Raw genomic sequence first — 56,306 nt, forward strand, 5'->3', positions numbered from 1 at the left:
CCGACGTCCACCGGCGTGAGATCGGGGCGGACGACGCGGACATCGCTGAAGAAGTGCGGCACGCCGGCCGAGCCGGCCTTGGCCGTGGCGTGCTCGGCGTCGAGGAAGAGGACGCCGGGGGCCGCCTCGGTCATCCCGTAGCCCTGCAGGAAGGTCAGGCCGCGGCTCTGGTAGGTGGCGATCAGCCGGGTGGGGACGGGGGATCCGCCGCAGGTGAGGATGCGCAGCGAGGACAGGTCGGCACCGGCCCACCGGCGGTGGTGGGCGATCCGGTCGAACATGGCCGGCACCCCGAACATGAAGGTGACCCGGTGCCGTTCGATCAGCTCAAGGGTGTCCCCCGGGTCGAAGCCCTCCACGACGAGGCAGGTGCCGCCCTTGAGCAGCACGGGAAGGGCCAGCATGTTGAGCCCGGCGATGTGGAACAGGGGCGCGGACGCGAGGGCGACCTCGCCCGCGGTCAGGTCGTGGTCGATCAGGACGTTGACGGCGTTCCAGGTGAGGTTGCCGTGGGTGAGCACGGCGCCCTTGGGGCGGCCGGTCGTCCCCGAGGTGTACATGATGATCGCGGTGTCGTCGAGGGCGACCGGCTCGTCGACGGGCTCGGTGACCATGGCGGCGAGCAGTTCCTCGTACGCGCTGCCGCCGACGGCGACGCGCGCGGGCGTCCCCTGCGCGTCGTCCCCTCCGGCGCCCGTGGCGTCGGTCGCCAGGGCCGTGTGCGAGGGGGCGTGCAGCAGCAGCCGGGCACCCGAGTCGGCGAGCTGGTACGCGATCTCGGGCGCGGCCAGCCGGGTGTTGAGCGGGACGAAGACCGCGCCCAGCAGGCCGGCGGCGAAGAGCGCCTCCAGGAAGGAGGGGTGGTTGGGGCCGAGGTAGGCGACCCGGTCGCCGCGCCGGACACCGTGCGCGCGCAGGGCGTGAGCGAGGCGGGTGGTGCGTTCGTGGAGCCCGGCGTAGCTGACGGCGGCATCGGCGTGGCCGGCCGCATCATCGTGGTGACGCGGACCGGTGCGGTTGCGCAGGGTGGTGTGGTGGAGCAGGGCGGTGCGGTGGGGGGTCTTGCGGGCCCGGCGTGCGGGCCATGACCCCAGTCCCTCGTTGCGCATCGTTGCGCCCCTTTGCGGCTCGACGGGGTTACGAGCGGGTGAGCCCGAGCAGCCGGGCTGCGTTCTCCTTCAGAATCGCTGGCCTGACCTCGTCCTTGATGGGCAGCTCGGCGAAGTCGGCGAGCCACCTGTCGGGGGTGAGGACGGGGTAGTCGGAGCCGAACAGCACCTTGTCCTTCAGCAGGCTGTTGGCGTACTTGACCAGCAGCGGCGGGAAGTACTTCGGCGACCAGCCGGAGAGGTCGATGTGGACCCCGGGCTTGTGGGTGGCCACGGCCAGGGCCTCGTCCTGCCAGGGGAATGACGGATGCGCCAGGATGATCTTCAGATGCGGGAAGTCGGCCGCCACGTCGTCCACGCGCATCGGGTCGGAGTACTTCAGGCGGATCCCGCCACCGCCGGGGACGCCCGCGCCGATGCCGGTCTGCCCGGTGTGGAACAGGGCGATGACGCCGGTCTCCTCGATCACCTCGTACAGCCCGTAGGCGAGGCGGTCGTCGGGGTAGAACCCCTGGATGCTGGGGTGGAACTTGAAGCCGCGCACCCCGTACTCCTCGACCAGGCGGCGGGCCTGCTGCACGCCCGCCCGGCCGCGGAAGGGATCGATGCTCGCGAAGGGGATGAGCACGTCCGGGTTGGCGGCGGCGGCCTCGGCGACCTCCTCGTTGGGGACGGGCGCGGTGCCGGTGGCGGACTCGGCGTCGACGGTGAAGACGACCGCGGCCATGTTCCGCTCGCGGTAGTAAGCGGCGGTCTCCTCCAGGGTGGGTCTGCGCTTGCCCCGGACCTTGAAATAGGCGCTGGATGCCTCGTGCAGGCCCTCGTCGAGGGAGGCGTGCCCCTTCGAGGACACCTCGGCGTGCGTGTGGACGTCAATCGCGGCGAGACCGTCGACGTCGAGGGCTGTCATCTCGGAGACCTCGGCCATCTCGGTCATCACGCCTCCGGGAAGACCGGGGCGGGGATGCCCACCGACTGCGGCTCGCGGCCGACCGAGGTGTGCCAGGCGGCGGCGATGGCCTCCGGCGTCCAGCCCCCGTCGGCGTACGCGACGGCTGTCTCCTGCGGGTGCGACCACAGGGCGAGCCGGTCGCCCCCGATGCCGATGCACTGCCCGGTGAGGTCGCGGGCGGCGTCGGAGGCGAGGAACGGCAGGAGCGCCGCGCAGTCCTCCGGGGTGCCGAAGCCCTCGCCCTTGCGCAGGAATCCGGGCAGCGGCTCGCCGCGGTGCATCGCCTCGACGTAGGGGGCGAAGGCCGGGATGTTCTCGGTCATCGCGGTGGCGGCGACCGGGACGATCGCGTTCACGGTGATGCGCGAGCGGGCCAGCTCCATGGACCAGGTGCGGGCCATGGCGGCGATGCCGGCCTTGACGGCGGCGTAGTTGGTCTGCCCGAAGTTGCCACGCTGGCCCGCCGGGGAGCCGACGAGCACCAGGCTGCCGCCCTCGCCCTGCTCGCGCATGCGCACCACGGCGGCGCGGGCACAGGTGAAGGTGCCCCGCAGGTGGGTGCTGACGACGGCGTCGAAGTCGTCGTCGGTCATCTTCCACAGCACCCTGTCGCGCAGGATGCCGGCGTTGGTGACCATGACGTCGAGCCGCCCGAACTCCGCCACGGCGCGGCCGACCAGGCGCTCGGCGGCCTCCGCGGTGCCGACGGCGACGGCCTCGGCGACGGCGCTGCCCCCGGACGCCCGCAGGGACTTCGCGGCCTCCTCGGCGACGCCGGTGTCGATGTCGTTGACGACGACGGACGCCCCGGCCCGGGCCAGCGCGGCGGCGTAGGCCAGCCCGAGGCCGCGGCCGCTGCCGGTCACGACCGCGACCTTGCCGGTCAGGTCCAGGCCGGCGGGTTCCGGGCCGACGGGTTTTGGGCCGACGGGTTCCGGGCGGGCTGGTTCTGGGGCGGTGGCGGAGGGCTCAGGCACAAGAGCGGATCCCTTCTCGTAACAGACAGCGAAGCTAAGTCCGATATTTGTTCTCGTCAATAGTTGTCGAAACCCAGCATGTGTTCCATGCTGGGACGGTCCCGCCCGACGTCCCGCGCGCACACGGACCGAACCCGGAGCACGACATCGCTGACGAAGACGCGCCCTGGATGCGCGGCCTGCACACCGACACCGGCTACCTCCTCTACCGGCTCGGGCTGCGCTCCGGCCGCCTGTTCAACGCCACCCTCGAGGAGTCCGGGCTGCGGCTGCGGCACTACGCGCTGCTGCGCTACCTGGCCTCGGCGGAGGGCGCCCTGCAGCGGGAGCTGAGCGAGCGCCTCGGCTACGACCCGAGCGCGATCGTGAACCTCGTGGACGATCTGGAGCGGCTGGGCCTCGTCGTCCGCAGGCCGTCGCCGGACGACCGCCGCAGCCGCATCGTCGTCCTCACCGACCGCGGCCGGGACACGCTGCGCGACACCGACAAGGGCGGGCGCCGGGTCACCGACGAGCTGCTCGCCCCGCTGCACCCCGACGAGCGGGCCGCCCTGCACGCACTGCTGCTGCGTATCGCGGAACCCGGACCGGACTGACGGACCCCGCCGATGCCGGCCCCCGCAGGACAGCCGCCGCCGGGACGCAGCCCCGGCACCGCGCGCACGCCCTCCCGGTCCTCCCGGTCGGCGGCGGACCGGCTGCTCGCCGTCCTGGGCGCGTTCGACCACGCCCACCCGGCGCTGTCCCTCACGGAGATCGCACAGCGCGCCGACCTCTCGCTGGCTACCGCCCACCGGCTGGCGGGGGCCCTGGCCGCGTGGGGCGCGCTGGAACGCGACGAGAGGGGCGGCTACCACATCGGGCTGCGGCTGTGGGAACTCGCGGCGCTGGCCCCGCGCGGCCCGGCGCTGCGCGAAGCCGCGCTGCCCTACCTGGAGGACCTCTACGAGTCGACCCACGAGAACGTGCATCTCGCCGTCCGCGACGGCCTGGACGTCGTGTACCTGGAGCGGATCTCCGGGCGCGCCGCCGTCGGCGTACGCAGCCGGGTCGGGGCGCGCTGGCCGCTGCACGCGACGGGCGTGGGCCTCGTCCTCCTCGCGCACAGCCCCGCGGCCGTCCAGGAGCAGGTCTGCGCACGCCCGCTGGCGGCCTTCACGCCGTACACCCTGTCCGACTCCGACAGCCTGCGCCGCGCCCTGGCCGAGGTGCGGCGCACCGGCTGCGCCGTGAGCGACCGTCAGATCACCGACGACGCGCTGTCCGTGGCCGCCCCCGTGCGCGGCCCGCGCGGCGCCGTGGTGGCGTCGGTGTCCCTCGTCGTACACGCCGCCGGTGCGCAGCCCCCGGCACTGATCCCCGCCGTGCGGCTGGCCGGGCGCGGCATCTCCCGGGCGCTGGGATGGCGGCCGGGCGCCGCTCCCGGCTGACCACCGGCGCGGCTCAGCGATGGCCGCCGCCCTTCTCCCGGCCGATGTCCCGGCCGACCACCAGCTCGGCCGGCCGGTACGGCACGTACGCCGCGCCGTCCGGGTCCGGCCCAGGCGCGGCCCGGTAGCGGACGCGCACCTGCGGGGCGTGCGTGGAGCCGGCGAGCAGGCAGGCGCAGTCGACGCCCTCATGCCGGGAGGTGTGCCGCTCGGGGTCGGACGAGGAGCCCGCCAGGGCGTGACCCCCGGCGCGGAGGTGGTCACGCACGGCCGGGTTCGGCGCATTCTGGGCGACGGTGGGGCCGAAGCCGTGGGTGAACAGCAGCCGCGTGCCGATCCAGTCCGCGGGCACGTCCGCGATCCAGGTGACGCCGTCGGGGAGCGTGCCGGTGGCATGCCGCGGGGGCGCCGTGTCCGGCCGTGCGGCGACGTCCGTCTGCGCGGCGGCCTCACGGCGAGGACAGCCAGGGCAGCCACCACGGCGAGGGCGGCCGGCGTGCGGAAGAGGCGCACGGGCACGGCGAGTTGCTCCGTTCTCCAGGAGGAGCGGGCACGGACGGCGCGGCACCGCAATGCCCGACCCCGGGAATGTAAGGCGAATTTCTGACTGCCGTCAATGATTCGCCCAACATTGGACACAGGCTTCCACCGGGCGGAAGAGCCGTTGCCCGCCCCCGGCCCCCGTCCCGACTCTGGTCCCACCCCACGACGCGGCGGAGCGGGAGCAGTTCCGCCCGGCAGCGAGAGGAGAACCATGCCCCCGTTCGCGAGGAACCAGTGGTACGTCACGGCCTACGGCCACGAGGTCGGCCGGGAGCTGATCGCCCGGACGGTCCTCGGCGAGCCGATCGCCCTCTACCGGACCGAGGACGAAGCGGCCGAGGTCGTCGCCCTGGCAGACCGTTGTGTGCACCGCCGCTTCCCGCTGTCGCAGGGCCGCCTGGACGGCGACACGGTGGTGTGCGGCTACCACGGCTTCACGTACGACAGCACCGGCGCCTGCGTCTTCGTCCCGGGGCAGAAGCGCGTTCCGCGCACCGCCCGCGTCCGCTCCTACCCCGTCGTCGAGCAGGACTCCTTCGTCTGGGTCTGGATCGGTGACCCCGCGGTCGCCGACCCGCGGACCATCCCGCGGGCCGCGCACCTGGCGGACCCGGGGTGGATCTCGGTCAGCGGCATGGAGACCATCCGCTGCGACTACGGACTGCTCGTCGACAACCTGCTGGACCTCTCCCACGAGACGTACCTGCACGGCGGCTACATCGGCACCCCCGAGGTCGCCGAGACCCCGATCGCCACGGAGGTCGACGAGGGCGCCGGCATCGTCCGCGTCAGCCGGCACATGGACGACGCCGCGTGCCCGCCGTTCTACGCGCGCTCCACCGGCCTCGAGGGCCGCATCACCCGCTGGCAGGACATCGAGTACCACGCCCCCTGCCTGTACCTGCTGCACAGCCGTATCGCGCCCGTCGGCGTCCTGCCGGAGGCGGACGGCAGCGATCCGCACGCCTTCCACACCGAGATCACCTACGCCATCACGCCCTCGGCGCCCGGCGCGGTCTACGACTTCTGGGCCGTCTCCCGGGACTTCGCACGCGACGACCCGGAGGTCACGGCATTCTTGCGGGACTCCAACCACACCGTGGTGATGCAGGACGTCGACGCGCTCCATGTCCTCCAGGAGGCCCTGGACCGCGAACAGGACGGCTACCAGGAGCTGAGCATCAACATCGACACCGGCGGCCTCGCGGCCCGGCGCATCCTGGCCCGGCTCGCCGAGGAGGGCGAGAAGCCGGTGGAGCGCGTCTCGTGAGCAGCGGCCCCACGGCCGAGGTGTACCGCGTGGACTGGCGGCCGGGCACGGACCTGCTGCACGGCGTCTGCCACTGCGGAGCCGAGCACACCACGCAGGACCCCGTGGCGATGTGGGAGTGGATGCTCGCCCACCCGGTCGGACACCCGCCCGGACATCCGGCCGGACACCCGGAATGACGGCGGACACCCACGACCTCGTCGTCGACGGCAGGCACGTGGCCGCCGACGGGGTGCTCGCCCTCACGCTCCGCCGCCCGGGCGGGGAACTGCCCGCTTGGGAGCCGGGGGCGCACGTGGACCTCCTCCTGGACGGCGGGCTCGTCCGGCAGTACTCGCTGTGCTCGGACCCCGCGGACCGCAGGACCTGGCGGATCGCGGTGCTGCGCGAGGCGGCCGGGCGGGGCGGCTCCGCGCAGGTGCACGACCGGCTGCACGAGGGCACGAAGGTCCGGGCCCGCGGCCCACGCAACACCTTCGCGCTCCGCCCGGCCGCGCGCTACCGGTTCATCGCCGGCGGCATCGGCATCACCCCGATCCTGCCGATGGTCGCCGCCGCCGACGCGGCGGGCGCGGACTGGTCGCTGCTCTACGGCGGCCGCACCCGCGCCTCGATGGCCTTCACCGGCGAACTGGCCCGCTACGGCGACCGGGTCGGCATCGCCCCGCAGGACGAGTCGGGCCTCCTCGACCTCGCGCCGTACCTGGCCGGGGCCGGACCGGACACGCTCGTCTACTGCTGCGGCCCCGCCCCGCTGCTGGACGCGGTGGCACAGCAGTGCGGCGGCCGGCCGCCGGGGACGCTGCACATGGAGCGCTTCCAGCCGCGCACGGCGCCGCGCGAGGGCACCGACCACGCCTTCGAGGTGGTGCTCGCACACTCCGGCAGGACGCTCACCGTGCCGGCGGACGCGTCCGTCCTCGACACCGTACGGGCGGCGGGCGTCGAAGTGCTCTACTCCTGCACCGAGGGCACCTGCGGCACGTGTGAGACGGACGTCCTTGAGGGCACGCCGGACCACCGCGACTCGCTGCTGAGCGAGGAGGAGCGGGAGGCGGGAGAGTCGATGATGATCTGCGTGTCCCGCTGCCGGGGGCCCCGGCTGGTACTGGGCCTCTGACGGCCCACTCGCTGGAGCCGATCACCACCGCGCCGCTGTTCGAGCACCACGGTGTGTGGTCGTGGCTGCCGGAGGTGGGCGGCCCGGCCCGCAATCCACACCGCCGAGCCGGCCTCTGGACACTGACCGCGGTCGGCGCGATCCTGGCCGACCCCCGCTCCACCGGCCGCCGGGTCCGGAACGGCCAGCGCACCGACCGGGAGCTGATCGACCCGGCCAGCACCGCCTCGGCCACCGCGACATCGCCCGCTGGAACCCACCGCGGGACTGGATCATCTCCGGCGAGAAGGCCCACCCGGCCCTGGTCAGCGAGGCCGGCTTCGTCGCCGCCCAGGGCAAGCGGGCCACCACCACCGCGCCGGGACGCACCTGCCTGCTCGCCGCACTGCTGCACTGCGGGGTGTGCGGGCGGCGGATGGACTCCTGCTGGTCCCGCGACCGCACCCTCACCGCCGGCACCCCGACGGGAGAAAGGATCCGCATCGCCTGAGCCCAGCGCCCAACTCCACCGCCGGAGGCGGGTAAAGAACAGCGCACCCGTTCCTCACGCCAGGTGAGATCCGGGTGCCGATCACGCCTGCCCGCAAACCTACGATCGTGGGGCAATGATGTGTCCGAGGGCCGAGTTGACCACTACACCCACGCCCTCACACGGAGAACATCGCTGGCCTTGGGGTGATGCACCTCCGTACCGATGCCGTCCAGTTGCCGGATGAAGGCAACGACGACCCTCGACGCGGTGCTGCTGCCCCACGTCATCCGCTACAACGGCACCGTGCCGGCCAAGCTCACCGGCCGGCCGGAGTACGAGCACTACCGCGCACCCGAGCGGTTCCAGGACATCGCCCGCACCATCGGCCTCCCCGCCGACTCCGCCGGGCAAGCCGTCGAGGCCCTCGGAGCGGCTCCGCGACGCCGTCGGCATCGAGCCCTCCTTCCAGAAGGCCGGCGTGGACGAGCGGAGCTTCCTCGAAGCCCTCCCCCGGCAGGCCCTGAACGCCTACGAGGACCAGTGCGCGCCCGCCAACCCGCGGATGCCGATGCTGGACGACATGCAGGAACTGATGCGAGCGGCCTACTACGGCGGCGCCGCCACCCCCGAACCGTCCTCCGCTCGGTAGCCCCGGCTGCCGCGTCATGCGGCACCGGACCGTCCCGGCCGCGACGGCCCGGTGCCGCATGACGGGACGGAGCCCGGCTGCCCTGGTTGCGGAGAACGACGCACACCGGGGCTCAGGTAGCCGGTACGACCACCACGGGGCAGCGGGGGCGTTGCAGAACGGCCTCGGTCGTGGGACTCAGCCGCGTGCCGCCGCGGCCGACGACAATACGTTCGGCACGTGCGGACGCCGCGACCAGCGCCTCATCCGGGGGCAGCAGCCGCAGGTCGTCGTGCACGTGCACCGCCGGGTACCTCTCTCGCCAGCCGCGCAGCGTGTCGCTGAGCCGCTGGACCTCCTGGTCCTCCCACTCCCCGCGATCCTCCTCCGGCACCGCGTACGACAGCCGCTCGGCGGCCGGCGGCAAGCCCCAGGCGTGCACGGCGCGCAGCACGGCTCCGCGGCGCTGGGCCGTGGCGAAGGCCAGGTCCACCGCGGGCTGGTCCGCGTGGTGGGCGTCGATACCGAGGACCACCTCGCCGCTGTCCGGCTCCCGCTCCCCCGCCGGCACCAGCGCCACCGTGCAGGAGGCGCGCGCCACCAGGGCGGACACCACACCGCCGGAGCTCTCCGGGCCGGGCGCCCCCAGCACCAGCAGTCCGGCCTCCGCCTCCGCCCCGGCCGGGGCAGGCTCCACTCCCGGGTCGCCGTGCCGCAGCCGTGTCGTGACCTGCAGCGCCGGATGCCGACCGGCCAGGTGCCGGGCAGCCCGCTCCAGGAGCAGACCGATGCCGGGGGCGGGGGTGTCCGCGGGTGGCTCCGGCTTCGCCGCGGCGACGTGCACCAGCCGCAGTTCCGCCCCCAGCGTGACGGCTTCTCCGGCCGCCCAGTCCACAGCCGCGGCGCTGCTCTCGGAGCCGTCGATCACGGCGACGACGCATCCTGACATCTCCCGGCCTCCCTCTCCCACCACTCGCGTCCTTGCACGGATGGGGCGCGGAGCCGCCGCCACGGCCGCCCCGCGCCCAGTGTGCCGTCTCACCGGGTGTCGCCCGTATCCCGGTGCGCGTCGTCGAGGCGGGCGCGCGCGGCCTCCAGGCGGGCGACGGGCACGCGGAACGGCGAGCAGGAGACGTAGTCCAGCCCGGCCCGGTCGAAGAAGCTGATCGATGCGGGGTCGCCGCCGTGCTCGCCGCAGACCCCCGGTGACGAGGCCCGGCCGGGCCGCACGGCCCTCGGCGGTGGCGATCTCCACCATGCGGCCCACGCCGTCGCGGTCCAGACTCCCGAACGGGGAGGTGTCGAAGACGCCCTGAGCCAGATAGGCGGGGAAGAACTCCGCCTCGACGTCGTCGCGGGACATCCCCCACACGGTCTGGGTGAGGTCGTTGGTCCCGTAGGAGAAGACCTCCGCCTCCCCCGCGATCCGGCCGGCGGTCAGAGCGGCCCGGGGCAGCTCGATCATGGTACCGACGGGGAGGTCGACGTCGGTGCCCGCGGCGGCCGAGACCTCGGCGAGCACCTGCTTGATCTCCGCTTTGACCTGGCGCAGTTCGGTCACGGAGGCGACGAGCGGCACCATGATCTCGGCGCGCGAGTCACCGCCGGCGCGGCGCCGGTCCACGACGGCCTCGGCCAGGGCCCGTACCTGCATGGCGATCAGGCCGGGCGCGACGAGCGCCAGGCGCACGCCGCGCAGGCCGAGCATCGGGTTGACCTCGTGCATCCGCTCCACGGCCTGCATCAGCTCCGCGTCGTGTGGGTCCGGGCGTTCGCCTCGGGCCCCGGCGGCGCTGAGGCGGGCGGTCAGCGCGGTGCGGTCCGGGAGGAACTCGTGCAGCGGCGGGTCCAGCAGCCGGATGGTCACGGGCATGCCGTCCGTCGCCGCGAGGATGCCGGTGAAGTCGGCGCGCTGCAGCGGCAGCAGCCCCTTGAGCGCCTGGCGGCGCTCGACGTCGGAGCGGGCCAGGATCATCGCCTCGACCAGATGGCGCCGCTCGCCGAGGAACATGTGCTTGGTGCGGCACAGGCCGATGCCCTGGGCGCCGAACCGTCGCGCCCTGGCGGCGTCCTCCGGTGTGTCGGCGTTGGCCCGCACCTCCATGCGGCGCGTCCCGTCTGCGTGCCGCAGGAAGCGGTCGACGGCCTTGACGAGATCGTCGTCGGCGATGTCACCGGTGTCGGCGCCGGCTTCGAGGTAGGCGGCCACCGGGGACTCGCGGAGGGTGAGCACGCCGAGCGGGTCATCTCCGCAAGGCCGGCGCCCTTGCCGCCGAGCAGCCCGGCCATCTCGCGGCCGCCTTCGTCGAATTCGTAGATGCTCTTGGCCATGTGGATCCTCTTCCTCCGGTGGGGCGGCCCGACGGTCGGTCGCTCCTGCGTCGGCTCGTGACCTCGTGGAAGAAGGCCAGCCCCGCTCATGAGTCGAGCAGCTCTGCAAGGTCGTGCACCACCACGTCCGCGCCGTGCCGCCGCAGCTCGGTGGCGCCGGCCTCCGTGCCGGTCCGGTCCACGCCGACCACCAGGGCGAAGCCGCCGCGCCGGCCCGCCTCGACGCCGGCGAAGGCGAACCCGACGACGGCGGCGGCGGACGGCTCGACGGCCAGCCGCCGGGCGGCTTCGAGGAACAGGTCCGGCGCAGGTGCGTCCTTCAGGTCCAGGTGAGCGGTGTCCCGGCCGTCGACCAGGCAGGCGAAGTAGGCCCGTACGCCGGCCCGGAGCAGCAGGTCCCGGGTGTGCCGGGAGGCCGAGACGGCCGCGCAGGGCACGTCGGCCCGGCGCAGCCGGTCCAGCAGGTGCACGGCGCCCGGGTACGCCTCGACGCGGTGCTCGTCCAGGCGGGCGGTAAAGGCCGCCTCCTTGGCCGCGACGACGGCCCACACGCTGTCGGTGCCCGGGGCATCCCGGGGAGTGCCGAGGGGCAGGGTCATCCCGCGGGTGGTGAGGAAGTCCGTGGCGCCGTCGATGCGGTGCTTGCCGTCGACGTGGCGCCGGTAGTCCCCGACCGGGTCGAACGTGCCGCGCAGCGCCGGGTCAGCGGGCGGACGGGCATGCAGAACGGCGTCGAAGGCGGCCTTCCAGGCGGCGGCGTGCACCGGGGCCGAGTCGGTGATGATCTCGTCGGTGTCGAACACCACGGCGTGCAGGCCGTGCAGTTGCGGCACCAGCCCGTCGTGAGGCGTGCCGATCGGACCGGCTGCCGCGGCTGCGGTCGTCATTGCTGTCTCCTCTCGATGCGCGACGTACGGCGGTCCGGGCGCCGCGGCGGGTACCCGGACCGCCGGTTCGCGGGTCATCCGGTCACTGGAGCGAGCGGTGGTCGCGGACGAAGGGGAGCGTCGCCCACATGCGCCCCAGGCCCCAGGTGTTGCCGGCGTAGGTGACGGCGAGGGCGATCGCGACGACCGCGTAGATGACGTGGTAGTCGATCAGCGGGTTCGTCGACATGCTCGGCGAGCCGTCCGACAGGTGCTTGGCCGGCGGCCACTCGGCGACCCACATCAGGGCCATCATCACGGTGGTCGCCAGTGCGGCGAACCGCAGCGCCACACCGAGGACGAGCGCGATGCCGATGCCGAGCAGGCCGAGCATGAACAGCCAGTCGGCCCAGGCGTCGCCGGCCCAGGAGTGGAAGGTGTCCTCCATCGGGCCGACGGCCACGCTGCCGAGGAAGCCCTCGGTGGGCGAGCCGCCGTCGATCCAGGCGCCGTTGCCCGGCGTCGCGTAGCTGAAGCCGAAGGTCTTGTCGAGGAAGGCCCACAGGAAGACGAATCCGGTCATCAGCCGGACGCCGGCGAGGACGTAGCCGACCGCCGGGGTGGTGGTCGCCGCGGCGGCCGCTCCGGTCCCGTCCGTCGAGCGCGCCGCACGCCGCTGCGGCAGGTGGAGGTCGAAGTGCCGTCGGGGCTGCTGGTGCACTGCCATGGTTCCGCTCCCTTGGTGTAACGCTCGGTGTCTGTTCGGTCTGTGCGCTTTCAATCTCCCGTGGGGGACGCCGGTTGCGGATGGCCTGAAGAGGGCCTTCGCGCAGGCCCGAAGGTCGTCAAGGCGAAGGGCTGTCCGGCCCTGAGGCCGAGGGCCGGTCCGCGCCCGGCGGTCGGCGTGGTGCTATCGGGCCGGGACGAGGACCACGGGGCAGCGGGCCTCGTGCAGCAGCGAACGCGCCGCGCGATCCGGGCCGCGGCAGCTCCTGCGGGTGGCGACGACGAGCAGGGCTTCGCCGGTCTCTGCCGCCCCCGCCGCGGAAGTGGCGAGGGCGGCGCGGGTTTCGCGGTGCTGCGGTGCCCGCTGGTGCGGTTCGGGGGCGGCCGGGTGCCGCCGCGCGGCGGCCGGCCCGGGGGCGGCCGGCGCGTACGTGGGCGCGTGCCGGATGCGGAGTTCGACGCCGCGGAGCCGGGCCTCCGCGAAGGCGAGGCCGGCGGCGTCCGCCTCGTCGTCGGCGCCGACGACGAACAGGACGAAGCCGGGCCCGGCCTGCCGGCGGCCGGCCCGCTTGCCGCCCACGATCATCACCGGGCACTCGGCACGCGCGGCGGTGCGCCGGCTCACCGAGCCGGTCACGAACCCGGCGATACCGTCAAGGTCCCGACTGCCCACCACGGTCAGCGCCGCCGTCCGGCCGCGGTCGAGCAGGGCGCGCACCGGGTCGCCGGCCACCGGCACGGCGGCGGTCTCCAGTGCGGGATGCCGGGTGTGTACGCGGTCGACGGCGGCTGCGAGGACGGGTGCGGCGCCGTCCACGTCCGGCAGGGCATGGACGATCTCCAGCTCACCGCCGCGGAGCGCCGCCTCTTCCGCCGCCAGGTCGAGGGCCCGCACCGCGGGCACCGAGCCGTCGAATCCCACCAGTACGCGTTCCATGGTCATCTCTCCGCCTTCTGTCGCCGGGACGTGAACGCTGCCGAGCATGGGCGGCGTCGCGCAGGAGGAAGAGGGGGCACTTCGGCTCCGATCGGCACCGAGCGGCCCCGCCCGGGAAGGGCCCTGTGGAGGCACATGAGGATGGGACGGCCGGGCAGCGGCCCTCGCCCGGGCCGGTGGACCGGCCCGGGTGGGGACTCCCGGCCCGCGGTCGGGCCCCGGGAAGCCCAGGAGAGCGGCGGGAGTGGCGTCGGATCCTGACATCGGACTCGTACCGAGAGGGGATCCGTGATGACAGAGGTCGTGCACGAGACTGCGGCGCACGCGCTGCTGGCCGACGGCACAACGCTGCAGATCCGGCCGGCGGGGCCGGAGGACAACGAGCGGCTACTGGACCTGTACCGGCAGATGTCGCCGGAGAACCTGCGGCTGCGGTTCCCCGTCGCACTGGTCGAGGACCTGCTGCGAACGCTCCCCGAAGGGGCCTTCGCCGCCAACCGCGGCGCCGGCCCCGTGGACCTGACCGGCCTGGAGCAACTGCCGCTGCGGCTGTCGGCGATGGTCCACGACCTGCCGCAGATCACCGAGGCCGACCTCAACCCACTGCTGGCCCGGCCGGACGGCATCACCGCCGTGGACGTACGCGTCCGCGTGCTGCCGCACCGGGGACACGACCCGTACCTGCGCCGGCTGCGCTGAGCGCGCCCGCGCCTCTTCTGAGGAGACTGCGATGAAGCACCGGAAGATCGGCAACGTGATGACCGACGACGTCGTCACCGCCGGCCCCGCGACCCCGTTCAAGGAAGTCGCCCGACGGCTGCACGAGCACCGCATCAGCGGCCTGCCCGTGGTCGACGACGACGAGCAGGTCCTCGGTGTCATCTCCGAGACCGACCTGATGCTCCGCCAGGCCGCGCAGCGCCCCGTGTACGGGCCGCAGCGCCGCCGCCGGCTGCCCCGGCTGACCCGCCGGGCCCGGACGGAGCGCCGCAAGGCACGGGCGACCGGCGCCCAGGCCCTGATGTCCCGGCCCGCGGTCACCGTGCGTGCGGACGACACCGTCACGCACGCCGCGCGCATCATGGCCGCGCACCGCGTGGAGCGGCTGCCGGTGGTCGACGAAGAGAACCGGCTGATCGGCATCGTCACCCGCCGCGACCTGCTGCAGGTCTTCGTCCGCAGTGACGCCGAAATCCGCCGCGAGGTGCTCGACGAGGTCCTGGTCCGCGGCCTGTGGGTGGTCGCCGGGCAGGTCCGCGTCGTCGTCGAGGAGGGGATCGTGGTCCTGGAGGGCGAGCTGGAGCGGCAGAGCGAGGCCGCGATCGCCGGGACGCTCACCGAGAAGGTCGACGGCGTGGTCAGCGTGGTCAACCGGCTGACCGCCCGCGTGGACGACTCCCGGATCCGCCCCGTCGAGCAGGTCCCGCACGGCGTGGCCGAGGACTGGCTGCGCCGTCTCTGAAGGAGGCGCGACTGTCGTGAGCACTCCCCCTCGTGCTCGTCGCGTACGGCACGAAGAACGGCTCCGCGGCCGAGGCGGCGGCCGAACCGCGCGGCACGTACGCGGCGTCCTGAGCCTGCGCCGGCAGAACGGGGTGGCCCGAAGCTGCTCGGGCCACCCCGGCGTCGGGGCCGGCCCGACCGGGCCGGACCGGCCCCTCCATCTCCGCTCAGCCGAGTTCCACCTCGATCTCGGGCGGATGCAGGAGCGAGTTGTGCACGGTGCAGTGCCGCACCACCGACAGCAGCACCTCGCGCTGTCGCTCCGTGAGGTCCGCGGGGACGGCGAGGCGCACCGTCACCCGCGCTACCCGGGCCGGCCGGTCTGCCGCCATCGCGAACGTGGACTGCACCCGCAGCCCGTCGCGGGTCTTGCCGTGCCGGTGCAGGTAGCGCCCCGCGTAGTACGCCATGCACGCCGCCGGCGAGGTGACGAAGAGTTCCGCCGTCGTCGGGGCGGGACCCCCGCCGCCGGCGCTGCTCTGCCGGTCGGTCAGGCGGCGGTGACCTCCTGCGGAGATCCGGTGGAGCTCACCCGGCACGTAGGCGATGTCGACGGTTCCCTCCTGCTTCGAACCCGGGTTGGCGAATGCCGCTGTGTGCGGCACGCGCCGCGCCGTCTCATCCTTCATCCCCGGCTCCTCTCCCCCTGTGGTCCCGCTTCCGGCCAAGCGCGCTCCTCGCCTCTCTGCTGGGGCCGTTCGGGCACGTCAGCGGGCCGCTCAGACGGCCCCCGGGCGCCGCTCGGCCTCTGCCGCCCGCGGCGCCCGGGGCGGATGGTGGAGGTGGAGGCCCCGCGCAGAGGAGGAGCGATGGCGGACATCGGCAGCCGGCCTTCGGCCACGGGCCGGGAACGGCTTGCGGGGGCCGGGCACGGCGAGGCGCCCGCCCACCGACCGGACGGAGAGAAATCATGATCAACACGAGCACCAGCCTGCTCGGTGCGCTGCGGCCCGAGATCAGGGACCGGCTGCTGGAGCACGCCCGGGAGGTGTCCTTTGCCGCCGGGGAGCGAATCTTCAACGAAGGGCAGCGCGCCGACCGGTTCTGGGTGCTGCACACCGGCTCTGTCACCCTCGACCTGCACGTCCCCGGGCGGCAGGCCGCCGTCGTCGAGACCCTCGGCTCCGGAGACCTGCTGGGCTGGTCCTGGCTGTTCCGGCCGTACCAGTGGCACCTGGGAGCGCAGGCCCTCAGTCCGGTGCGCGCCCTGGAGTTCGACGCCACCGTGGTGCGGCAGCTCTGCGAGGGGGACTCCGTGACCGGCCGGGCGATCACGCACCGCGTCGCCGAGATCGTCGGGCACCGGCTGCAGGCCGCCCGGACCCGGCTGCTCGATCTGTACGGGCCCTACGGCAGTGGACCGATGTCATGACCGCGGCCCCTGTGCCGTACCGGGTGGTGCGGCGCACCGAGGAGAACGCCGACACGGCCACACTGGTGATCGAGCCGACCGGCGAGAAGCTCCCGCTGTTCCGGCCGGGCCAGTTCGCCATGGTATGCGTCCCCGGTGTCGGCGAGACCCCCGTGCCGGTGAGCGGAATCCTGGAGCACCGGAGCCGGCTCACGCACACGGTACGGGCCGAGGGCCCCGTCCCCGCGACTCTGCACGCCGCGCGGCCGGGCCGCATCCTGGGCGTACGCGGCCCCTTCGGCACCGGCTGGACGCCGGAGGCGGCCGACGGCGGGGACGTTCTGGTCGTCGCCGAAGGAAGCGGTCTTGCGCCGCTGCGTCCGCTCGTGCGCTCGCTCCTGGCCAGGACCGACCGGTACGACCGGATCAGCCTCCTCGTCGGTGCCCGTAGCCCGGCCGATCTGTTGTACCGGCACGAACTTCGGTGCCTGAACGAGGCCTCCGCGACACACGTGGCCGTCACCGTCGACCTGCCGCCCGACGGCTGGCGCGGCGGCGTGGGCACGGTGACAAGGCAGTTGGACCGCGCCCCGTTCGACCCGCCGACCACCACGGCCTTCGTCTGCGGCCCCGAGGCGATGATCCGGGCCACCGCTCGCGAACTGCTGCGCCGCGGCGTTCCCGCCCAGCGGATCCGGGTGTCGCTGGAGCGGAACATGCACTGCGCCGCCGGTCACTGCGACCACTGCCGGCTCGGTCCCGTACTGCTGTGCCGTGAGGGCCCGGTCGTCGGCTACGACCGGGTGGCCGACCTGCTCGCCGTGAACGAGCTGTGCGATGTCCGGGCGCAGACCGGCCCGTTCCTGCCCGCTCCACCCACTTCCTCGACCTGACGGTCGAGCGCGTCTGAAGGAGGCTGCCATGGCCGCCCCCACCGGTTCGGAAGGCACGTACAAGGTGAACGACGTGATGACCCGCACGGTCATCGCCGTCGGACGCGACGCGCCGTTCAAGGAGATCGTCACCACCCTCAGGCAGTGGAAGGTCAGCGCCCTGCCCGTGCTGGCGGGTGACGGCCGGGTGACCGGCGTGGTCTCCGAGGCCGACCTGCTGCCCAAGGAGGAGTTCCGGGACAGCGACCCCACCCGCTTCGAGCAGCTGCGGCGCCTGGACGACCTCGCCAGGGCGGGGGCGCGCACGGCCCGCGAGCTGATGAGCGTCCCCGCCGTCACCGTGCGTGCCGACGCATCCCTCGCGGAGGCCGCCCGCATCATGGCGGTACGGCACGTCAAGCAGCTGCCCGTGGTGGACGCCGAGGCAAAGCTGGCGGGCGTCGTCAGCCGCGCCGACCTGCTCAAGGTTTTCCTGCGATCGGACGAGGAGCTGGCCGCCGCGGTGCGCGACGAGGTGCTGACACACCTCTTCCCAGGCTATCCCCCGCCGGTCGAGGCCCTGGTGCACGAGGGCGTCGTCAGCCTCACCGGGCAGCTGAGCGACCGCACCCGCGTCCCGGTGCTGGCCCGGCTGGTGCGTGCGGTGGAGGGTGTCGTGGATGTACAGATGGAGCTGGCGGCCCCGCGACCGCCGGTGCCCTAACGGGCGCCGGCGGGCCCGGCGACACCGGCGGTCCGCAGCGGCACCCGCCACAACAGGCGCGTGCCGCCGCCGTCAGGTGTGCCGAGCTCCAGCGTGCCGCCGAGTGCCTCGGCCCGCTCGGCGATGTTGGCCAGGCCGCCGCGGTGGCCGCCGGGGCACAGGCCGACGCCGTCGTCGGCGACGGTCAGGGTGAGGTCGTCGGCGCCGACGGCGAGAACGACGTCGGCCGAGTGGGCGCGTGCGTGGCGGGCGACGTTGGCAAGCCCCTCGCCCAGGACCGTCAGGACGTGGTCGGCGATGTCGGGTGGCACGTTCACGTCGAGCAGCCCCTCGGTGCGCAGCGCCGGGCTGAACCCCAGGGTGGCCGCGGCGGATTCGACGGTGGCGGCGAGTCGACGCCGCAGGCCGGCGGTGCCGTGGTCGCCCGCCTCGTGGGCACGTAGACCGAAGATCGTGGTACGGATGATCTTGATGGTCTCGTCGAGCTCTCGCACGGCGCGCAGCAGCTTCTTCTCGCCCTCCGCGGTGCGCTCCAGGCCGACCGTGCTCTGCAGTGTCATGCCGGTGGCGAAGAGCCGCTGGATGGCCAGGTCATGCAGGTCCCGCGCGATGCGCTCGCGGTCGGACGACAGCGCCAGCCGCTCCGCGTCGCGGCGGCGGTCGGCCAGTTCCATGGCCAGGGCCGCCTGGCCGGCGAAGCCCCGCAGCGGCGCGGTCTCCTCCGGGGTGAACGCCGGGGCGCCCGCGGCGCGGGCGAGCAGCAGCACTCCCCGCCGGCCGTCCTCGGCGCCCAAGGGAACGGCGACCGCGGGGCCGAGGCCGGCGTCGCGCAGTGTGCTGCCGTGCAGACGGGGCTCGCCTTCCACGTTGTCGCTGAGCACCGGCTCGCCGCTGGTGTAGGCGAGCCCGTAGAGGGAGCCGTCGACGGGCAGCAGCCGCTCCTCGTGAGTCTCCGCGCCGGGGCCGTGGGCCAGCGCCACCCGCAGCCGGGCGGACCCGGGCACGGGCAGGGCCACCGACCCCAGCTGAGCGCCGAGTTGTTCCCGGGCCCGCTCGACGATCAGCCCGAGTACGGTCTCTTCCGGCTCGCCGGACAGCAGCGCGGCGGTGACCTCGGCGGAGGCGGCCAGCCACCGCTGCCGCCGGCGTGACTCCTCGTACAGCCGGGCGTTCTCGACGGCCACGCCGGCGGCCGCGGCGAGCGTGGCCAGCACGGCCTCGTCCTCTGCGTCGAACCCGTCGGCGTCGCGCTTGTCGGTGAGGTAGAGGTTTCCGAAGATCTCGTCGCGGACCCGGATCGGGACGCCGAGGAAGGAGTGCATCGAGGGGTGGTGGGGCGGGAAGCCATGCGAGGCGGGGTGCTCGGATATCTCCCGGAGCCGCAGCGGCTCCGGGTGGCGGATGAGGACGCCGAGTATCCCGCGTCCGCACGGCGGTGCCCCGATCGCCGCTGCCTGCTCCACGTCGACACCGACCGGCAGGAACTGCGCGAGCCGCCGGTCTCCGTGCCCCTCGCCGACGACGCCAAGGGCCCCGTACTCGGCGTCGACCAGCACGACGGCCGCCTCCACGATGCGCCGCAGCACATGGCCGAGCTCCAGGTCGCGACCGACGTTCAGCACGGCGTCGAGCAGGCCGTGCAGCCGGTCGCGGGTGCCGCGGACCTCGTCGACGTGGAGCCGGAGTTGGTCGAGCAGTTCGTCGAGTTGCAGCCGCGGCGCCCGGACGGTGGCGCTCCGCCGTTCCGGCTCCGGCACTCCTCCCGCCGTCACAGCCGGGCGGCGACGTATGCGGTGAGGTCGAGCAGCCGGTTGCTGTAGCCCCACTCGTTGTCGTACCAGCCGAAGACCTTGACGAGTTCGCCGCTGGACCGGGTCAGCGGGGCGTCGAAGACGCAGGAGGCCGGGTCGCCGATGACGTCGCGGGACACGATCGGCGCGATCGAATGGCGCAGGACGCCGCGCAGCGGTCCTTCGGCCGCTTCGGCGAAGGCGTCGTTGATCTCCTCGGCGCCGGCGGGGCGGTCCAGGATCACGGTCAGGTCCGTAAGGGAGCCGTCCTCGACGGGGACGCGCACGGCGATTCCGTCGAGGGTGCCGTCGAGCACGGGTATCACCAGCCCGGTGGCGCGGGCGGCACCGGTGGAGGCGGGGATGATGCTGACGGCGGCGGAGCGGGCACGGCGCAGGTCCTTGTGCGGGCCGTCCAGCAGGGCCTGGTCGTTGGTGTAGCCGTGGATGGTGGTCATCAGGCCCTTCACGACGCCGAAGTGCTCGTGCAGCACGTGCGCCATGGGCGCCACGCAGTTGGTGGTGCACGAGGCGGCGGAGACGACGTGGTGCCGGTCGGGGTCGTAATCGGCTTCGTTGACGCCCATGACGACGGTGGCATCCGCGTTCTTGCCGGGGGCGGAGACGAGCACTTTGCGGGCGCCGGACTTCAGGTGCATCCCGGCGTCGTCCCGGGCACGGAAGCGGCCGGTGGATTCGATGACGACGTCGACGCCGTGGGCTGACCAGTCGAGGGCGGCCGGGTCGCGCTCGGCGGTGACGGCGATGCGCCGGCCGTCGACGGTGATCGAGGCGGGGTCGGCGGTGATGTCCGCGGTGAGCCGCCCGTGGGTGGAGTCGTATTGCAGCAGGTGCGCCAGGGTCACGGTGGAGGTGATGTCGTTGACCGCGACGACCTCCACCGCGCTGGTGTCGCGGCCGTCCCGGCCGAGGGCGCTGCGCAGGTAGTTGCGGCCGATGCGGCCGAAGCCGTTGATGCCGACGCGTACGGTCATGAGGGGTGTCTCCTTCACGGGCGGGGTAGGTCAGGGGATCCAGGTCCAGTCGGCGACCTCCGGCAGGTCGGTGCCGTGGGCGCGGATCCAGTCGTGGTGGCGGGCGCGGGCGTCCTCCATGGCCTGGCGCACCGGCGCGGCGCGTACGGCGAGGCCGGGGACGCGGTCGATGACGTCCATGACCAGGCGGTAGCGATCGAGGTCGTTGGCGACGACCATGTCGAACGGCGTCGTGGTGGTGCCGATCTCCTTGTAGCCGCGGACGTGCAGGTGCGGGTGGACGGCGCGTCGGTAGGCGAGCCGGTGGATCAGCCACGGGTAGCCGTGGTACGCGAAGATGACCGGTGTGTCGCGGGTGAAGAGGGCGTCGAACTCGGCGTCGGTCATGCCGTGCGGGTGCTCCTCGTGCGGAAGCAGCCGGGCCAGGTCGACGACGTTGACGACGCGCACGGACAGGTGCGGCAGGTGCCGGCGGATGAGCTGCGCCGCGGCCAGAACCTCCAGGGTGGGTACGTCCCCGGCACAGGCCAGCACTACGTCGGGGACTTGCTCCCGGCGCTCCGTGCCGGCCCACTCCCAGACGCCGGCGCCCCGGGCGCAGTGCGCACGGGCCTGGTCCATCGGCAGCCAGTCGAAGGAGGGCTGTTTGCCGGCGACGATCACGTTGACGTAGTCGCGGCTGCGCAGCGCGTGGTCGGCCACCGAGAGCAGGGTGTTGGCGTCCGGCGGGAGGTAAACCCGTACGGCCTCGGGCGCCTTGTTCATCACATGGTCGACGAAGCCGGGGTCCTGGTGGCTGAAGCCATTGTGGTCCTGCCGCCAGACGTGTGAGGTCAGCAGGTAGTTGAGGGAAGCGATGGAGCGGCGCCAGGGCAGCGCGCGGGTGGTCCGCAGCCACTTGATGTGCTGGTTGACCATCGAGTCGACGATGTGGACGAACGCCTCGTAGCAGGAGAACAGGCCGTGCCTGCCGGTGAGCAGGTAGCCCTCAAGCCAGCCCTGGCAGGTGTGCTCGGAGAGGATCTCCATGACACGGCCGTGCCGGTCGAGGTGTTCGTCGGTGCCGCATACCTCCGCCTGCCACGCCTTGCCGGTGGCGGCGTAGGCCGCGTCGAGCCTGTTGGAAGCCGTCTCGTCCGGGCCGACGAGCCGGAAGTCGCGGCGGTTCGCGGTCGCCTCCATGACGTCGGCGAGGAACCCGCCGAGCACGCGGGTGGGTTCGTGCAGGCTCGTGCCCGGCTCGGCGACCTTGACCGCGTGCCGCTCCAGCGGCGGCAGCGGCAGCTCGCGCAGCAGCAGCCCGCCGTTCGCGTGCGGAGTCGCACCGAGCCGCCGGTCACCCTCGGGCACGCATGCCAGCACCTGCGCGGTGGGGCGGCCGGTGCGGCCGAACAACTCCTGCGGGCGGTAGGAGCGCAGCCACGCCTCCAGCTGCCGCAGCTGCTCGGGGTTGTCGCGGACGGCGGGCAGCGGCACCTGGTGGGCGCGCCAGGTGCCCTCGACCGGCAGGCCGCCGGCCTCGGCGGGCCCGGTCCAGCCCTTGGGTGTACGGAGCACGATCATCGGCCAGCGGGGGCGCTCGGTCACACCCTCCTCGCGGGCGGTCCGCTGGATCAGCTCGATGCGGTCGACGGCGCTGTCCATCGCCTGCGCCATGGCGCGGTGGACGGCCACGGGGTCGTCGCCCGCGACGTGGATCGGGGCGTGGCCGTATCCGCGCAGCAGGTCGTCGAGTTCGTCCTGCGGCAGGCGCGCGAGCACGGCCGGGTTGGCGATCTTGTAGCCGTTGAGGTGCAGGATCGGCAGCACGGCGCCGTCGTGCACGGGATCGAGGAATTTGTTGGAGTGCCAGGACGCGGCCAGCGGCCCGGTCTCCGCCTCGCCGTCGCCGACGACGCAGGCGACGAGCAGGCCGGGATTGTCCAGGGCGGCGCCGTAGGCGTGGCTGAGCGCGTAACCCAGCTCGCCGCCCTCGTGGATCGAGCCGGGCGTCTCCGGTGCGACGTGGCTCGGCACCCCGCCGGGGAACGAGAACTGCCGGAACAGCCGGGCCATGCCGGCCGCATCCCGGCCGACGTCGGGATAGGTCTCGGAGTACGAGCCCTCCAGCCACGAGTTCGCCAGCACCGCGGGCCCGCCGTGCCCGGGTCCCCAGACGCACAGGGTGTCCTGGCCGCGGTTCCTGATCAGCCGGTTGAGGTGGGTGTGGACGAGGTTCAGCCCGGGGCAGGTGCCCCAGTGCCCGAGCAGCCGCGGCTTGACATGCTCCGCCCGCAGCGGCTTCGCCAGCAGCGGGTTGTCCAGCAGGTAGAGTTGGCCGGCCGACAGGTAGTTGGCGGCTCGCCAGTGGGCGTCCAGTGCGGCGAGTTCGTCGTCGGCGGGGGCGGCCGGCGCGGGCGTCGTCACCTCTCGCATGGGTACGTCCTTCGCAGTGTCGTCGGGGTCGTCACCACACTCCGCGGCCGAAGCGCCGGGCACGTAGGGCCGCACGGGGCGCGGCGGCGGGACGATCGGCTCCCGTTGACGGGACCGCCCGGGGTCGCTGCCGGTGACAGGGGCGGAGGTGGAACGACGATGCGCCCTCCGTCCGTGGTCCATAGATGCGGATCGGCTTCCCCTGCCAGGACGGCCCGTACCGGCTGCCGCGCCCGGTGCCCGTCACGCAGGTGAGACGGCAGCACCGGCCACGGGGGCCTCCCCGCGGGGTACGCAAGGGTCGTCCCGCACCGGCTCACGGGACCGTCCGGCTCCTCCCAACGGCTCACCGGCAACGCATAATCGGGTCTGCCCCCGGATATCCGTACGGCAGGGGGCAGGCAATCGATCCCGAGGAGTCGACCATGGCAGAAGCACCGGCCTCCGCCGAGCAGCGCCCGATACGCGTCTTCCTGCTCGACGACCACGAGGTGGTGCGGCGTGGGCTGCACGATCTCCTCGACGCCCAGCCGGACATCGAAGTCGTCGGCGACGCCTCCACCGCCGCCGAGGCCGTGGCCCGCGGACCAGCGCTGCGGCCGGATGTGGCGGTGCTGGATGTACGCCTGCCCGACGGCGACGGCATCGGCGTCTGCCGGGAACTACGCTCGCGCATGCCGGAGCTGGCCTGCCTGATGCTCACCTCCTTCGACGAGGACCAGGCGCTGCTCGACGCCATCATGGCGGGCGCCTCGGGCTACGTGCTGAAGCAGATACGCGGCGACGAGATCGTCAACGCCGTACGCACTGTCGCCTCCGGCAAGTCGATGCTCGACCCGTCGACCACCGCCCGGCTGATGGAAAGCCTGCGCCACGAGGCCGAGCCGGAGCCCCGGGACGCGGCGCTGGCCTCGCTGACCGGCCGCGAGCGCGATATCCTCGAACTGATCGGTGAAGGACTGACCAACCGGGAGATCGGCAAGAGGCTCTACCTCTCCGAGAAGACCGTCAAGAACCACATCTCCCGCATGCTGTCCAAACTCGGCGTCGAGCGGCGTATCCAGGCTGCCATGATCGCCACCCAGGCCAAGCCGTCGGCCGCCGATGACAAGCGGCCGGACGGCCGTCGCTGAGAGCCCCGAGCGTCCCTGTACGGAGGTGCCGGCGTCAGGCGGCCGGGTGGAGGTCCGTGCGGTGTCCGTTGCGCCCCGGCGCCCCGGCGCCCCGGCGCGCCTGCGAACCGCACGGCGGCGAGCGGCGTCTGCGCGTCAGGCGTCCTCGTCGGCGTGGCGGTGCTCCTCCCGGTGCCGGGGACGGGCGAGCCGGCCGCCGGATGGGGCCCCCGGCGCGGCAAGCGTGCGCTGCGGAGGAAACGCTGCCGTAGGCGCCGTGCGTACGTCCGCCGCTACCCGTTCTCCGGGCCGCCGACGTGCGGCTTGCGGGGCCCTCGACGGCCGACAGACGTCGGGTGTCCGTGGCGGGCCGGCCTCTTGACCGTGACTGCCCGGTCGGGGCCGCGAGCCGAAGGGCGGAACCGCGGTGGGCCCGAAACCGGCGCCCGGCGGCGCCGGTTTCGCACGGCGCGGCGCCCGGACGAGCGCCCGGGTGCCGCTGCCGGGGTGTTATGCGACGAGGATCACCGGGCAGTGCGCGTGGTGCAGCAGTGCGTGGGTGACCGGGCCCAGGCGGCGGCCGAGCGGGTGGACGTGGCGGTGCACGGTCAGCACGACGGCGTCGGCGGACCGGGTCCGCTCGACAAGCGCGGCCGGGGCCGAGCGGCACTCGTGGTCCGTGCTCACCTGAACGTGGGGGAACTCCTCGTGCACCGCTGGTGTCAGGGGCGGCCGGCAGGAGCGGTGACCGCGGCGCGGTGACCGCGGCGCCCGCCTTCCCTTCCCAGCCTCATCGCCTCCCTCGGGTCCTCACAGGGGCCGGGCGGCTGCCGCGACGGTCCGTGCGGGCAGTCCGCGTCGACGATCAGCCCATGCAGGCCGAGGCCGGACCGCGGGCGGCCCGACGACAGCTGCGGGGCTCAGGTCCCGTCGGGCCCGCGGCGTTGGCGGGCAAGCGGGACGCGCCACACCAGCCGGGTGCCGCCGCTCGGGCGGTCGGAGACCTCGAAGGTGCCGCCCAGAGCTACGGCGCGCTCGCGCAGGTTGGCCAGGCCGCTGCGCCGCGTGCTCGGGCCGAGGCCGCGGCCGTTGTCGCCGACGGTGAGCAGAAGTTCCTCGCCGGTGTGCAGACTGACCTCGGCGGCGGATGCCTGCGCGTGCTTGCCGATGTTGGACAGCCCCTCGCGCAGCACGGCCACGAGGTGGACGGCGACCTCGTCCGGGACGGCCGCGTCGACCGGCCCTTCGAAGGAGACCGTGGGCGCGAAGCCGAGGTTGCGGCGGGCGGCGGAGGTCGCGTCGAAGATCTGCGCACGCAGGCTCGTGGCCTCCTGCGGGGCACGGTGCAGATCGAAGATCGCGTTCCGCAGTTCCTGGATCGTGGCGTCGAGTTCGGCGATGACGCCCTCGATTCGGGCGGTCGCCCGGTCGTTGTCGCGGAGGGGGGTGACGCCCTGGAGGGTCAGCCCGGCGGCGAAGACACGCTGGATGACCATGTCGTGCAGGTCCCGGGCGATGCGCTCGCGGTCGGCCATCACCTCCCGCTCGGCGCGGGCGGCGGCCAGCTCGGACTGGAGCGCCAGGCGGCGGCCGATGTCCTGGCCCACGATGGAGTAGCCGATGACGGCGCCGTCGGCGTCCCGCATCGCGGAGACGGTGACGGAGACGTCGACGAGGCCGCCGTCGGCGTGGCGCCAGCGTGTCTCCACCGGCTCGGCGTGCTCCCCCGAGCCCGTACGGGCCAGCGCGTCCTCGAACGCGGGCCGTGCGCCCTCGGGGAGGAGTGCGTCGACGGAGTCGCCCACCATCGCGTCGGTGGCGTGGCCGAGGAGGTGCGTGGCGCCGGGATTCCAGGTCTGGATCACACGCCTGGGGCTCAGGGAGATCATGGCGTCGCCGGAGGAGGTGACGATGGCGGCGAGCCGGGCGGCGGCACCGCGCGCGGCCTCCAGTTCGGCGTGCAGGGCGATCAGGCCGTGGTCTGCGTCGCTCAGCTCGCGGCTCAGCTCGGCTATCTGGCGTCTGGTGTCGGCCAGTTCGGCTTCCTGCCGCCGCAGCAGTTCTGCCGCCTCGGCGAGCGTACGCGGCGGCTGCGCGCTGTTCACGTCGCCTCTCCCGGGGCCGTCATGGTCCTCCACACTCATCATGGCGCCTCGGTGACGACGAGGACAGTGGCGTCGTCGGATGGCCGACCGTGGTCGCGGTGGAGCACGGCGGCGACGACCGCCGGGTCGTGGTGCAGCAGGCCGCGGTACTCGGCCGTGTCCCAGCCGCTGCGGATCCCGTCGGAGGTCAGCAGTAAGACGGCGCCGCGCGCCCAGGGCACGTGCTGCACATGGTCGTTCGGCGGGGACAGCCGGGTGCCGAGTGTGCCGGGCCGGCCGAGGAGCGACCACCTCCGGCCCTCACGCAGCACGCGTCCGGTGATGTTGCCGACCCCCGCGAACGCCAGCTCGCCGCGGTCCGCGTCGATGCGGCACGCACCGAGCACTCCGCCCCGGGTGGCCCGCATCGCCTCGTGCGCCCGACGCAGATAGGGAGCGGGGCCGGTCATGAGCTGCCGTCGGAACTCCGCCAGCGCGGCCCGCGCGGCCACGGCGGCCGGGGCTCCATGGCCCAGGCCGTCGACGACGACGGCCTCCAGCGTGCTCCCGCCGGTACGCACCGCCCAGCCGTCGCCGGATTCCTCCTCGCTCCCGTACGGGATGTTGACGCCACCGTGCCGCCAGCGGGACGTATCCGGCCGGTCCGTCCGGTCGAGGCGGGCCAGGACGACGGTGCCGGCCCGGGTGCCGTAGCAGTCGAAGTCGCGGGCCAGGCGCCGGACGGCGGAAAGTCCGGCGCCCAGGCCGCCGGAGGCGTGGGACGGGCGCTCGGGGGGCGCGGGGGCGTGCCGGGCGTACGGCGGCAGCGGGACGCACTCCGGCGGGATCCCGGGGCCGTGGTCGACGGAGAGCAGTTCGATGCCGTCGCCGGCCGGGCGGAAGAGCACGTATCCGCCGGGGTGCGCGTGGCGCAGCAGGTTGGTGCCGAGTTCGGTGGCGGCCAGTTCGGCTTCGCCCGCGCGCAGCCCCGGGCGCCCGGCGGCGATCCGCGCGACCGCCCGGCGCAGGGCGCCGACGTCCTCCTCGGCGCCGATGGGAAAGCGCCGGTGTGCGGTGCCCGTCAGCGTCGCCACTTCTCGATCACCACCGTGGTACCGGAGCCGGGTGCCGAGGTGACCGTCAGCTCGTCCACCAGTCGCTGCGCTCCGGGCAGTCCGAGCCCGAGGCTGCCGCCGGTGCTGAACCCGTCGGTGAGCGCGGCGCCGATGTCCTCAATGCCGGGGCCCTCGTCGGTGAACGTCGCCCTGACGCCCTGACGCCCGGCGCCGGTGACCTGTTCCGCGCGCAGCCGACCCCGGGAGCCGGTGGCGTACTTGAGGATGTTGCGGGTCAACTCGCTGCCGGCGGTGATCAGTTTCGTCTCGTCGACCAAGCCGAGGCTGGCGCTCCGTGCCTGCGCGCGCAGGGCCTTGCGTACGCGGATCAGGTCCGTCTGGTCGGAGATCACGATGTCGTCCGTGCCGGCCGCGACCGGTCCCGTGTCAGTACGCACGGCGGCGGCCGTCGCGGCGCAGCCGGGCCAGCAGCGCCAGACCCTTCTCCGCGTTGAGGGCGGTGTCGAGATCGCCCATCGGAACGCCGAGTTCCACCAGGGTGATGGCAACGGCCGGCTGGATGCCGACAACCGCCACCTCCGCGCCGAGCAGCCGCACCATGGCCACCATCCGGGCAAGTACCCGGGCGATGAACGTGTCCACCACGCTCAGTCCGCTGACGTCGATGAGCATGCCGCCGGCGCCGGTGCGGGCGACCTCGCGCGTCAGGTGCTCCTCGACCTCGACGACCGCGATGTCGTCCAGGTCGCCCTGGAGCGAGACCAGCAGCGTGTCGCCGATCTGCATGACCGGCCCGGCCTCGCCGTTCACAGGGCGTCCCGCAGGGAGTCCCTAGCCGGCGGCGCGCTGCCGTCGCGCTCGTCGAGGATGGCCAGCGCCAGTTGCAGCGCGTCGCGCAGCGTGTTGCGGGAGCGCAGGCGTCCCATGTCGATGCCCAGGTGGACCATGGACTGGGCGGTCTCCGGCCGTACGCCGCTCATGATGCTCTCCGTACCCATCAGCGCGGCCGCCTGGACGGTCCGCAGCAGGTGCTGCGCGACCTGGGTGTCGATGGTCGGCACACCGCTGATGTCGAGGATCGCCACCTCGGCCTGGGTCTCGGCGATCCGCTGCAGCAGCCCTTCGGTGAGCCGGGCCGCCCGGCCGGTGTCGAGGGTGCCGATCAGCGGTAGCGCGAGCACCCTGTCCCACACCTGGATCACGGGGGTGGACAGCTCCAGGATCTCGTCGCGCTGCCGCATCAGACGCTGCTCGGTCTCACGGCGCTCGGTGACGTCCCGGATCGCAGCCGAGACCAGGACTCCCTCGTCGCTCTCCAGCGGGCTGAGGCTGATCTCGACGGGGAACTCGGTGCCGTCCCGGCGCAGCCCGTACAGCTCCAGCCCCAGGCCCATCGGACGCATCCGGGGGTCGGCGAGGTAGCCGGAGCGGTGTGCGTAGTGCTGCCTGCGGAACCGCGGCGGGACCAGGACCTCGATCTCCTGGCCGATCAACTCCTGGCGGTCGTAGCCGAAGAGCAGGTCCGTCTGGCGGTTGGCGAGCCTGATCCGCCCGTCGGGCCCGATGATGACCATCGCGTCCGGCGCGGATTCGAGCAGCCCGTGGAAGAGGGCGTCCGCACGCCGCTGCTCGCTGGCGTCCTTGACGACCTCGGCGAAGCCGAACACGTCGCCGTTCACGTCCCGAATCGCGGTGAGCACGGAACTCGCCCAGTACCGTTCGCCGTTCTTGCGCTCCCGCCAGCCCTCGGACTCGTACCGTCCGCTCTCGCCCGCGGCGGCGAGCGCCTGCTCCGGACGCCCCGCCGCACGGTCGTCGGCCGGGTAGAGCACCGCCGCCGACCGGCCCAGCACCTCGTCCTCACCGTAGCCGTGCAGCAACAGGGCCCCCCGGCTCCAGCCGGCCACCCGCCCCTCGGCGTCGTACCTGACGATGGCGTAATCGGTGATGGCGTCAAGCAGCGACTCCAGATCGCGCAGCCGGACGTTCGGCTCACCATCCTCCCCTGCGGGCTCCGTCATCTCCGGTCCCTCCTTCCCCGAGGGGTCGTCGGGCTCCCAGGCCCGTGCGCCGGATGCTACCCCGGCCGGTGCTCATGCGCGCCGGTGCCCGGCAGCGGTCTCCCCCGGCGTCCGGCGGAGCGCCGGCCGACTGCGCTGGGCCGGTCGGCGGCGGAACTGCCGGCGGACGGCCCTGGTCAGGACCGTGCGGCCCTGCGTTCCGCGGGTGCGCGGCGGAGGCACCCCGGCGCACTGGTGGCCGGCCGACTGCGGCGCTCGTGCCCCTGGCACGAGGCAGAGATCACCGTGGTCGACCGCGACGACGACCACGTCCACCGGTCGGGCCTGCTGTTCGTCCCCTCCGGCCGGACGGCGGCAAGGATCTCTGTCCACCCTCGCGCGCAGTACCTGCCTCCCGGCATCGGCCTCCGATGCCCGGAGGCGACTTACGTGGATCCCACCGCGCGCACCGTGTACCTCGCCGACGGCACGTTGCTGCCTTATGTCCTGCTGGTGGTGGCTGACGGCGCCCCCCCCGCCGGCCCGTCTTCCAGGTGAGGCGCACCGAGTAAGAGGCCAGGGGCGCGGCCTCCCGGTCCGTGCGCTGGCCGAGTTCTCCGGGACGCCGGTCAAGGAGTTCCGCCTCATCGTTCCCAGGACCCGCCGGAGGACGTCAACCCTCCTCGGGTGATCACGGCAAGTGGAGCCGGGGCCGGCGAATTCTCGGACCAGCAGACGACGAACGCGTCCGGGGCGGCCATCGTTTCCGTGCGGCGCGAGGCGAGTGCGCCGGGCGTGCCCGGCAACACGGATCCATGCGGCTGTCGTGGTCGGACCGGCACAGCCAGGTCAGTCCGTACGGCCGCATGGACGGGACCAACGGCCCACTCGGCGTGCCGCGTTGTCCCGGATGCTGGCAGAAGGCTCTACTGCACCGGGTGCAGAGTCCCCGCCTGCGCCGTCGAAGGCCGGGACCGGGCGATCGCCTCCAGGAGGAGTAGCACGATGTACCAGCCGTCACAGACACGGGACGACCAGCGGCTCCGAGGGCCGGGGCAGGCTTGGCTGATGCTCGCTGTGGCGACCATCGGCTTCGCGCTCAACTTCTGGGCGTGGGCGCTGCTGAGCCCGCTCGCACCGCGGCTGAAGGACGACCTCGGGCTGAGCTCGTTCGAGCAGTCGCTGCTGGTCGCGATCCCCGTGGTGGTCGGGTCCCTGGGCCGGATCCCGGTGGGGGCGTTGACCGACCGCTTCGGCGGCCGGGTGATGTTCCCGCTGGTCTCTTCGGCCACCATCGTGCCGGTTCTCTTTCTCGGCCTGGCCGGGCACTCGTCCCTGCCGGCCCTGCTGTTCGGCGGGTTCTTCCTCGGCATCGGTGGCACCGCGTTCGCGGTCGGCGTGCCGTTCGTCAGCGGCTGGTTCCCACCGGAGCGGCGCGGACTGGCGATCGGTGTCTTCGGCGCAGGCATGGGCGGCACGGCGATCAGTGCACTCACCACGGTGAAGCTGGTGGACGGGCTCGGCATGGCAAGCACGTTCCTGATCACGGCCGGGGCGCTGGCCGCGTACACGGTGGTGGCCGCGCTGGTGCTGCGTGACGCCCCCGGACGCAGCGTCCCCGCAGAGCCGCCGGCCCGGCAACTGGCCGACACCCTGCGCCTGCGCGTGACGTGGCAGGCTTCGGCGCTGTACGCCGTTGCCTTCGGCGGCTATGTGGCATTCTCGGTCTACCTGCCGACGTACCTGAAGACCGACTACGGCCTGAGTCAGGCGGACGCGGCCAACCGGATGGCCGGCTTCGTGCTGCTGGCGGTGCTGATGCGGCCGGTCGGCGGCTGGTTGTCGGACCGTATCGGCCCGATCCGGGTGCTCACCGGGTCGCTCGCCGTGGTCGTGGCCGGTGCCCTCGTACAGTCTGCCGGCCCGTCCCTGGTCCCCATGGCCACGGTTGCGTTCCTGTCGCTGGCCGCGGCGCTCGGTGCCGGGAGCGGAGCCACGTTCGCGCTGCTGGCGATGCTGGCACCGGCCGGCAGGGTCGGCTCGGTGACCGGGGTCGTCGGGGCCGCTGGCGGTCTGGGCGGGTTCCTGCCGCCGCTGGTGATGGGCTCGCTGTACGGCGCCTTCGGCTCGTACGGGCTGGGCCTGGTCCTGCTGGCGCTGGTGGCCGGTGCGGCGCTCGGCTTCACCGTCACCGGCGTGCGCCGTGCCCTCACCCCGAAAAAACCCGATGCTCCGGACACGGTGAGCACAGTGAAGGAGCGGCGACGTGTGTGAGTACTGCGGGTGCCAGGCGGTAGCGTCGGTGGCCGGGCTGACCCGGGAGCACGAGGCGGTGGTGAACCTCATCGGTGCCGTCCGCGACGCGCACCGGCAGAATGACATCGTCCGCATGACCGAGGTGGTGCGCGAGATCGCGGCCATCCTCGGTCCGCACACCCAGGTCGAGGAGCGCGGCCTGTTCCCGGCCATGGCGGACGAGTTCCCCGACCACATCGCCGTGCTGGAGACCGAGCACCGGCAGATCGAGGCGGTGCTGGCCGAGGCCGAAGACGGCGTCCCGACGGCCCCTGCGTGGCCTTCCCGCGTGCTGAACGTCCTCGCCCTGCTGCGCGAGCACATCCTCAAAGAGCAGGACGGCGTCTTCCCCGCCGCGCTGGCATCCTTGAGCATCGAGCAGTGGGAAGCCGTCGAGGCCGTACGCGATCGCGTCGGCAGCCGCACGCCGGCTCCCTGGGCGGAGGCAGACGATTCGAGTCTTCGAGATTGATTCTTCGCGATCGGGCAACATGAGCAGGCACCTCCCCTGGAGGGCCGAACCGAGCATCCGATGGGCCGGCGGGCCCGGAAAGGGACGTCGCGATGGTGACGGAGGCCGGTGGACAGGCCGGGGACACGGGCGGGGCGGCGGGAGCGGGACTGGACGGTGAGCTGGCGGTCGCGTTGGTACGTGCGCGTCGCTTCTTCACCCGGGCCCGGGTCTCGGACGATCTGCGCGTCCTGCACAAGTCCGGTGGCCGGGCGGCGGACGAGTTCTACCGGGACCGCTGGTCGCACGACAAGGTGGTGCGTTCCACGCACGGGGTGAACTGCACCGGCTCGTGCTCCTGGAAGGTGTACGTCAAGGACGGCATCATCACCTGGGAGGCACAGCAGACCGACTATCCCTCGGTGGGGCCCGACCGGCCGGAGTACGAGCCGCGGGGCTGCCCACGCGGTGCGGCCTTCTCCTGGTACACCTACTCCCCCACCCGGGTGCGCTACCCGTATGTGCGCGGGGTGCTGCTGGAGATGTACCGCGAGGCCAGAAAGCGGCTGGGCGATCCGGTGGCGGCCTGGGCGGACATCGTCTCCGACCCGGAGCGCGCCCGCCGCTACAAGGCGGCGCGCGGCAGGGGCGGGCTGGTGCGCGCGAGTTGGGACGAGGCCGTGGAGATGGTGGCCGCCGCGCACGTGCACACCATCAAGGAATACGGCCCCGACCGGCTGGCCGGCTTCTCGCCGATCCCGGCGATGTCGATGGTCTCGCACGCCGCCGGGGCGCGGTTCTACTCGCTGCTGGGCGGGGTGATGCTGTCGTTCTACGACTGGTACGCGGACCTGCCGGTGGCCTCGCCGCAGGTGTTCGGCGATCAGACCGACGTGCCGGAGTCCGGGGACTGGTGGGACGCCGGTTATCTGATCATGTGGGGCTCGAACCTGCCGGTGACCCGCACGCCGGACGCGCACTGGATGGCCGAGGCCCGGTATCGCGGTCAGAAGGTGGTAGCGGTCGCTCCGGACTACGCGGACAACGTGAAGTTCGCCGACGAGTGGCTGGCCGCCCAGCCCGGTACCGACGGGGCGCTGGCGATGGCCATGGGGCATGTGATCCTCAAGGAGTTCTTCGCCGACCGGCGGACCCCGTACTTCGAGGACTACGTCAAGCGGTACACCGACCTGCCTTTCCTGGTCACGCTGGAGGAGGGAGAGGCGGACACGTACGCCCCGGGCAAGTTCCTGACCGCGGCCGACCTCGGCGGCCGGGCCGCGGCGGCGGAGCACGCGGAGTTCCGCACGGTGCTGCTGGACGCCGCCACGGGAGAGCCGGTCGTCCCGAACGGCACGCTGGGCGACCGCTTCAGCGAGTCCGGTGCCGGGAAGTGGAACCTCGACCTCGGTGATGTCGACCCGCTGCTGTCCTCCGTCGGGGGTGGCGAGGAGCCGGTGGCGGTCGAGCTGCCGCGGTTCGACGCCCCGGACGGCGGCGCCGGCCGGCTGCGGCGCGGGGTACCGGTGCGGCGGGTGGCCGGTCGGCTGGTCACCACGGTCTTCGACCTGCTGCTGGCGCAGTACGGGGTCGCCCGCGAGGGCCTGCCCGGCTGCTGGCCGTCCTCGTACGACGACGCGAGCGAGCCGTGCACTCCGGCCTGGCAGGCGGCGATCACCGGCGTGGACGCCGAGAAGGCGGCGCGGATCGCGCGGGAGTTCGCCGCGAACGCCGAGGAGTCGCGCGGCCGCTCGATGATCGTGATGGGGGCGGGCACCAACCACTGGTTCCATTCCGACACCATCTACCGGGCGTTCCTGACGCTGACCACGTTGACGGGTTGTCAGGGTGTGAACGGCGGCGGCTGGGCGCACTACGTGGGGCAGGAGAAGGTTCGCCCGATCACGGGCTACTCGGCGCTGGCCACCGCGGCGGACTGGAACCGTCCGGCGCGGCAGATGATCCAGACGGCGTACTGGTACCTGCACACCGACCAGTTCCGCTATGACCCGTTCTCGGCTGACACTCTCGCCGCGGCCGGCGCTGGTGGTCCTTTCGCGGGCAAGAGCACGGCGGATGTGATCGCCGCCTCGGCGCGGATGGGCTGGATGCCCTCGTACCCCACCTTCGACCGCAACCCGCTCGCCCTGGCCGACGAGGCCGAGCAGGCCGGACGGGACGTCGGCGAGCATGTGGTCGGCGAGTTGCGGGCCGGGCGGCTGCGGTTCGCGGCCGAGGACCCGGACGCCCCGGCCAACTTCCCCCGGGTGCTGACCGTCTGGCGGGCCAACCTGCTGGGCTCCTCCGCGAAGGGCAACGAGTACTTCCTGAAGCACCTGCTGGGTACCGATTCCTCGGTGCGCGCCTGCGAGGCACCGCCGGGAGCACGGCCCCGGGATGTGGTGTGGCGCGACGAAGCCCCGGCCGGGAAACTGGATCTGCTGCTGACGCTGGACTTCCGGATGACCAGCACCACCGTCTTCTCGGACGTGGTGCTGCCCGCCGCGACCTGGTACGAGAAGCACGACCTGTCCAGCACGGACATGCACCCGTTCGTGCACGCCTTCAACCCGGCGATCGCCCCGCCCTGGCAGACCCGCACCGACTGGGACGCCTTCAACGCCCTCGCCCAGGCGTTCAGCCGGCTGGCCGCCGACCGCCTCGGCACCCGCCGGGACGTGGTCGCCGCTCCGCTGCTGCACGACACCCCGGACGAGTTGGCCACGCCGCACGGCCGGGTGCGGGACTGGAAGGCGGGCGACTGCGAGCCCGTGCCCGGCCGCACCATGCCGAAACTCATCACCGTCGAGCGGGACTACGGGGCCGTCGCCGAGAAGATGACCGCCCTCGGCCCGTTGCTGGACACCCTCGGCGCCAGCACCAAGGGCGTCACTCTCCGCCTGGAACGCGAGCTGGAGTACCTGCGGCACAAGAACGGCACCGTGCGCGGCGGGGTCTCGGACGGCCGCCCGTCGATCGCCCGGGACGTCCATGCCTGTGAGGCGATCCTGGCGCTGTCCGGCACGACCAACGGCAACCTGGCCACGCAGGGGTTCCGCACCTTGGAGGCGCGCACCGGCACCCGGCTGGCGGATCTTGCCGCCGAGCACGAGGGCAAGCGGATCACGTTCGCCGATACCCAGGCCGGGCCGGTGCCGGTCATCACCAGCCCCGAGTGGTCCGGCTCGGAGACCGGCGGACGCCGCTACTCCCCCTTCACGGTCAACGTCGAACGTCTCAAGCCCTGGCACACTCTCACCGGCCGCCAGCACTTCTACCTCGATCACGACTGGATCGCCGCCCTCGGCGAGCAATTGCCCGTCTACCGGCCGCCGCTGAACATGGACCGGCTCTTCGGCGAGCCGCGCATCGGGGATGTCGGCGAGCTCGGCGTCACCGTGCGCTACCTGACCCCGCACAACAAGTGGTCCATCCACTCCGAGTACCAGGACAATCTGCTGATGTTGTCGCTGTCCCGGGGCGGGCCGGTGATCTGGATGAGCACCACCGACGCGGCCAAGATCGAAGTCAGGGACAACGACTGGATCGAGGCGGTCAACCGCAACGGCGTCGTGGCCGCGCGTGCGATCGTCTCGCACCGCATGCCCGAAGGCACCGTCTACATGCACCACGCCCAGGACCGGCTCATCGACGTGCCCCGCACCGAGACCACCGGCCGCCGCGGCGGCATCCACAACTCCCTGACGCGCCTGCTCATCAAGCCCACCCACCTCATCGGCGGCTACGCCCAATTGTCGTACGCCTTCAACTACCTCGGCCCTACCGGCAACCAGCGCGACGAGGTGACCGTCATCCGCCGTCGCGCCAACCAGGAGGTGACGTACTGACATGCGTGTCATGGCCCAGATGGCGATGGTGATGAATCTCGACAAGTGCATCGGCTGCCACACCTGCTCGGTGACCTGCAAGCAGGCGTGGACCAACCGCACCGGGGTGGAGTACGTGTGGTTCAACAACGTCGAGACCCGGCCCGGCCAGGGCTACCCGCGCCGCTACGAGGACCAGGAGCGCTGGCGCGGCGGCTGGGAGCTGAACCGGCGCGGCCGGCTGAAGCTCAAGGCCGGCGGCCGGTTCAGCAAGCTCATCACGATCTTCGCCAACCCCACGCTGCCCGCCCTCGACGACTACTACGAGCCCTGGACCTACGACTACCGGACGCTCACCAACGCCCCGCTCCAGGAGCACACCCCCGTCGCCCGCCCGAAGTCGCTCATCTCCGGCAAGGACATGAAGATCGGCTGGTCGGCGAACTGGGACGACAACCTCGGCGGCTCCAGTGACCACGGTGACAAGGACGTTGTGCTGCAGGAAGTCTCCGAGAAGATCAAACTGGAGTTCGAGCAGACGTTCATGTTCTACCTGCCGCGCATCTGTGAGCACTGCCTGAACCCGAGCTGCGCGGCCTCCTGCCCCTCCGGCGCTATCTACAAGCGCACCGAGGACGGCATCGTCCTCGTCGACCAGGACCGCTGCCGCGGCTGGCGGATGTGCGTCACAGGCTGCCCTTACAAGAAGGTCTACTTCAACCACCGCACCGGCAAGGCCGAGAAGTGCACGTTCTGCTTCCCCCGCGTCGAGGTCGGCCTGCCCACCGTCTGTGCCGAGACCTGCGTCGGCCGACTGCGCTACATCGGCCTGGTCCTCTACGACGCCGACCGCGTCCTTCAGGCCGCCGCCACCCCGGACGAGACCGGCCTGTACGAAGCCCAGCGCCGCGTCTTCCTCGACCCGCACGACGCGGACGTCATCGCCGCCGCCGAACGGGAGGGCATCCCCCGCGACTGGATCGACGCCGCCCAGCGTTCTCCCATCCACTCCCTGATCAACACCTACCGCGTCGCCCTGCCGCTGCACCCGGAGTACCGCACCCTGCCCATGGTCTGGTACATCCCGCCGCTCTCCCCGGTCGTCGACGCCGTCCGCGACACCGGACACGACGCCGAGGACCACCGCAACCTCTTCGCCGCCGTCGACAATCTCCGCATCCCCGTCGACTACCTCGCCCAGCTGTTCACCGCAGGCGACCCCGCCCCCGTCGACGCGGTCCTGCGCCGCCTCGCCGCCATGCGCGCCTACATGCGCGACATCAACCTCGGCCGGGAGCCGGACCCCGCCATCCCGCAGGCGGTCGGCATGAGCGAAGAGGAGATGTACGACATGTACCGCCTCCTGGCGCTGGCCAAGTACGACGAGCGCTATGTCATCCCGCCGGCGCACGCCGAGCAGGCTCACGACCTGGAGGAACTGGCCACCGAGTGCAGCCTGGACTACGAGGGCGGCCCGGGGATGGGCGGCTCCGGCCCGTTCGGGGAGGGATCCGGCGGAGCCGCCCCCATCGCCGTGGAGAACTACCTGGCCCTGCGCGACCGCCAGAGCTCCGACACCCCCGCCGCACCCGTCGACAAGGGCACCCGCGTCAACCTCCTCAACTGGGACGGCAAAGGCCAACCCCCCGGCCTCTTCCCCCCACCGGGGAACGGCAGCGATGGCACCGAAGGCGAGACGCGGCCATGAGGCGCAAGAAGCAGACCGCCGTGCAACCGCACACCGAGGCGTGGCGCCCGAACGCCTGGCAGACCCACTCCCTGCTGCTGGCCTACCCGGGCGAGCAGTTCCCGGAACACCTGACCCTGGCCCGACGCGTCGCCACCACCCTGCCCGACCAGGTCGCCGAGCCACTGCTGCGCTTCGCCGACCACGCGGAGGACACGGCGGCCACGGACCTGGCCACCGACTACGTCGCCACCTTCGACCACCGCAAACGCTGCTGCCCCTACCTGACCTACTACGCCCACGGAGACACGAGGAAACGCGGTGTGGCCCTGGTGCGGCTGAAGCACACCTACGCCACCGCAGGCTGGCGCCTGAACGACGATGAGCTGCCCGACCACCTCGCCGTGGTCCTGGAGTTCGCCTCCGCCGAGCCCGCCGCCGGCCACCGGCTGCTCACCGAGCACCGTGCCGGACTCGAACTGCTGCGCCTGGCCCTGCGGGAGGACCGCTCCCCGTGGGCACACCTGCTTCGGTCGATCTCCGCCACCCTGCCCGCCCTCGCCGGCGACGAACGCGCGGCCGTCGCCCGACTCGCCGCCGAAGGCCCGCCCGAAGAACAGGTCGGCCTCGCCCCGTACACCCCGGAGTCGTACGTGCCCGCACGTCCTGGAGGTACGCGATGACCTGGACCACCGCGCTCGCCACCGCGGGTGAGGAGACCGGCACCGGGGGCGCCCTGCTATGGATCGCCCTTCCCTACCTCGCCCTCACCGTCTTCGTCCTCGGCCACGTCTGGCGCTACCGCTACGACAAGTTCGGCTGGACCACCCGCTCCTCCCAGCTCTACGAGAACCGGCTCCTGCGCATCGGCAGCCCGCTGTTCCACTTCGGCATCCTCGTCGTTCTCCTCGGCCACATCGGCGGCCTGCTTATCCCCAAGAGCTGGACCGAAGCCGCAGGCATCAGCGAGCACGCCTACCACGTCACCGCCGTCGCCCTCGGCACCATCGCCGGCATCGCCACCCTCGGCGGCATGACCATCCTCATCTACCGCCGCCGCACCGTCGGCCCGGTCTTCTCCGCCACCACCCGCAACGACAAGGCGATGTACTTCGCCCTCGCCGCGGCCATCACCCTCGGCCTGGCCGCCACGGTCGCCGCCAACGTCCTCGACGACGGCTACGACTACCGCGAAACCATCTCCCCCTGGTTCCGCTCCGTCTTCTACCTCCAGCCCGACCCCGCGCTGATGGCCGACGCCCCGCTGCTCTTCCAGCTCCACGCCCTCAGCGCCCTGCTGCTCTTCGCCGTCTGGCCCTTCACCCGCCTGGTCCACATGCTCACCGCACCCGTCGGCTATCTGACCCGCCCCTACATCGTCTACCGCAGCCGCGATGTCCAGCTGGGCGCCCACGCCCCTCACCGCGGCTGGGAACGAACCATCGATTGACCGCGCCGTTTCGAGCGGACTCGACGGCCAAAAGGCCACCGACGCGGTCTTCGAGTCGGCGGCGTCGCCGGCCTCCGAGCAAGCCGAGTACCGGCTGCACACCATCAAGTCCCTGCTCGTCGCCACGCTGGAGCGCTGACTTGGCCCACCCCGCCAAGTTCGTCGGCCAGGTCTCCAGCCACACCGAGCCGAACGCCTGCCCCGCGAGTGTGGCTGGCAGTGGCCGAGGACACGTCCGGATGGCGCCGGCTGGTGCACTCACCACGCCCGCGGCGATCCTCCAGGTCGACACGATCCGCGGCCTGCCCTGCTCACCGACCCCGGGGGCCTCGTCCTCCACAAGGCCACCGCCCACGTCGACACCGCAGGCGACGCCGAACTCGCCACCACTCTGGCCTCCACCACCGGCCGCACCACCATCGTCATCGGACACCGCCCCGCCACCACCCGCCGAGCCGACCGCATCGCCGTCCTGGAGAACGGACACGTCACCGAACAGGGCACATGGAACAACCCAGCTGGAAGGAGTACTCGCTTGGGCACGTGGGTGGGCAGCCGGTCATCCGAGCCGCCGACACCAGGCGGACTGCGGTTTGCCTTCTACGGGCGGGGGCCGACGGAGGACTTCCAGGACCCGGCCAGCTCCCGGGGCTGGCAGTTGCTGCGTGCGCAGGCGCTGGTCGCCGGGCACGGACGGGTCACCGCCGAGTTCTTCGACGTCGGGCACAGCCGGGTGCTGCCCTGACCCCGCCGCCCGGAAGCCGCCCGCCTCATCGACGCACTGGCCGCCCCGGAACGAAACGTCGACGCGGCGGTGCCGTGTCCGTCGGCGGCCGACCCGGACCGCAACCTGCACCGCAGCGGCGGCCGCGCCAACCTTTTGCGCTGCGACCTGTGTGCGCGGCGGAGGGACTCCTGCTGGTCTCACGATCGCCCGGCCTACCGCTGCCGCCACGGCCGCACCAGCGCCACCGGCCCCGGCCGGCCACGCAACACCTACCTCCGCAAGGACCGCATCCTGGCCCACCTGCCCGCTCTGCTACTCCGCCTCACCGAAGCGACGAGCCGGCGGATCCCGAAGCGGCAGCCGCCCGGCTGCGGGCCGGGAACGTGACGCTGACCTACGACCCGGGGGACCAGACACTGACCGCCGGCACCCCGACGAGGAAGGATCCGCATCGCCTGAGCCCAGCGCCCCCTCCACCGCCAGGGACGGACGCAGCAAAATGCACCCGTTCCTCACTCCAGGTGAGAGCCGGGTGCCAATGACACCTGCCCGCGAACCCGCGGTTGTGGGGCAATTATGTGTCCGAGGGGGGACTTGAACCCCCACGCCCTTAACGGGCACTAGCACCTCAAGCTAGCGCGTCTGCCATTCCGCCACCCGGACCGGGTTGCCGTGCCGCGACAGAGGGCCGCGGGGCACGGCCAACGATACCAAGGATTCCCGGGCCGTTCGCACCGGTATTTGGTTACGGTACGTGGCCCTCTGTTGCGGGTAGTGACGGGACAGGGCCCCGGCCCGCCGGTGGGGCGGCGGGCCGGGGGGATTCGGGCGGGGCGGGCACAGGGGCCGGGGTGGCCCGGCCGGGCCAGGTGGCGCGGGGCCCGCCGGGCGGGTGGGCTCAGGGGCCCCGCCGGGCCGGGGTGGTGGGTGGGGTTGGCCGGGTGCGGCGGGGCGGTGTCAGGCGCGGAGGTGGCGGAGGTGGGTGGCGGAGCGGCGGGCTGTGGTGAGGGAGCCGGCCGGGTTCGTGTCGGGGTTCACCGCGTCGTCGCGTTCGACGAGCCAGTTGTGGTACTTGCGGTACCGGCCGCCGGTGACCGTGCCGATGAAGCGCTGGTAGTCGATGTCCCCGTCGCCCACGTCGGTCATGTGGTAGCCGTCCTGGGAGGCCGCGTCGTGCTCGCCGTCCTTCACGTGGAACAGCGGGAAGCGCCGCGGGGCGGCCGTGACGTAGTCCAGCGGGTCGAACGGCGCCGGGGTGCCGTCCGGGCGGACGCTGAAGCGGTGGACGCCGGTGTAGGCCCAGTAGATGTCCATCTCCATGAACACCAGGTCCGGGTCCGTCTCGGCCAGCATCAGGTCGTAGATGCGCACCGTCGGGTCGTCGCTGCAGAAGCCGAACTCGTTGCCGTGGTTGTGCTGGTAGAACCGCAGGCCGCGGCGGCGGGCCGCCGCGCCGTAGGCGTTGAACTCCGCCGAGGCGCGCTTGACCCCGTCGACCGTGGTGCCGTAGCGGAACGGGCCGTCCCAGGTGCCGACGTACGGCAGGTCCAGGGTCTCGGCGTCGTCGAGGACCTGCTCCAGGCTGGTGGCGAAGGAGTAGCCCGCCGGGTCGCCGACGTGGTACGCGACGTGGCTGCCGATGCCGCGCAGGCCGTGGTCGCGGGCCAGGCGGCGGAGCTGGGGCAGGGTGAGGGGGCCGTTGCCCTGGGTGTAGCCGGCGTACTCGACCTGGTCGTAGCCGTACCGCTCCAGGGCGTCGAAGACCTTGGCGAAGCCGGCCGTGCCGATCTGGTCGCGGAGGGTGTAGAGCTGGATGCCCAGGTTGCCCCGGGGGACGGCCGGGCGGCCGTGGCCGGCGCCCCGCGGCTGCGCGGCGGCGCCGGTGGCGCCCGCGGTGCCGGCGATGGCCGCCGCCGTGGTGCCGGCCGCGACGCCGAGGAATCTGCGTCTGTTGACTGCGTGGTCGAGTTCGTCTCTGTTCTTGGTGGACATGGCAACGCTCCTTGACGGGGATCGGCTAGTCGAGACCGGCGAGCGACAGCAGCAGCGACTTCACGTCGGTCGCCGGTACGGGTCCCGAGGTCGCCCCCGGCCGGGTGGTGAGCAGCACGGGGCCGTCGCGCTCGTCGTCCGGGAGGCGGCCGTGGGTGCCGCGTACCGGGGCGGGGTCGAGTGGGACGACGGCCAGGCGGTAGCGCATCCCGGCCTTCTTGCGGGCGATCGCGGAGACGGCCCGCAGACGTACGTACGGGTCGGTGGGGTCCATGAAGAGCTCGGCGGGGTCGTAGCCGGGCTTGCGGTGGATCTCGACGAGCTGGGCGAAGTCCGGGGCACGGGCGTCGTCGAGCCAGTAGTAGTACGTGAACCAGGCGTCCGGCTCCGCCACCGCGACCAGTTCGCCGGCGCGCGGGTGGTCCAGGCCGTGGGCCTTCTTGCCGGAGTCGGAGAGCACGTCGGCGACGCCGGGCAGCTTGGTGAGGATCTCCCGGGTGGCCTCGACGTCGGCCGGGTCGCGGACGTAGACGTGCGCGATCTGGTGGTCGGAGACCGCGAAGGCGCGCGACGCCCACGGGTCCAGGTACTCCATCCCGTCCTGCGTGTAGACCTCCAGCAGCCCGGCCTTGCGCAGTGCGCGGTTGACGTCCACGGGCGTGGTCGCCTGCGTGATGCCGTACTCCGAGAGCACCACGGTCTCCGCGTCCGCCGCCCTGGCGTCCGCCAGCAGCGGCGCCAGCGCGTCGTCCAGCTCGCGCGCGGCGGCGTGCGAGCGCGGGTCGTCGGGGCCGTAGCGCTGGAGGTCGTAGTCGAGGTGCGGGAGGTAGACGAGGGTGAGGTCGGGGCTGTACGCGTCGAGGATGTGCCGCGAGGCGTCGATGATCCACTGCGAGGAGACGATGCTCGCCGTCGGGCCCCAGTAGTTGAAGAGGGGGAACGTGCCGAAGGCGGCGGTCAGTTCGTCGTGCAGCTCCGGCGGCCGGGTGTAGCAGTCGGGCTCCTTGCGGCCGTCGGCGTAGTAGATGGGGCGCGGGGTGACGATGTAGTCGGTGTCCATGCCCATCGCGTACCACCAGCCGACGTTGGCCACGGTGTAGCCGGGGTACGCGCGCCGGGCGGCCTCCCACAGCTTGTCGCCGCCGACGAGCGCGTTGTGCTGGCGCCACAGGAAGACCTCGCCCAGCTCGCGGAAGTACCAGCCGTTGGCGACGATCCCGTGCTCCGCCGGCGGTGCGCCGGTGAGGATCGTCGACTGCACGGTGCAGGTGACGGCCGGCAGCGGCGGCGTCAGCGCGCTCTTCGAGCCGGCGTCGGCCAGCGCGCGCAGGTTCGGCATGTGGTCGAGGAGGCGCGGCGTGAGGCCGACGACGTCGACGACGACCAGCCGCTTCGGGGGCGTCATGGCAGCTCCTTCAGGCCGAGCGAGGTGAGCAGGTCGCGGGCGACGGACAGTTCGGCGGCGATGCCGTCGGCGAGCTGTGCGCGGCTGCGCGGCCGCAGGTGTGCGGGCAGAGCCTGCCAGGTGTACGTCTCCACTTCCAGGTGTCTCGTCAGCGGCGCCGGGCCGCCGACGAGGCGCGCCAGGGTCTCCTCGAGCACCGGCGTCGTCGCCGTCAGCGGCGGCTCCAGCGGCGCGTGCAGCGGTACGTGGAAGTGGGCGCGCCACGGGCCGTCGTCGGGGAGGCCGCCGGCCAGGGCCTCGTCGAGGTCGTCGGTGGCCCGTACGGTGCCGTCGGCGGCGCGGATCCGGGTCTGGTGCAGGAACCGCGGCTCCGCGAAGGCGGCCAGCGCGGTCCGTACTCCGGGATCCGCGGGCCGGTCGGCTACCAGGGCCGCGGAGAGCTGGGACTTGACGATGGGCAGGCCCGCGCCCGTGATGCCGGCGATGGCGGTGGCCGGGTCCTCGAAGGACGTGGCCAGATGGCAGGTGTCGACGCAGACGCCGATACGCTCCGGCGGCGGGGCGCCCTCAGCGGTGAGCGCGGCGACGGCGTCGGCGGTGGTCTCGACGGTGCAGCCGGGCTCCGGCTCCAGGCCGACGCGGATGGAGCGGCCGGTCAGCTCCTCGATGGCGTCGAGGCGCGCGGCCAGGGTGCCGAGTGCCGTCAGCGACGCCTTGCGGGCGGCGTCGTCGAAGTCGGTGCGCCAGGCGAGCGGGAGGGTGGAGATGGTGCCCTCGGTGACGTCGTCGGGCAGCAGCGCGGCGAGCAGCCGGGCCAGCTCGACGGTGTGGTCCAGGCGCTCGGGCTCCGTCCAGTCGGGGCGGTAGACGCGGTACTTGACGACCTCGTCGCCGAACCCCTGGTACGGGAAGCCGTTGAGGGTCACGGCCTCCAGGCCGCGCTCGTCGAGCGCCTTCCTCAGCCGGCGCAGCGCGGCGGGGTCGGAGCCGAGGGTGCGGACGGCGTCGCGCGCGAGCCACAGGCCGATGCCCAGCCGGTCGCGGCCGAGGCGGCGGCGCACCGGCTCGGCGTGGTCGCGCAGTTGCGCCATCACCCCGTCGAGATCCTCGGCGGGGTGCACGTTGGTGCAGTACGCGAGATGGACGAGGGAGCCGTCGGGGTGTCGGAACCGCATGGGTCAGCTCCCCCCTCGCAGGATGGAGTTCCCTTCGTACGTGGCGCCGCCGGCCTCGGGCTTCTCCGGCTCCAGCTCCAGCCGGCCGCTCTGGCCGTAGAACTCCACCGGGTTCTGCCAGAGCACCTTGTCGACGTCGGCGTCGGTGAAGCCGGCGGCGAGCATGGCGTCGGCGGTCTTGCGGGTCTTCAGCGGGTCGCTCTTGCCCCAGTCGGCTGCGGAGTTGACGAGCATCCGCTCGGTGCCGTATTCGCGCAGGATGCGGACCATGCGGTCCTCGTCCATCTTGGTGTCGGGGTAGATGGAGAAGGCCGCCCAGCAGCCGCTGTCCCGGGCGGCGGCCACCGTCGTCTCGTTGAGGTGGTCGAGGATCACGCGCTCGGGCGCCAGCCTGGACTCGCGGACGACGTCGAGCGTACGGGCCAGGCCCGCGGCCTTGTCGCGGTGCGGCGTGTGCACCATGGCGGGCAGCCCGTGGTCGGCGGCCAGCTCCAACTGGGCGGCCAGCGCGTGGTCCTCCTCGGGGGTCATCGAGTCGTAGCCGATCTCGCCGACGGCGACGACGTGGTCCTTCAGCAGGTAGCGCGGCAGCTCGTCCAGGACCGGCAGGAGGCGCGGGTCGTTGGCCTCCTTGGGGTTGAGGGCGAGCGTGCAGTGGTGCGCGATGCCGTACTGGGCGGCGCGGAACGGCTCCCAGCCGAGCAGCGAGTCGAAGTAGTCGTAGAAGCTCTCCGGGGAGGTGCGGGGCTGCCCCAGCCAGAAGGAGGGCTCGACGAGGGCGCGCACGCCCGCGTCGTACATCGCGGCGTAGTCATCGGTCGTGCGGGACGTCATGTGGATGTGCGGGTCGAAGATGCGCATCACACCTCCTTGCGGGTCAGGGCGAGGATCCGGTCGAGGTCCGCCGGCACGGCGCGGCCGGCGGCCGTCCGCTCGCGGGCGTAGTCGTCGAGCATGCGGGCGAGTTCGCCGTCACCCGCGGCGCGGTCGGCGAGGCCCGCGATCTCGTCGGCGGGCACGCCGGTGAACAGGCACTTGAGGACGGCCTGCCGCCAGGCGTGGTCGCCCAGGTGCTCGGCGGCGTACGGGCCGAGGGCGGCGGCGACCAGGCGGGTGTCGTTGGTCCGCAGCGCGTCCTCGATCAGCGGTACGGCGCCGGGGCCGAGGCCCAGGTGCGGCAGGGCACGCAGCACGGCCCGGCGTTCGGCGGCGTCCCCGCGGTCGTAGACGCGGGTGGCGACCTGCTCGTCGGCGCGGGCGGCGTGCAGGATCAGCACGCGCACGGCGTCGGCGGCCCCGGCGCCGGCGCGGCGGCGCGCGGCGGCGAAGTGGGCCTCCCAGGCGAGCAGTCCCGCGCTGGGACCCGGGGTGCCGGCGGCGGCGTCGGCGAGGGCGGCGGTGAGCCATTCGCGGGCCTCGGGCGCGAGACCGGCCTCGACCGACGCGCGCAGGGCGGCGACCGTCGCGGCCGCCGGGGCGGAGGCGGCGGGTGCGGCGGGGTCGGTAGCGGGTGCGGCGGGGTCGGGGGTCACCACTGCGCGGCTCCTTTCACTCGGGTCACGGATGCGGCGCGCGGCGCGCGGGTCCCGGCGTGCCGCGCGGCCCCGGCGTGCCGGCGGGCCCCGGGCGGCCGCGCGGCGGTGGTGGCGGGCACGTGCGGGAGGCCGGGTTCGTACGGGAGGCCGGGTTCGTACGGGAGGCCGGGTTCGTACGGGAGGCTCAGCACGGCACCGGCCCCCTCGCCCGCGCCTCTTCCTCCGCCGCGCGCAGGAAGCGGATGGAACTGCTCGCCAGCTCGGGGCCGGCGTGCGAGTGCCGGGGCAGCTCGACGCTGATCAGGCCCTGGTAGCCGGTGGTCTGCAGGGCTTCGAGCACCGAGGGGAAGCCGATCTCGCCCTCGCCGAAGGGCAGGTGCTCGTGCACGCCCCGGCACATGTCCTCGATCTGCACGTGCGCGAGCCAGGGCGCGGCGGACCGTACGCAGTCGGCGGGCAGCGCCTCCTCCAGACACTGGCAGTGCCCGATGTCGAGGGTCAGCGCCAGCGCCGGCGGGTCGTCCAGCTCCCCGCGCAGCCGGTGGAAACCGGCGAGGTCGTACAGCAGATGGCCGGGCTCCGGCTCGATGGCCAGCGGCACGCCGGCGGCGTCCGCGGCCTGGAGCACCGGGATCAGTTCCTCGCCCAGCCGCTTCCAGGCGTCCGGCTCGGAGACCCCGTACGGGCGCGTGCCGCTGAAGCAGTGCACGGCGTTGGCGCCCAGCTCGGCGGCGACGTTCACGGCGGTGCGCAGCAGCCGGGAGCGTACGGCGCGGGCCTCGGGGTCGGGGTCGAGCAGGGTGGGGTGGTGCTTGCGGCGCGGGTCGAGGACGTAGCGGGCGCCGGTCTCGATGGTCACCGCGAGCCCGTGCCGCGCCAGCAGCCGCCGCACGGTGGCCGTGCGGGCGGGGAGGTCGGGCGCGAGGGGGTCGAGGTGCATGTGGTCGAGGGTGAGCGCGATGCCGTCGTAGCCGAGGTCGGCGAGGAGCGCGACGGCGTCGGTCAGCCGCAGGTCGGTGAGGCCGTTGGTGCCGTAGGCCAGGCGGAGCCGGCTCATGTGGGGCTCACCTTCCGCGCGAGCCGGCGGGCGACGGGCACGAGGGCCAGCAGCGCGGCGGCGCTGCCGGGCGCGCCGGCACGGGCGGCGAGAGCGGACTGCAGCGGGATCATGGCGCGGATGCCGCCGCCGACGGCGCGCTGGGTGAGCTGCGGGCTGGGGTTGAGCGCGGCGTGCAGGTACGGGCGGACGGCGGTGGCGGCGTACGCGCCGGCGAGGAGGTCGCCGGGGGTGAGCGCCAGCCGGGGTCCGCCGGGTGGCGGGGCGCCGTCCGCCCGGGGGTGCGGATCCGGCTGCGGATGCGGGTCGTTGCCGCGGCGCAGGGTGGCGGCGACGGCGGTGGTGACGGCGAGGCCGACGAGCGGGACGGCCGTGGACCCGCCCTCGACCTCGCGGCGGGAGACGACGGTGACCGCGTAGGTGTGGACGCCGAGGAGCACGGCGGCGGCGAGCGGTCCGTCCGCCCAGCCGTCGCCGCCCTGGAGGTGGCGCAGGGCGGACGAGGAGGTGCCGGCCGGCGGCGCGGCCCCGCGGCCCGCGCGGGCCTGGGTGGCCGCGGCGCCGAGGAGCAGGTCCAGGGTGCGGGCGGCGGCCATCGCGGCGGGGCCCGCAGGGGTGTTCTTCAGCTTCAGGTCGTACGCCCACACCGCCCCCGCGAGCGCGGTGGCGAGCGCGAGCGGCCGGCGGCCCGCGGCGGCGGCCAGACCGAGGCTCGCCGCGGTCAGGGCGGCGGCAGCGGCCAGGGCGGCGCGGGGGGTGATCCGGCCGGAGGGCAGCGGGCGGTGCGGGCGCTCGACGGCGTCGACGTCGCGGTCGGCGTAGTCGTTGAGCGCCATGCCCGCCTCGTAGAGGCAGAGGGAGGAGCCGATGGCCAGCGCGGTGCCGCGGTTGGGCCGCAGCCCGGCGGCGGCGGCACCGGCGAGGGCGTCGCCGGGGACGGTGAACAGCGCGGAGACGCGGAGCAGTTCGACCCAGGCGCGCGTCTGCGCGGCAGGGGACGCGGGCTGCTTGCGCCCCTGGGCGCTGCGCGCCTGCGGCTCGATCGGCCCGGCGGTACGCGGCCGGCGCAGCACGGCGCCGGGGACGGCGGCGGCGAGCAGCGCCACTCCCCCGGCCACGGCGGCGGCGGGCCCGCGGCCCGGCGGAGCGGCGGCGACGTCCCGCCGTACCCGCGCGGCCACCCCCGCGGCGGCCGCACCCAGCAGGACCCCGGAGACGGCGGCGACGGGCGCGGCCCGCCGGCGCCGGACGGCGGCTCCCGCGCCCAGCGCGAGCAGCCGCATGCCGCCCCGCCGTCGCACCCGCTGCGCCGCGCTCATCGCGCGACCCGCAGGCGCTCCGCGACCGACAGCAGTTCCCGCCACTGGTCGGCGAGCCCGGGCGGGCCGCCGTCCGGGTCCTTGAAGAAGAAGCCGAGGCCCGGCACGGGGCCCGACATCCCGGTCTCGTGGGCGCGGGCGACGATCCGGACCAGGTCGAGGACGAGCGGCGCGGCGAGCGCGGAGTCGCAGCCCTGCCAGATGGTCTGGAGCACCATGCGGGTGCCGAGGAAGCCGTCGAAGACGACGTGGTCCCAGGCGGTCTTCCAGTCGCCGAGGGCGGGGACGTCGTCGATGTGCACCTCGCCGTCGACGCCGCCGCCGAGGGAGTCGACGAGCACCCGCTCCTTGCCGACGTTCTTGGCCGCCGCGGCGGCCGGGTCGCCGGCGAGGTTGGCGCCGTCGCCGCCGCCGAGGAGGTTGGTGCCGGACCAGGCCCGTACCTCCAGCGCGCGCTGGAGGAACATCGGCGCCAGCACGGAGCGCAGCAGGGTCTGGCCGGTCTTGCCGTCGCGGCCGGCATACGGCAGGCCGGAGGCGGCGGCGAGCTCGCGCAGCCGCGGGTGGTGCATGCCGGTGGAGGGGGTGAAGTTGACGTACGCACAGCCGGCCTTCAGGGCGGCGGCGGCGTAGCAGGACGAGGCGGGCAGCGCGTCGCCGGCGGCGACCGGCTCGGTGGAGGCGACGTTGACGACGACGGCGCGCGCGAGGTTGCGGCGGCGGACGAAGTCGGTGATGTCGGCCGCGTAGGAGTCGATCAGCGCCTCCTCGTCGTACGGTTCGCCGGGCTCCGGGCCGCCGTTCCTTATCTCCTCGTCGGCGGCGGCCAGTTCGGCGGCGACGGCGGTGGGCAGCCCGTGCGGGAGTACGCCGCCGGCGGCGAGTTCGTCGGCGCGCTTGGGCAGCGGGGTGCAGGCCACGTCGTGGCCGCCGAAGACCAGCCGGGCGGGCGCCGGCAGCCCGCAGTCGGCGAACGGCGCGGTCTCGGTGACCATGCCGGCCGCGGGGTGGAGTCCGGCGGCCAGGGCGGCGCAGCCGGTGATCACGGTCGTGGCGACGGAGCCGCGGGCGCCGATGAGCCAGACGCCGGTATCGGCCGTCGCCGGGTTCGCCGGTTGCGGCGCTGTGTCTTGTCTGTGGACCGTCACGGCTGCTGCCTCCCACGTGTGTTCAGTTCAGATACACGGTGCGCCCGTGGGCGGGAGGCGTCGTGACCTCCCGCCCACGGCGTTCACGGGAGATCCTTCACCAGGATGTTGCGGAACGACACCTGGTCGTCCGCACCGTGGTTCTGGATCCCGATGTGTCCGTCCGCAAGGCTGCGGGCGGGGTCGGTGTTCGTGAAGTCGTTGATCTTCACGTCGTTGAGCCAGATCTGCAGGCGCTCGCCCTCGACGCGGAGTTCGAAGGTGTTCCACTCGCCGGGCGGGTTGAGCGCCTCGTCGCGCGCGGCGATGTCGGCGGACTGGAAGCCGTAGACGGCGCCCGTGGTCCGGTCCGGGGAGTCGGTGGCGTCGATCTGGATCTCGTAGCCGTTGTTCACGGCCGACCAGGGGTCGTCGGAGGGCGGGAACCCGATGAAGACGCCGGAGTTGTCGTCGCCCTCCATGCGCCAGTCGAGCTTGAGGGAGTACGAACCGAACTGCCTGGCCTCGTACCACAGCATGCCCATGCCGCCCTCCGAGGTCAGGATGCCGTCCTCCAGGCGGAACGAGCCCGGCCCGGCCTGCTTCCAGCCCTCGGTGGAAGTGCCGTCGAAGATCGGAGTGTAGTCGCTCTCGGCAGAACTGCAGTCCGATTCGACGGCCCCGGCGGCGTACTGGATGCCGCCGAGCAGATGGGCGCGGAACTCGGGCTCCGCGTACGACTCCTTGGTGTGGCCACCGCCGGTGTAGAAGGACCGGCCGCTCTCGTACGTCTGGCACCAGGCGATGGGGTGGTCCCCGCTCATGTTCCCGCCGGTGTACGAGCTCTCGTCGAGGCTGGCCAGCACACGGACGTTCCCGCGGGGGTTGGTGCGGTAGTTGTACCACTCGTCGAATCGCACCCAGTCCTCGCCCAGGTGGGCGGTGGCGGGGTGGTCGTGGTCCTCGACCTTGACCGTGGCGGTCTGGTTGTGCGGGTGCGAGTGGAAGTACGCGCCGACGAGGCCGCCGTAGAACGGCCAGTCGTACTCGGTGTCGGCGGCGGCGTGCACGCCGACGTAGCCGCCGCCCGCGCGCACGTAGTCCTCGAAGGCCCGCTGCTGCTTGGCGTCGAGCACGTCACCGGTGGTGGAGAGGAAGACGACCGCGTCGTACTGCTGGAGGGTGCCGGGCGTGAACACGCCGGCGTTCTCGGTGGTGTCGACGGTGAAGCCGTTGTCGGCGCCGAGCTGCTTGATGGTCTCGATGCCGTCGGGGATGGAGTCGTGGCGGAAGCCGGCGGTCTTGGAGAAGACGAGCACGTGCTCGCCCTCCGCCTTCTTCGCCGGCTTCTCGGCGACCGCGGACGTGCTCATGGCCAGGGTGGTCAGTACGACCGCCGCCGTCGCGAGTGCGAGGCGTCCGGGAGCTTTCACAGTGCGCTCCTTGAGGGTCTCGTCGGGTGGGACGCCCCGCCGGCCGGAGCCGGCGGGGCGGTGGGGGGAGCTATCCGGTGGTGAGGGTGAAGTCGTCGACGTCGAACAGCGGGTCCGTACTGCTGCCGGCGAAGACGAGGTAGAGCTTCGTGGTGCCGTCCGGGGCGCCCGACAGGGTCGCCGTGACGTCCTGGAACGTGTCCCATCCGCCGGTGACCGGCACCTCGGTGGAGCCGAGGAGCGTCCCGTCGGGGGCACCCGCGCGCACCTCCAGGGTGCCGCCGGCGCCGGCGGAGGAGATCCGGGCGGTGAGCCCGGTGACGTCGGACAGGACCCAGGGCTCGAAGGCGATCCAGTCGCCGGCGTGGATGTCGCCGACCGTCTTGCCGCCGTTGGCCGCCGGCTTGCTCTGCGGCGCGACGCCCTGGGATCCGTCGTAGTGCTCGGCCTGGCGGTGCTTGGGCTGCAGCTTGGCCTGGTCGGTCCCGGTCAGGGCGCCCTGGCCGCCGCCTCCGCCGTCGGTGTACGTGGCGGTGAGGCCGCCGTAGAGGTTGGCGTTGGGGTCGTGCTCGCCGTCCGCTGCGGTCTTCAGGGTGCCGCTGCAGCCGTTGGCGCTGGTCATCTCGTGGCCGTGGGAGTCGTGGCCGAGGATGTAGGCGACCCGGACCTTACCGCAGTCGACGCTCTCGTCCTCCGGGTCGGCGACGGTGACCTCGAAGGGCACGTCGTCGCCGAAGGAGAAGGACTGGCCGTCCCGCGGCAGGTCCAGGGTGACGGTGGGCGCGGTGTTGCCGACGGTGATCTGCACGTTGGCGCTGCCGGTGAGGCCGTCGGGGTCGGTGGCGGTGAGGGTGACGTTGTACGTGCCGTTCTCCGCGTACGTGTGCGCGGGGTCGGCCTGGTCGGAGGTGGCGCCGTCGCCGAAGTCCCAGGAGTACGTCAGCTCGGTGCTGTCGGGGTCGGTGGTGCCGGCGGAGGAGAACTGCACGGCCAGGGGCGCCTGCCCGGAGGTCTTGTCGGCGCTCGCCTCGGCGACCGGCGAGGCGCCGCCGGTCATGTTCTCGATGCGGTAGAGGGCGGAGTTCTCGTCGCCGCCGAAGTAGCCGGTGCCGTAGTCGAGGACGTAGAGGGCGCCGTCGGGGCCGAAGTCCATGTCCATGACCTGGGTGCCGGACCAGGGGAAGTCGTTGATGGCGGCGACGGTGCCGTCGCCGCCCTGCTCGATCCGCTTGATCCACTTGCGGCCGAACTCGCCGGCGAAGAAGTTCCCTTCGTACTCTGCGGGGAAGGCGACCGCGGAGCCGTCGTCGACCTCGTCCCGGCGGTAGACGGGCCCGCCCATCGGGGACTCGGAGCCGTTGCCGAACTCGGGGACGGAGTTGCCGTCGTAGGGGATCCACGCGGGCTGGGCGGGGGGCAGTTCCGTCAGGCCGGTGTTGTGCGGCGAGTCGTTGACGGGCGCGCCGCAGTCGAAGGCCGCCCCGGAGGCGCCGGAGCCGAAGTCGTAGTCCTTGTACGCGTCGTTGTCGCCGGTGCAGTACGGCCAGCCGAAGTTGCCCGCCTCGGTGATACGGGCGAACTCGACCTGCCCTGCGGGCCCGCGGGTGTCGCCGGCGGTACCGGCGTCGGGGCCGTAGTCGCCGACGTAGACGGTGCCGGTGGGCTTGTCGACGCTGAGCCGGAACGGGTTGCGGAAGCCCATGGCGTAGATCTCGGGGCGCGTCTTCTCGGTGCCGGGCGCGAAGAGGTTGCCGTCCGGGATGTCGTACGAGCCGTCGGCGTTGACCTTGATCCGCAGGACCTTGCCGCGCAGGTCGTTGGTGTTGCCGGCGGAGCGCTGGGCGTCGAACGCGGGGTTGCGCGTGGCGCGTTCGTCGATGGGCGTGTAGCCGTCGGAGGCGAACGGGTTGGTGTCGTCGCCGGTGGAGAGGTACAGGTTGCCCTGGGCGTCGAAGTCGATGTCGCCGCCGGTGTGGCAGCACAGGCCGCGGGAGGCGGGCACGTCCAGGACCGCCTTCTCGCTGCCGGTGTCGAGGGTGCCGTCGTCCTTCAGGACGAAGCGGGAGAGCCGGTTGACGCCGTCGAAGGGCGCGAAGTCGGCGGCGCTGCCGTCCGACGGGGCGTCGCCCGCGGGGGTGTCCAGGGGCGGGGCGTAGTAGAGGTAGACGAACCGGTTCTGCGCGAAGCCCGGGTCGACTCCGACGCCTTGCAGGCCCTCCTCGTCGTGGTTGTACACGGCGAGCTTGCCCGCGATCTTCGTCGTACCGGCGGCGTCCGTGAGCCGTACCGTGCCGTCGCGCGAGGTGTGCAGCACGGACCGGTCGGGGAGCACCGCCATGGTCATCGGCTCGCCCATCTCGGGCTCGCCCTTGGCCAGCGTCACCTGCTGGAACTCCGCCGCGGCCGGGGCCTCGTGGTCCTCGCCCGGGTGCGCGGCGCCGGTGGCGGACGTGCCCAGCACGAGGGCCGGCGCGGCCAGCAGGGCCGTCACCGTCCTCGTGAGCGTTCTCCGGATCCTTCTGGTGTGCACCTGATCTCTCCTGCCGAGAGTGGGGGGTTTATGTCAGGGACATCACAGGAACGTAACCGCCTTTTGCAGGATAGAGAAGCCCTTTGACAGGACTTCAGTTATCTTCATCCTTGATAAGGACAAAGTGACCCCCGGACATGCCGGAGCGGCCCGGCGGCGGGTGCCGCCGCCGGGCTGCGCTCCGCGCCGCTGCGGCGTCAGTCGCCCCCGAAGGCGGCGTCGAACGACGTCTGCGGAGGCTCGAAGTCGAGCGCCTTGAGCGACCGCAGCGCCTCCGGCGCGCCCTGCAGCCGGTCCATGCCGGCGTCCTCCCACTCCACCGAGATGGGCCCCGCGTAATCGATCGAGCGGAGCATCCGGAAGACGTCCTCCCACGGCACGTCGCCGTGGCCGGCCGAGACGAAGTCCCAGCCGCGGCGCGGGTCGCCCCAGGGCAGGTGCGAGCCGAGCCGGCCGTTGCGGCCGTCGAGCCGCTTGCGGGCCTCCTTGCAGTCCACGTGGTAGATGCGGTCCTTGAAGTCCCACAGGAACCCGACCGGGTCGAGGTCCTGCCAGACGAAGTGGCTGGGGTCGAAGTTCAGCCCGAAGGCGGGCCGGTGGCCGACCGCCTCCATCGCCCGGTGCGTCGTCCAGTAGTCGTACGCGATCTCGGACGGGTGCACCTCGTGTGCGAAGCGCACGCCCTCGGCGTCGAACACGTCGAGGATCGGGTTCCAGCGGTCGGCGAAGTCCTGGTAGCCGCGCTCGATCATGTGCGGCGGGACCGGCGGGAACATCGCCACCAGATGCCAGATCGACGAGCCGGTGAAGCCGACGACGGTGTCGACGCCGAAGGCCGCCGCCGCCCGCGCGGTGTCGGCGATCTCGGCGGCGGCCCGCTGCCGGACGCCCTCGGGCTCGCCGTCGCCCCAGATCCGGGCCGGGAGGATGGCCTGGTGGCGCTCGTCGATGGGGTGGTCGCAGACCGCCTGGCCCACCAGGTGGTTGGAGATGGCCCAGCACTTCAGGCCGTACTTCTCCAGCAACTGGTGGCGGCCGTCGAGGTAGCCGGGCTCGTTCAGGGCCTTGTCCACCTCGAAGTGGTCGCCCCAGCAGGCGAGTTCGAGGCCGTCGTAGCCGAAGTCGCGGGCCAGCCGGCAGACCTCCTCCAGGGGGAGGTCCGCCCACTGGCCGGTGAAGAGGGTGAAGTTCCGGGGCATCGTGTGCTGCCTCTTTCTCCGGAGTGCCTCCGGGGGTGGTCGGCTGATCCGGGTGGGGTCAGGTGGCTTGGCCGGCTTGCACCACGGGCGTGAAGACGGCGTTCTTCTCCGCGCTCTCCTCCACGGCCGCCAGCACCCGCTGGACCTGCAGCCCGTCCGCGAAGGACGGCGCGGGCTGCGCGCCGGTGGCGACGGCGTGGACGAGGTCGCGGACCTGGTGCACGAAGGTGTGCTCGTACCCGAGGCCGTGGCCCGGCGGCCACCACGCCTCCAGGTACGGGTGCTCCGGCTCCGTGACCAGGACCCGCCGGAAGCCGGCGGTCTCGGCCGGCTCCGCGTGGTCGTGCAACTGCAGCTCGTTCAGCCGCTCCAGGTCGAAGGAGAGCGAGCCGTGTTCGCCGTTCAGCTCCACCGACAGGGCGTTCTTGCGGCCCGCGGCCATCCGGCTGACCTCGAAGGACGCCAGCGCACCCGAGGCCAACCGGCCGGTGAACAGGGCGGCGTCGTCCACCGTGACCGGACCGCGCTCGCCGCCGCCGGCCGCCGCGCCGGAGAGCCCCGCCGCCGCCGACGGCAGCGGCCGTTCCTTCACGAACGTCTCGGTCTGCGCCGAGACGCCCACCAGCGGCTCGCCGGTGAGGAACTGCGCGAGGTCGACGATGTGCGCGCCGAGGTCGCCGAGCGCCCCGGAGCCCGCCTTCTCCTTCTGCATCCGCCAGGCGAGCGGAAACTCCGGGTCGACGAGCCAGTCCTGCAGGTACGTCACACGCACGTGCCGCAGCGCACCCAGCCGGCCGCGGGCGATCAGCTCGCGCGCGTACGCCAGGGCCGGCACCCGGCGGTAGTTGAAGCCGACCATGGCGAGCTGCCCGCGCTCCCGCGCCCGCGCCGCGGCGTCGACCATCGCCTCGGCCTCGGCGACGGTGTTGGCGAGCGGCTTCTCGCACAGCACGTGCTTGCCCGCCTCCAGCGCGGCGATGGCGATCTCCGCGTGGCTGTCGCCCGGCGTGCAGACGTCGACGAGCTGCACGTCGTCCCGGGTGATGAGCCGGCGCCAGTCGGTCTCCGCGGCGGCCCAGCCCATCTTGCGGGCCGCCGTGGCCACCTTGTCCTCGTCGCGGCCGCAGATCGCGGCCATGACGGGAGTCAGCGGAAGGTCGAAGACCCGGGCGGCGGTCCGCCAGCCCTGCGAATGGGCCGCCCCCATGAACGCGTAGCCGACCATGCCGACGCCGAGCGCGGGTGCGGTCGTGTCGTGGGACATAGAACTCCTTGTCAGTAGGCTGCTTCCGGCGCGCCGCAGCGGTCGTTCCGGCAGTTCCGGGCGTGCGGCTCCTGGCGCTGGATTCCCGTCAGTTGAAGCCGGTCGGCAGGTACTGGTCGATGTTGTCCTTGCTCACGACGGCGGAGTACAACGTGATCGACGCCGGGATCTCGAACTCGGCCATGCCCGAGACGCCCTTCTGCTGGCCGAGGGCGCGCGCGAGGTCGATCGCGGACGCGGCCATCGTCGGCGGGTACAGGACGGTGGCCTTGATCACCGAGTCGTCGGCCTTGATGGAGTCCATCACGGCCTTGGAACCGGCGCCGCCGACCATGATGAACTCGTCGCGGCCCGACTGGTCGATGGCGCGTTTGACGCCGACGCCCTGGTCGTCGTCGTGGTTCCAGATGGCGTCGAACTCCGGCACGGCCTGGAGCAGGTCGGACATCTTGCGCTGGCCCGACTCGACGGTGAACTCGGCGGCCTGCCTGGCCACCTTCTCAATGTTGGGGTAGTTCTTCAGCGCGTCGTCGAAGCCCTTCGTACGCTG

General features: G+C 73.0%; 51 protein-coding genes, 1 tRNA gene and 3 pseudogenes (2 of these 55 running past the window's edge). 22 read left to right on the top strand and 33 right to left on the bottom strand.

What is annotated here, in order from left to right; genetic code table 11:
• The 3 genes in view from menE to FB457_RS08040 are tightly spaced (at most 28 nt apart) and all read right to left on the bottom strand, a layout consistent with a single transcriptional unit that may run on beyond the window.
• On the bottom strand, positions 1–1,109 hold the 5' portion of the coding sequence (gene menE / locus FB457_RS08030) for an o-succinylbenzoate--CoA ligase (protein WP_047018870.1). Its footprint begins 469 nt before the window's first position; the window shows 1,109 of its 1,578 coding nt (coding positions 1–1,109); its start codon is at positions 1,107–1,109; the stop codon falls past the left edge of the window.
• Positions 1,110–1,137: 28 nt separating this feature from the next.
• A complete protein-coding gene (locus FB457_RS08035) occupies positions 1,138–2,046 on the bottom strand; it encodes an amidohydrolase family protein (RefSeq protein WP_486588958.1) in 909 nt (302 codons plus the stop codon).
• Positions 2,046–2,954 carry an SDR family oxidoreductase gene (locus FB457_RS08040; protein WP_145781567.1) on the bottom strand — a complete coding sequence of 303 codons (909 nt, stop codon included), beginning with the start codon at positions 2,952–2,954 and terminating at the stop codon, positions 2,046–2,048. The genes FB457_RS08035 and FB457_RS08040 overlap by 1 nt, the downstream gene beginning before the upstream one ends.
• Before the next feature lie 254 nt (positions 2,955–3,208).
• Between FB457_RS08040 and FB457_RS08045 the strand changes: the two genes are divergently transcribed.
• Together FB457_RS08045 and FB457_RS08050 are read left to right on the top strand one after the other, a co-directional pair.
• Complete coding sequence (locus FB457_RS08045) at positions 3,209–3,634, top strand: MarR family winged helix-turn-helix transcriptional regulator (RefSeq protein WP_047020499.1); 426 nt, start codon at positions 3,209–3,211, stop codon at positions 3,632–3,634.
• 12 nt (positions 3,635–3,646) lie between these two features.
• The gene (locus tag FB457_RS08050; RefSeq protein ID WP_047018869.1) at positions 3,647–4,468 is read left to right on the top strand and encodes an IclR family transcriptional regulator; all 822 of its coding nucleotides are present in this window, start codon (positions 3,647–3,649) and stop codon (positions 4,466–4,468) included.
• Positions 4,469–4,481: 13 nt separating this feature from the next.
• Here the strand turns inward: FB457_RS08050 and FB457_RS35155 are convergent, their stop codons facing one another.
• Positions 4,482–4,820 carry a hypothetical protein gene (locus tag FB457_RS35155; RefSeq protein ID WP_047018868.1) on the bottom strand — a complete coding sequence of 113 codons (339 nt, stop codon included), beginning with the start codon at positions 4,818–4,820 and terminating at the stop codon, positions 4,482–4,484.
• 402 nt (positions 4,821–5,222) lie between these two features.
• Between FB457_RS35155 and FB457_RS08060 the strand changes: the two genes are divergently transcribed.
• From FB457_RS08060 to FB457_RS08080, 5 genes and pseudogenes are all read left to right on the top strand, one after another.
• On the top strand, positions 5,223–6,281 hold the full coding sequence (locus FB457_RS08060) for an aromatic ring-hydroxylating dioxygenase subunit alpha (RefSeq protein WP_047018867.1): 1,059 nt from the start codon (positions 5,223–5,225) through the stop codon (positions 6,279–6,281).
• A complete protein-coding gene (locus FB457_RS08065) occupies positions 6,278–6,460 on the top strand; it encodes a hypothetical protein (protein ID WP_047018866.1) in 183 nt (60 codons plus the stop codon). The genes FB457_RS08060 and FB457_RS08065 overlap by 4 nt, the downstream gene beginning before the upstream one ends.
• The gene (locus tag FB457_RS08070) at positions 6,457–7,401 is read left to right on the top strand and encodes a PDR/VanB family oxidoreductase (protein ID WP_145781366.1); all 945 of its coding nucleotides are present in this window, start codon (positions 6,457–6,459) and stop codon (positions 7,399–7,401) included. Before FB457_RS08065 ends, FB457_RS08070 begins: the two co-directional genes overlap by 4 nt.
• Positions 7,402–7,462: 61 nt before the next feature.
• Positions 7,463–7,891 carry a hypothetical protein gene (locus FB457_RS08075; RefSeq protein ID WP_145781368.1) on the top strand — a complete coding sequence of 143 codons (429 nt, stop codon included), beginning with the start codon at positions 7,463–7,465 and terminating at the stop codon, positions 7,889–7,891.
• A 243-nt stretch (positions 7,892–8,134) separates the two neighbouring features.
• Positions 8,135–8,522, top strand: a pseudogene (locus FB457_RS08080) (bifunctional acetaldehyde-CoA/alcohol dehydrogenase); the annotation flags it as partial.
• A 112-nt stretch (positions 8,523–8,634) separates the two neighbouring features.
• Here FB457_RS08080 and FB457_RS08085 read toward each other — a convergent pair.
• The 5 genes and pseudogenes from FB457_RS08085 to FB457_RS08105 form a co-directional block, all read right to left on the bottom strand.
• Positions 8,635–9,450 (bottom strand): universal stress protein, encoded by an 816-nt coding sequence (locus FB457_RS08085; RefSeq protein ID WP_145781370.1) that lies wholly within the window; start codon positions 9,448–9,450, stop codon positions 8,635–8,637.
• 89 nt (positions 9,451–9,539) lie between these two features.
• Positions 9,540–10,737, bottom strand: a pseudogene (locus tag FB457_RS08090) (putative PEP-binding protein); the annotation flags it as partial.
• A 181-nt stretch (positions 10,738–10,918) separates the two neighbouring features.
• Positions 10,919–11,719 carry an HAD family hydrolase gene (locus FB457_RS08095; protein WP_145781371.1) on the bottom strand — a complete coding sequence of 267 codons (801 nt, stop codon included), beginning with the start codon at positions 11,717–11,719 and terminating at the stop codon, positions 10,919–10,921.
• Positions 11,720–11,801: 82 nt separating this feature from the next.
• Positions 11,802–12,425, bottom strand: a complete 624-nt coding sequence (locus FB457_RS08100) for a DoxX family protein (RefSeq protein WP_078898501.1) — start codon at positions 12,423–12,425, stop codon at positions 11,802–11,804.
• Positions 12,426–12,608: 183 nt separating this feature from the next.
• Positions 12,609–13,367: a universal stress protein gene (locus FB457_RS08105; protein ID WP_047018862.1), complete on the bottom strand. Its 759-nt coding sequence runs from the start codon at positions 13,365–13,367 to the stop codon at positions 12,609–12,611.
• Between the two features lie 285 nt (positions 13,368–13,652).
• On the opposite strand from FB457_RS08105, the gene FB457_RS08110 reads away from it, so the two are divergent.
• Entirely contained in the window at positions 13,653–14,060 is a 408-nt protein-coding gene (locus FB457_RS08110) for an acetate--CoA ligase family protein (RefSeq protein ID WP_047018861.1), read from the top strand.
• Between the two features lie 31 nt (positions 14,061–14,091).
• A complete protein-coding gene (locus tag FB457_RS08115) occupies positions 14,092–14,823 on the top strand; it encodes a CBS domain-containing protein (RefSeq protein ID WP_145781373.1) in 732 nt (243 codons plus the stop codon).
• A 208-nt stretch (positions 14,824–15,031) separates the two neighbouring features.
• On the opposite strand, the gene FB457_RS08120 is transcribed toward FB457_RS08115, so the two are convergent.
• On the bottom strand, positions 15,032–15,493 hold the full coding sequence (locus FB457_RS08120) for an OsmC family protein (protein ID WP_052770517.1): 462 nt from the start codon (positions 15,491–15,493) through the stop codon (positions 15,032–15,034).
• 281 nt (positions 15,494–15,774) lie between these two features.
• Between FB457_RS08120 and FB457_RS08125 the strand changes: the two genes are divergently transcribed.
• The 3 genes from FB457_RS08125 to FB457_RS08135 are packed head-to-tail and all read left to right on the top strand — an operon-like array spanning position 15,775 to position 17,811.
• The gene (locus FB457_RS08125; protein WP_047018859.1) at positions 15,775–16,236 is read left to right on the top strand and encodes a Crp/Fnr family transcriptional regulator; all 462 of its coding nucleotides are present in this window, start codon (positions 15,775–15,777) and stop codon (positions 16,234–16,236) included.
• Positions 16,233–17,108 carry an FAD/NAD(P)-binding protein gene (locus FB457_RS08130; RefSeq protein ID WP_047018858.1) on the top strand — a complete coding sequence of 292 codons (876 nt, stop codon included), beginning with the start codon at positions 16,233–16,235 and terminating at the stop codon, positions 17,106–17,108. The genes FB457_RS08125 and FB457_RS08130 overlap by 4 nt, the downstream gene beginning before the upstream one ends.
• A 28-nt stretch (positions 17,109–17,136) precedes the next feature.
• Entirely contained in the window at positions 17,137–17,811 is a 675-nt protein-coding gene (locus FB457_RS08135) for a CBS domain-containing protein (protein ID WP_486588959.1), read from the top strand.
• Here the strand turns inward: FB457_RS08135 and FB457_RS08140 are convergent.
• From FB457_RS08140 to FB457_RS08150, 3 genes are read right to left on the bottom strand one after another with little or no spacing between them, the layout of a single operon-like run.
• A complete protein-coding gene (locus FB457_RS08140; protein WP_145781374.1) occupies positions 17,808–19,568 on the bottom strand; it encodes a GAF domain-containing protein in 1,761 nt (586 codons plus the stop codon). The two genes, FB457_RS08135 and FB457_RS08140, sit on opposite strands and share 4 nt — an antisense overlap.
• Before the next feature lie 11 nt (positions 19,569–19,579).
• Entirely contained in the window at positions 19,580–20,596 is a 1,017-nt protein-coding gene (gene gap, locus FB457_RS08145) for a type I glyceraldehyde-3-phosphate dehydrogenase (protein ID WP_047018857.1), read from the bottom strand.
• A 30-nt stretch (positions 20,597–20,626) separates the two neighbouring features.
• Positions 20,627–23,011: a phosphoketolase family protein gene (locus tag FB457_RS08150; protein WP_047018856.1), complete on the bottom strand. Its 2,385-nt coding sequence runs from the start codon at positions 23,009–23,011 to the stop codon at positions 20,627–20,629.
• Positions 23,012–23,436: 425 nt separating this feature from the next.
• On the opposite strand from FB457_RS08150, the gene FB457_RS08155 reads away from it, so the two are divergent.
• Entirely contained in the window at positions 23,437–24,144 is a 708-nt protein-coding gene (locus tag FB457_RS08155; RefSeq protein ID WP_047018855.1) for a response regulator, read from the top strand.
• A gap of 489 nt (positions 24,145–24,633) precedes the next feature.
• On the opposite strand, the gene FB457_RS08160 is transcribed toward FB457_RS08155, so the two are convergent.
• The 6 genes from FB457_RS08160 to FB457_RS08185 all read right to left on the bottom strand — a co-directional run bounded on the left by FB457_RS08160 (position 24,634) and on the right by FB457_RS08185 (position 29,304).
• The gene (locus FB457_RS08160; protein ID WP_301540182.1) at positions 24,634–24,837 is read right to left on the bottom strand and encodes a universal stress protein; all 204 of its coding nucleotides are present in this window, start codon (positions 24,835–24,837) and stop codon (positions 24,634–24,636) included.
• A gap of 206 nt (positions 24,838–25,043) precedes the next feature.
• On the bottom strand, positions 25,044–26,228 hold the full coding sequence (locus tag FB457_RS08165) for a PAS domain-containing sensor histidine kinase (RefSeq protein WP_253911481.1): 1,185 nt from the start codon (positions 26,226–26,228) through the stop codon (positions 25,044–25,046).
• Between the two features lie 38 nt (positions 26,229–26,266).
• Positions 26,267–27,301, bottom strand: coding sequence for a SpoIIE family protein phosphatase (locus FB457_RS08170; RefSeq protein ID WP_047018853.1), 1,035 nt, complete (start codon positions 27,299–27,301; stop codon positions 26,267–26,269).
• Positions 27,289–27,720 (bottom strand): ATP-binding protein, encoded by a 432-nt coding sequence (locus tag FB457_RS08175; protein ID WP_037780203.1) that lies wholly within the window; start codon positions 27,718–27,720, stop codon positions 27,289–27,291. The genes FB457_RS08170 and FB457_RS08175 overlap by 13 nt, the downstream gene beginning before the upstream one ends.
• Positions 27,710–28,069 (bottom strand): STAS domain-containing protein, encoded by a 360-nt coding sequence (locus FB457_RS08180; RefSeq protein ID WP_037780523.1) that lies wholly within the window; start codon positions 28,067–28,069, stop codon positions 27,710–27,712. Before FB457_RS08180 ends, FB457_RS08175 begins: the two co-directional genes overlap by 11 nt.
• 20 nt (positions 28,070–28,089) lie before the next feature.
• Complete coding sequence (locus FB457_RS08185) at positions 28,090–29,304, bottom strand: PAS domain S-box protein (protein ID WP_047018852.1); 1,215 nt, start codon at positions 29,302–29,304, stop codon at positions 28,090–28,092.
• A gap of 285 nt (positions 29,305–29,589) precedes the next feature.
• On the opposite strand from FB457_RS08185, the gene FB457_RS35630 reads away from it, so the two are divergent.
• The 9 genes and pseudogenes from FB457_RS35630 to FB457_RS08235 all read left to right on the top strand — a co-directional run bounded on the left by FB457_RS35630 (position 29,590) and on the right by FB457_RS08235 (position 39,738).
• Positions 29,590–29,841, top strand: coding sequence for a Rossmann-fold NAD(P)-binding domain-containing protein (locus FB457_RS35630; RefSeq protein ID WP_145781376.1), 252 nt, complete (start codon positions 29,590–29,592; stop codon positions 29,839–29,841).
• Between the two features lie 447 nt (positions 29,842–30,288).
• Positions 30,289–31,557 (top strand): MFS transporter, encoded by a 1,269-nt coding sequence (locus tag FB457_RS08195; protein ID WP_047018851.1) that lies wholly within the window; start codon positions 30,289–30,291, stop codon positions 31,555–31,557.
• 28 nt (positions 31,558–31,585) lie between these two features.
• On the top strand, positions 31,586–32,050 hold the full coding sequence (locus tag FB457_RS08200) for a hemerythrin domain-containing protein (protein ID WP_347612852.1): 465 nt from the start codon (positions 31,586–31,588) through the stop codon (positions 32,048–32,050).
• 92 nt (positions 32,051–32,142) lie between these two features.
• Positions 32,143–35,877: a nitrate reductase subunit alpha gene (locus FB457_RS08205; protein ID WP_145781377.1), complete on the top strand. Its 3,735-nt coding sequence runs from the start codon at positions 32,143–32,145 to the stop codon at positions 35,875–35,877.
• Between the two features lies 1 nt (position 35,878).
• On the top strand, positions 35,879–37,564 hold the full coding sequence (gene narH, locus FB457_RS08210; protein WP_027752282.1) for a nitrate reductase subunit beta: 1,686 nt from the start codon (positions 35,879–35,881) through the stop codon (positions 37,562–37,564).
• A complete protein-coding gene (narJ, locus tag FB457_RS08215; RefSeq protein ID WP_145781379.1) occupies positions 37,561–38,226 on the top strand; it encodes a nitrate reductase molybdenum cofactor assembly chaperone in 666 nt (221 codons plus the stop codon). Before narH ends, narJ begins: the two co-directional genes overlap by 4 nt.
• On the top strand, positions 38,223–38,993 hold the full coding sequence (narI, locus tag FB457_RS08220; protein WP_047018849.1) for a respiratory nitrate reductase subunit gamma: 771 nt from the start codon (positions 38,223–38,225) through the stop codon (positions 38,991–38,993). The genes narJ and narI overlap by 4 nt, the downstream gene beginning before the upstream one ends.
• A 16-nt stretch (positions 38,994–39,009) precedes the next feature.
• Positions 39,010–39,132 (top strand): annotated as a pseudogene (locus FB457_RS35965) (ornithine carbamoyltransferase); the annotation flags it as partial.
• A gap of 396 nt (positions 39,133–39,528) precedes the next feature.
• Complete coding sequence (locus tag FB457_RS08235; RefSeq protein ID WP_145781381.1) at positions 39,529–39,738, top strand: hypothetical protein; 210 nt, start codon at positions 39,529–39,531, stop codon at positions 39,736–39,738.
• A gap of 561 nt (positions 39,739–40,299) precedes the next feature.
• On the opposite strand, the gene FB457_RS08240 is transcribed toward FB457_RS08235, so the two are convergent.
• The 14 genes from FB457_RS08240 to FB457_RS08305 form a co-directional block, all read right to left on the bottom strand.
• Positions 40,300–40,383 (bottom strand) — tRNA-Leu (locus FB457_RS08240).
• Positions 40,384–40,677: 294 nt separating this feature from the next.
• Complete coding sequence (locus tag FB457_RS08245) at positions 40,678–41,712, bottom strand: sugar phosphate isomerase/epimerase family protein (RefSeq protein ID WP_145781382.1); 1,035 nt, start codon at positions 41,710–41,712, stop codon at positions 40,678–40,680.
• A gap of 25 nt (positions 41,713–41,737) precedes the next feature.
• The gene (locus FB457_RS08250; protein ID WP_047018835.1) at positions 41,738–43,117 is read right to left on the bottom strand and encodes an alkaline phosphatase family protein; all 1,380 of its coding nucleotides are present in this window, start codon (positions 43,115–43,117) and stop codon (positions 41,738–41,740) included.
• Positions 43,114–44,292, bottom strand: coding sequence for a metabolite traffic protein EboE (gene eboE / locus FB457_RS08255; RefSeq protein ID WP_047018834.1), 1,179 nt, complete (start codon positions 44,290–44,292; stop codon positions 43,114–43,116). The genes FB457_RS08250 and eboE overlap by 4 nt, the downstream gene beginning before the upstream one ends.
• A gap of 3 nt (positions 44,293–44,295) precedes the next feature.
• Positions 44,296–45,153, bottom strand: coding sequence for a TatD family hydrolase (locus tag FB457_RS08260; RefSeq protein ID WP_047018833.1), 858 nt, complete (start codon positions 45,151–45,153; stop codon positions 44,296–44,298).
• Entirely contained in the window at positions 45,153–45,827 is a 675-nt protein-coding gene (locus FB457_RS08265; protein WP_047018832.1) for an EboA domain-containing protein, read from the bottom strand. Before FB457_RS08265 ends, FB457_RS08260 begins: the two co-directional genes overlap by 1 nt.
• Positions 45,828–46,011: 184 nt before the next feature.
• The gene (locus FB457_RS08270) at positions 46,012–46,884 is read right to left on the bottom strand and encodes a sugar phosphate isomerase/epimerase family protein (protein ID WP_145781384.1); all 873 of its coding nucleotides are present in this window, start codon (positions 46,882–46,884) and stop codon (positions 46,012–46,014) included.
• Positions 46,881–48,203: a UbiA family prenyltransferase gene (locus tag FB457_RS08275; RefSeq protein WP_486588960.1), complete on the bottom strand. Its 1,323-nt coding sequence runs from the start codon at positions 48,201–48,203 to the stop codon at positions 46,881–46,883. The genes FB457_RS08270 and FB457_RS08275 overlap by 4 nt, the downstream gene beginning before the upstream one ends.
• The gene (locus tag FB457_RS08280; protein ID WP_145781385.1) at positions 48,200–49,351 is read right to left on the bottom strand and encodes an inositol-3-phosphate synthase; all 1,152 of its coding nucleotides are present in this window, start codon (positions 49,349–49,351) and stop codon (positions 48,200–48,202) included. The genes FB457_RS08275 and FB457_RS08280 overlap by 4 nt, the downstream gene beginning before the upstream one ends.
• Before the next feature lie 83 nt (positions 49,352–49,434).
• Positions 49,435–50,763 (bottom strand): ThuA domain-containing protein, encoded by a 1,329-nt coding sequence (locus FB457_RS08285; RefSeq protein WP_078898494.1) that lies wholly within the window; start codon positions 50,761–50,763, stop codon positions 49,435–49,437.
• A 70-nt stretch (positions 50,764–50,833) separates the two neighbouring features.
• A complete protein-coding gene (locus FB457_RS08290) occupies positions 50,834–53,293 on the bottom strand; it encodes a PQQ-dependent sugar dehydrogenase (RefSeq protein WP_145781387.1) in 2,460 nt (819 codons plus the stop codon).
• A 197-nt stretch (positions 53,294–53,490) separates the two neighbouring features.
• Positions 53,491–54,492 (bottom strand): sugar phosphate isomerase/epimerase family protein, encoded by a 1,002-nt coding sequence (locus tag FB457_RS08295; protein ID WP_047018826.1) that lies wholly within the window; start codon positions 54,490–54,492, stop codon positions 53,491–53,493.
• 58 nt (positions 54,493–54,550) lie between these two features.
• A complete protein-coding gene (locus FB457_RS08300; protein WP_047018825.1) occupies positions 54,551–55,756 on the bottom strand; it encodes a Gfo/Idh/MocA family protein in 1,206 nt (401 codons plus the stop codon).
• Between the two features lie 88 nt (positions 55,757–55,844).
• A protein-coding gene (locus FB457_RS08305) for a substrate-binding domain-containing protein (protein WP_486588961.1) crosses the window boundary here: on the bottom strand, positions 55,845–56,306 show its final stretch. The gene runs 606 nt beyond the window's last position; only the last 462 of its 1,068 coding nucleotides appear in the window; its start codon lies off the right edge, out of view; its stop codon occupies positions 55,845–55,847.

It is taken from the genome of Streptomyces sp. CNZ287, assembly GCF_007827615.1.

Excerpts from the sequence above, each read along its gene's own strand:
- FB457_RS08070 (WP_145781366.1), top strand. The coding sequence starts at position 6,457 with ATGACGGCGGACACCCACGACCTCGTCGTCGACGGCAGGCACGTGGCC.
- FB457_RS08185 (WP_047018852.1), bottom strand. The coding sequence starts at position 29,304 with ATGACGGAGCCCGCAGGGGAGGATGGTGAGCCGAACGTCCGGCTGCGC.
- FB457_RS08180 (WP_037780523.1), bottom strand. The coding sequence starts at position 28,069 with ATGCAGATCGGCGACACGCTGCTGGTCTCGCTCCAGGGCGACCTGGAC.
- FB457_RS08125 (WP_047018859.1), top strand. The coding sequence starts at position 15,775 with ATGATCAACACGAGCACCAGCCTGCTCGGTGCGCTGCGGCCCGAGATC.
- FB457_RS08060 (WP_047018867.1), top strand. The coding sequence starts at position 5,223 with ATGCCCCCGTTCGCGAGGAACCAGTGGTACGTCACGGCCTACGGCCAC.
- FB457_RS08205 (WP_145781377.1), top strand. The coding sequence starts at position 32,143 with ATGGTGACGGAGGCCGGTGGACAGGCCGGGGACACGGGCGGGGCGGCG.
- gap (WP_047018857.1), bottom strand. The coding sequence starts at position 20,596 with ATGACCGTACGCGTCGGCATCAACGGCTTCGGCCGCATCGGCCGCAAC.
- FB457_RS08250 (WP_047018835.1), bottom strand. The coding sequence starts at position 43,117 with ATGACGCCCCCGAAGCGGCTGGTCGTCGTCGACGTCGTCGGCCTCACG.
- FB457_RS08095 (WP_145781371.1), bottom strand. The coding sequence starts at position 11,719 with ATGACGACCGCAGCCGCGGCAGCCGGTCCGATCGGCACGCCTCACGAC.
- FB457_RS08130 (WP_047018858.1), top strand. The coding sequence starts at position 16,233 with ATGACCGCGGCCCCTGTGCCGTACCGGGTGGTGCGGCGCACCGAGGAG.
- FB457_RS08110 (WP_047018861.1), top strand. The coding sequence starts at position 13,653 with ATGACAGAGGTCGTGCACGAGACTGCGGCGCACGCGCTGCTGGCCGAC.
- FB457_RS08245 (WP_145781382.1), bottom strand. The coding sequence starts at position 41,712 with ATGTCCACCAAGAACAGAGACGAACTCGACCACGCAGTCAACAGACGC.
- FB457_RS08085 (WP_145781370.1), bottom strand. The coding sequence starts at position 9,450 with ATGTCAGGATGCGTCGTCGCCGTGATCGACGGCTCCGAGAGCAGCGCC.
- FB457_RS08195 (WP_047018851.1), top strand. The coding sequence starts at position 30,289 with ATGTACCAGCCGTCACAGACACGGGACGACCAGCGGCTCCGAGGGCCG.
- narJ (WP_145781379.1), top strand. The coding sequence starts at position 37,561 with ATGAGGCGCAAGAAGCAGACCGCCGTGCAACCGCACACCGAGGCGTGG.
- FB457_RS08300 (WP_047018825.1), bottom strand. The coding sequence starts at position 55,756 with ATGTCCCACGACACGACCGCACCCGCGCTCGGCGTCGGCATGGTCGGC.
- narH (WP_027752282.1), top strand. The coding sequence starts at position 35,879 with ATGCGTGTCATGGCCCAGATGGCGATGGTGATGAATCTCGACAAGTGC.
- narI (WP_047018849.1), top strand. The coding sequence starts at position 38,223 with ATGACCTGGACCACCGCGCTCGCCACCGCGGGTGAGGAGACCGGCACC.
- FB457_RS08115 (WP_145781373.1), top strand. The coding sequence starts at position 14,092 with ATGAAGCACCGGAAGATCGGCAACGTGATGACCGACGACGTCGTCACC.
- FB457_RS08035 (WP_486588958.1), bottom strand. The coding sequence starts at position 2,046 with ATGACCGAGATGGCCGAGGTCTCCGAGATGACAGCCCTCGACGTCGAC.
- FB457_RS08260 (WP_047018833.1), bottom strand. The coding sequence starts at position 45,153 with ATGCGCATCTTCGACCCGCACATCCACATGACGTCCCGCACGACCGAT.
- eboE (WP_047018834.1), bottom strand. The coding sequence starts at position 44,292 with ATGCGGTTCCGACACCCCGACGGCTCCCTCGTCCATCTCGCGTACTGC.
- FB457_RS08155 (WP_047018855.1), top strand. The coding sequence starts at position 23,437 with ATGGCAGAAGCACCGGCCTCCGCCGAGCAGCGCCCGATACGCGTCTTC.
- FB457_RS08045 (WP_047020499.1), top strand. The coding sequence starts at position 3,209 with ATGCGCGGCCTGCACACCGACACCGGCTACCTCCTCTACCGGCTCGGG.
- FB457_RS08050 (WP_047018869.1), top strand. The coding sequence starts at position 3,647 with ATGCCGGCCCCCGCAGGACAGCCGCCGCCGGGACGCAGCCCCGGCACC.
- FB457_RS08295 (WP_047018826.1), bottom strand. The coding sequence starts at position 54,492 with ATGCCCCGGAACTTCACCCTCTTCACCGGCCAGTGGGCGGACCTCCCC.
- FB457_RS08120 (WP_052770517.1), bottom strand. The coding sequence starts at position 15,493 with ATGAAGGATGAGACGGCGCGGCGCGTGCCGCACACAGCGGCATTCGCC.
- FB457_RS08150 (WP_047018856.1), bottom strand. The coding sequence starts at position 23,011 with ATGCGAGAGGTGACGACGCCCGCGCCGGCCGCCCCCGCCGACGACGAA.
- FB457_RS08135 (WP_486588959.1), top strand. The coding sequence starts at position 17,137 with ATGGCCGCCCCCACCGGTTCGGAAGGCACGTACAAGGTGAACGACGTG.
- FB457_RS08275 (WP_486588960.1), bottom strand. The coding sequence starts at position 48,203 with ATGAGCGCGGCGCAGCGGGTGCGACGGCGGGGCGGCATGCGGCTGCTC.
- FB457_RS08100 (WP_078898501.1), bottom strand. The coding sequence starts at position 12,425 with ATGGCAGTGCACCAGCAGCCCCGACGGCACTTCGACCTCCACCTGCCG.
- FB457_RS08105 (WP_047018862.1), bottom strand. The coding sequence starts at position 13,367 with ATGACCATGGAACGCGTACTGGTGGGATTCGACGGCTCGGTGCCCGCG.
- FB457_RS08270 (WP_145781384.1), bottom strand. The coding sequence starts at position 46,884 with ATGAGCCGGCTCCGCCTGGCCTACGGCACCAACGGCCTCACCGACCTG.